Origin of the sequence: Aliihoeflea sp., assembly GCF_052435475.1 — a bacterium.
Lineage (GTDB): Bacteria > Pseudomonadota > Alphaproteobacteria > Rhizobiales > Rhizobiaceae > Aliihoeflea.
This window is the reverse complement of the sequence record NZ_JBQVMV010000002.1, coordinates 53,910-108,368: the sequence shown is the minus strand read 5'-3', so window position 1 is coordinate 108,368 and position 54,459 is coordinate 53,910. Positions and strand designations below refer to the sequence as shown.

At 65.2% G+C, this 54,459-nt stretch carries 59 protein-coding genes and 1 tRNA gene (2 of these 60 running past the window's edge); 35 read left to right on the top strand and 25 right to left on the bottom strand.

The genetic code is table 11. The annotated features are described in order from the left end of the window. Nucleotides 1-30, top strand: partial view of a heavy metal translocating P-type ATPase gene (locus tag ACT6QU_RS03565; RefSeq protein ID WP_444563711.1) — the 3' portion only. 2,148 nt of this gene lie to the left of the window's left edge; the window shows 30 of its 2,178 coding nt (coding positions 2,149-2,178); the start codon falls outside the window, past its left edge; its stop codon occupies nt 28-30. A 7-nt stretch (nt 31-37) separates the two neighbouring features. Next, nucleotides 38-835, top strand: a complete 798-nt coding sequence (locus tag ACT6QU_RS03560) for a TrmH family RNA methyltransferase (protein WP_444563712.1) — start codon at nt 38-40, stop codon at nt 833-835. Here the strand turns inward: ACT6QU_RS03560 and ACT6QU_RS03555 are convergent. Both ACT6QU_RS03555 and ACT6QU_RS03550 read right to left on the bottom strand, forming a co-directional pair. Further along, complete coding sequence (locus tag ACT6QU_RS03555) at nt 800-1,924, bottom strand: hypothetical protein (RefSeq protein WP_444563713.1); 1,125 nt, start codon at nt 1,922-1,924, stop codon at nt 800-802. The genes ACT6QU_RS03560 and ACT6QU_RS03555 overlap by 36 nt on opposite strands. Before the next feature lie 129 nt (nt 1,925-2,053). Beyond that, nucleotides 2,054-2,638 (bottom strand): DUF1134 domain-containing protein, encoded by a 585-nt coding sequence (locus tag ACT6QU_RS03550; RefSeq protein ID WP_152529602.1) that lies wholly within the window; start codon nt 2,636-2,638, stop codon nt 2,054-2,056. 243 nt (nt 2,639-2,881) lie between these two features. On the opposite strand from ACT6QU_RS03550, the gene chpT reads away from it, so the two are divergent. The 4 genes from chpT (at nt 2,882) to ACT6QU_RS03530 (ending at nt 4,897) form a co-directional block, all read left to right on the top strand. Further along, nucleotides 2,882-3,511, top strand: a complete 630-nt coding sequence (gene chpT / locus ACT6QU_RS03545; RefSeq protein WP_444563714.1) for a histidine phosphotransferase ChpT — start codon at nt 2,882-2,884, stop codon at nt 3,509-3,511. A 114-nt stretch (nt 3,512-3,625) separates the two neighbouring features. Then, nucleotides 3,626-3,994, top strand: a complete 369-nt coding sequence (locus tag ACT6QU_RS03540; protein ID WP_024587504.1) for a response regulator — start codon at nt 3,626-3,628, stop codon at nt 3,992-3,994. A gap of 100 nt (nt 3,995-4,094) precedes the next feature. After that, nucleotides 4,095-4,364, top strand: a complete 270-nt coding sequence (locus ACT6QU_RS03535) for a DUF433 domain-containing protein (RefSeq protein WP_444563715.1) — start codon at nt 4,095-4,097, stop codon at nt 4,362-4,364. Beyond that, complete coding sequence (locus ACT6QU_RS03530) at nt 4,364-4,897, top strand: DUF5615 family PIN-like protein (protein ID WP_444563716.1); 534 nt, start codon at nt 4,364-4,366, stop codon at nt 4,895-4,897. The genes ACT6QU_RS03535 and ACT6QU_RS03530 overlap by 1 nt, the downstream gene beginning before the upstream one ends. Here ACT6QU_RS03530 and ctrA read toward each other — a convergent pair. Further along, nucleotides 4,855-5,550 (bottom strand): response regulator transcription factor CtrA, encoded by a 696-nt coding sequence (gene ctrA / locus ACT6QU_RS03525; protein WP_024587507.1) that lies wholly within the window; start codon nt 5,548-5,550, stop codon nt 4,855-4,857. The genes ACT6QU_RS03530 and ctrA overlap by 43 nt on opposite strands. Before the next feature lie 401 nt (nt 5,551-5,951). Here ctrA and ACT6QU_RS03520 point away from each other — a divergent pair, with 401 nt between their 5' ends. After that, entirely contained in the window at nt 5,952-6,317 is a 366-nt protein-coding gene (locus ACT6QU_RS03520; RefSeq protein WP_024587508.1) for a hypothetical protein, read from the top strand. A 77-nt stretch (nt 6,318-6,394) separates the two neighbouring features. On the opposite strand, the gene ACT6QU_RS03515 is transcribed toward ACT6QU_RS03520, so the two are convergent. Next, a complete protein-coding gene (locus tag ACT6QU_RS03515; RefSeq protein WP_444563717.1) occupies nt 6,395-7,018 on the bottom strand; it encodes a PepSY domain-containing protein in 624 nt (207 codons plus the stop codon). A gap of 161 nt (nt 7,019-7,179) precedes the next feature. Beyond that, nucleotides 7,180-7,455, bottom strand: a complete 276-nt coding sequence (gene sciP, locus ACT6QU_RS03510; RefSeq protein WP_024587510.1) for a CtrA inhibitor SciP — start codon at nt 7,453-7,455, stop codon at nt 7,180-7,182. Between the two features lie 250 nt (nt 7,456-7,705). Here sciP and mnmA point away from each other — a divergent pair, with 250 nt between their 5' ends. Then, complete coding sequence (gene mnmA, locus ACT6QU_RS03505; RefSeq protein WP_444563718.1) at nt 7,706-8,884, top strand: tRNA 2-thiouridine(34) synthase MnmA; 1,179 nt, start codon at nt 7,706-7,708, stop codon at nt 8,882-8,884. An 8-nt stretch (nt 8,885-8,892) separates the two neighbouring features. On the opposite strand, the gene ACT6QU_RS03500 is transcribed toward mnmA, so the two are convergent. Beyond that, nucleotides 8,893-9,846, bottom strand: coding sequence for a Gfo/Idh/MocA family protein (locus ACT6QU_RS03500; protein ID WP_444563719.1), 954 nt, complete (start codon nt 9,844-9,846; stop codon nt 8,893-8,895). Nucleotides 9,847-10,060: 214 nt separating this feature from the next. Between ACT6QU_RS03500 and ACT6QU_RS03495 the strand changes: the two genes are divergently transcribed. Together ACT6QU_RS03495 and yghU are read left to right on the top strand one after the other, a co-directional pair. Next, nucleotides 10,061-10,137: transfer RNA gene (locus ACT6QU_RS03495), tRNA-Met, on the top strand. A gap of 206 nt (nt 10,138-10,343) precedes the next feature. After that, a complete protein-coding gene (gene yghU / locus ACT6QU_RS03490; RefSeq protein ID WP_444563720.1) occupies nt 10,344-11,213 on the top strand; it encodes a glutathione-dependent disulfide-bond oxidoreductase in 870 nt (289 codons plus the stop codon). Between the two features lie 14 nt (nt 11,214-11,227). On the opposite strand, the gene ACT6QU_RS03485 is transcribed toward yghU, so the two are convergent. From ACT6QU_RS03485 to pyrC, 4 genes are all read right to left on the bottom strand, one after another. Next, complete coding sequence (locus tag ACT6QU_RS03485) at nt 11,228-11,905, bottom strand: glutathione S-transferase family protein (protein WP_444563721.1); 678 nt, start codon at nt 11,903-11,905, stop codon at nt 11,228-11,230. Next, nucleotides 11,905-13,476, bottom strand: coding sequence for a class I adenylate-forming enzyme family protein (locus ACT6QU_RS03480; RefSeq protein ID WP_444563722.1), 1,572 nt, complete (start codon nt 13,474-13,476; stop codon nt 11,905-11,907). The genes ACT6QU_RS03485 and ACT6QU_RS03480 overlap by 1 nt, the downstream gene beginning before the upstream one ends. 64 nt (nt 13,477-13,540) lie before the next feature. Beyond that, nucleotides 13,541-13,735, bottom strand: a complete 195-nt coding sequence (locus ACT6QU_RS03475) for a DUF3329 domain-containing protein (RefSeq protein WP_444563723.1) — start codon at nt 13,733-13,735, stop codon at nt 13,541-13,543. Further along, the gene (gene pyrC, locus ACT6QU_RS03470; protein WP_444563805.1) at nt 13,732-14,769 is read right to left on the bottom strand and encodes a dihydroorotase; all 1,038 of its coding nucleotides are present in this window, start codon (nt 14,767-14,769) and stop codon (nt 13,732-13,734) included. Before pyrC ends, ACT6QU_RS03475 begins: the two co-directional genes overlap by 4 nt. A gap of 145 nt (nt 14,770-14,914) precedes the next feature. On the opposite strand from pyrC, the gene ACT6QU_RS03465 reads away from it, so the two are divergent. After that, a complete protein-coding gene (locus tag ACT6QU_RS03465) occupies nt 14,915-15,457 on the top strand; it encodes a DUF2076 domain-containing protein (protein ID WP_444563724.1) in 543 nt (180 codons plus the stop codon). 6 nt (nt 15,458-15,463) lie between these two features. Continuing rightward, nucleotides 15,464-15,763 (top strand): hypothetical protein, encoded by a 300-nt coding sequence (locus tag ACT6QU_RS03460; RefSeq protein WP_444563725.1) that lies wholly within the window; start codon nt 15,464-15,466, stop codon nt 15,761-15,763. Here the strand turns inward: ACT6QU_RS03460 and ACT6QU_RS03455 are convergent. Both ACT6QU_RS03455 and ACT6QU_RS03450 read right to left on the bottom strand, forming a co-directional pair. Continuing rightward, on the bottom strand, nt 15,760-16,746 hold the full coding sequence (locus tag ACT6QU_RS03455; protein WP_444563726.1) for a calcium/sodium antiporter: 987 nt from the start codon (nt 16,744-16,746) through the stop codon (nt 15,760-15,762). The genes ACT6QU_RS03460 and ACT6QU_RS03455 overlap by 4 nt on opposite strands. Nucleotides 16,747-16,867: 121 nt before the next feature. Next, nucleotides 16,868-18,082 carry an ROK family transcriptional regulator gene (locus ACT6QU_RS03450; protein ID WP_444563727.1) on the bottom strand — a complete coding sequence of 405 codons (1,215 nt, stop codon included), beginning with the start codon at nt 18,080-18,082 and terminating at the stop codon, nt 16,868-16,870. Nucleotides 18,083-18,272: 190 nt separating this feature from the next. Here ACT6QU_RS03450 and ACT6QU_RS03445 point away from each other — a divergent pair, with 190 nt between their 5' ends. The 4 genes from ACT6QU_RS03445 to ACT6QU_RS03430 all read left to right on the top strand — a co-directional run bounded on the left by ACT6QU_RS03445 (nt 18,273) and on the right by ACT6QU_RS03430 (nt 22,316). Next, nucleotides 18,273-19,301, top strand: coding sequence for a sugar ABC transporter substrate-binding protein (locus tag ACT6QU_RS03445; protein ID WP_444563728.1), 1,029 nt, complete (start codon nt 18,273-18,275; stop codon nt 19,299-19,301). A gap of 198 nt (nt 19,302-19,499) precedes the next feature. Then, entirely contained in the window at nt 19,500-20,582 is a 1,083-nt protein-coding gene (locus ACT6QU_RS03440) for an ABC transporter permease (protein WP_444563729.1), read from the top strand. After that, nucleotides 20,579-21,361, top strand: a complete 783-nt coding sequence (locus tag ACT6QU_RS03435) for an ATP-binding cassette domain-containing protein (protein ID WP_444563730.1) — start codon at nt 20,579-20,581, stop codon at nt 21,359-21,361. The genes ACT6QU_RS03440 and ACT6QU_RS03435 overlap by 4 nt, the downstream gene beginning before the upstream one ends. Nucleotides 21,362-21,365: 4 nt before the next feature. Next, on the top strand, nt 21,366-22,316 hold the full coding sequence (locus ACT6QU_RS03430) for a carbohydrate kinase family protein (RefSeq protein ID WP_444563731.1): 951 nt from the start codon (nt 21,366-21,368) through the stop codon (nt 22,314-22,316). Here ACT6QU_RS03430 and ACT6QU_RS03425 read toward each other — a convergent pair. Continuing rightward, nucleotides 22,313-22,927: a nucleoside/nucleotide kinase family protein gene (locus tag ACT6QU_RS03425; RefSeq protein ID WP_444563732.1), complete on the bottom strand. Its 615-nt coding sequence runs from the start codon at nt 22,925-22,927 to the stop codon at nt 22,313-22,315. The genes ACT6QU_RS03430 and ACT6QU_RS03425 overlap by 4 nt on opposite strands. 16 nt (nt 22,928-22,943) lie before the next feature. On the opposite strand from ACT6QU_RS03425, the gene ACT6QU_RS03420 reads away from it, so the two are divergent. From ACT6QU_RS03420 to ACT6QU_RS03410, 3 genes are all read left to right on the top strand, one after another. Next, entirely contained in the window at nt 22,944-23,636 is a 693-nt protein-coding gene (locus ACT6QU_RS03420; protein ID WP_444563733.1) for a D-lyxose/D-mannose family sugar isomerase, read from the top strand. Between the two features lie 83 nt (nt 23,637-23,719). Further along, entirely contained in the window at nt 23,720-25,177 is a 1,458-nt protein-coding gene (locus ACT6QU_RS03415) for a TrkH family potassium uptake protein (protein WP_444563734.1), read from the top strand. A gap of 73 nt (nt 25,178-25,250) precedes the next feature. After that, on the top strand, nt 25,251-25,760 hold the full coding sequence (locus tag ACT6QU_RS03410; RefSeq protein ID WP_444563735.1) for a Dps family protein: 510 nt from the start codon (nt 25,251-25,253) through the stop codon (nt 25,758-25,760). A 43-nt stretch (nt 25,761-25,803) separates the two neighbouring features. Here ACT6QU_RS03410 and ACT6QU_RS03405 read toward each other — a convergent pair whose 3' ends face one another. Then, nucleotides 25,804-27,195 carry a CoF synthetase gene (locus tag ACT6QU_RS03405; protein ID WP_444563736.1) on the bottom strand — a complete coding sequence of 464 codons (1,392 nt, stop codon included), beginning with the start codon at nt 27,193-27,195 and terminating at the stop codon, nt 25,804-25,806. Between the two features lie 131 nt (nt 27,196-27,326). After that, nucleotides 27,327-27,803 (bottom strand): copper chaperone PCu(A)C, encoded by a 477-nt coding sequence (locus ACT6QU_RS03400; RefSeq protein ID WP_444563737.1) that lies wholly within the window; start codon nt 27,801-27,803, stop codon nt 27,327-27,329. A gap of 306 nt (nt 27,804-28,109) precedes the next feature. Between ACT6QU_RS03400 and ACT6QU_RS03395 the strand changes: the two genes are divergently transcribed. From ACT6QU_RS03395 to ACT6QU_RS03385, 3 genes are read left to right on the top strand one after another with little or no spacing between them, the layout of a single operon-like run. Then, complete coding sequence (locus ACT6QU_RS03395) at nt 28,110-29,204, top strand: methionine ABC transporter ATP-binding protein (RefSeq protein WP_444563738.1); 1,095 nt, start codon at nt 28,110-28,112, stop codon at nt 29,202-29,204. Then, the gene (locus ACT6QU_RS03390; RefSeq protein WP_444563739.1) at nt 29,194-29,859 is read left to right on the top strand and encodes a methionine ABC transporter permease; all 666 of its coding nucleotides are present in this window, start codon (nt 29,194-29,196) and stop codon (nt 29,857-29,859) included. The genes ACT6QU_RS03395 and ACT6QU_RS03390 overlap by 11 nt, the downstream gene beginning before the upstream one ends. 36 nt (nt 29,860-29,895) lie before the next feature. Then, nucleotides 29,896-30,675, top strand: coding sequence for a MetQ/NlpA family ABC transporter substrate-binding protein (locus ACT6QU_RS03385; protein ID WP_444563740.1), 780 nt, complete (start codon nt 29,896-29,898; stop codon nt 30,673-30,675). Between the two features lie 31 nt (nt 30,676-30,706). Here the strand turns inward: ACT6QU_RS03385 and ACT6QU_RS03380 are convergent, their stop codons facing one another. Beyond that, nucleotides 30,707-31,549, bottom strand: a complete 843-nt coding sequence (locus ACT6QU_RS03380; RefSeq protein WP_444563741.1) for an EamA family transporter — start codon at nt 31,547-31,549, stop codon at nt 30,707-30,709. Between the two features lie 159 nt (nt 31,550-31,708). Here ACT6QU_RS03380 and ACT6QU_RS03375 point away from each other — a divergent pair, with 159 nt between their 5' ends. Beyond that, a complete protein-coding gene (locus tag ACT6QU_RS03375; RefSeq protein ID WP_444563742.1) occupies nt 31,709-32,770 on the top strand; it encodes a dipeptidase in 1,062 nt (353 codons plus the stop codon). Nucleotides 32,771-32,932: 162 nt separating this feature from the next. On the opposite strand, the gene ACT6QU_RS03370 is transcribed toward ACT6QU_RS03375, so the two are convergent. After that, entirely contained in the window at nt 32,933-34,210 is a 1,278-nt protein-coding gene (locus ACT6QU_RS03370; protein ID WP_444563743.1) for a phospholipase D-like domain-containing protein, read from the bottom strand. 132 nt (nt 34,211-34,342) lie between these two features. On the opposite strand from ACT6QU_RS03370, the gene ACT6QU_RS03365 reads away from it, so the two are divergent. The 4 genes from ACT6QU_RS03365 to ku (ACT6QU_RS03350) all read left to right on the top strand — a co-directional run bounded on the left by ACT6QU_RS03365 (nt 34,343) and on the right by ku (ACT6QU_RS03350) (nt 37,931). Next, complete coding sequence (locus tag ACT6QU_RS03365; protein WP_444563744.1) at nt 34,343-35,785, top strand: phospholipase D-like domain-containing protein; 1,443 nt, start codon at nt 34,343-34,345, stop codon at nt 35,783-35,785. 107 nt (nt 35,786-35,892) lie between these two features. Continuing rightward, entirely contained in the window at nt 35,893-36,747 is an 855-nt protein-coding gene (locus ACT6QU_RS03360; protein WP_444563745.1) for an endonuclease/exonuclease/phosphatase family protein, read from the top strand. Between the two features lie 55 nt (nt 36,748-36,802). Next, nucleotides 36,803-37,114 carry a hypothetical protein gene (locus ACT6QU_RS03355; protein WP_024587667.1) on the top strand — a complete coding sequence of 104 codons (312 nt, stop codon included), beginning with the start codon at nt 36,803-36,805 and terminating at the stop codon, nt 37,112-37,114. Nucleotides 37,115-37,118: 4 nt separating this feature from the next. After that, nucleotides 37,119-37,931: a non-homologous end joining protein Ku gene (ku, locus tag ACT6QU_RS03350; RefSeq protein ID WP_444563746.1), complete on the top strand. Its 813-nt coding sequence runs from the start codon at nt 37,119-37,121 to the stop codon at nt 37,929-37,931. A gap of 199 nt (nt 37,932-38,130) precedes the next feature. Here ku (ACT6QU_RS03350) and ligD read toward each other — a convergent pair whose 3' ends face one another. Next, complete coding sequence (gene ligD, locus ACT6QU_RS03345; RefSeq protein WP_444563747.1) at nt 38,131-40,620, bottom strand: DNA ligase D; 2,490 nt, start codon at nt 40,618-40,620, stop codon at nt 38,131-38,133. 1 nt (nt 40,621) lies between these two features. Then, nucleotides 40,622-41,452 (bottom strand): non-homologous end joining protein Ku, encoded by an 831-nt coding sequence (gene ku, locus ACT6QU_RS03340; protein WP_444563748.1) that lies wholly within the window; start codon nt 41,450-41,452, stop codon nt 40,622-40,624. A 188-nt stretch (nt 41,453-41,640) separates the two neighbouring features. Here ku (ACT6QU_RS03340) and ACT6QU_RS03335 point away from each other — a divergent pair, with 188 nt between their 5' ends. The 7 genes from ACT6QU_RS03335 (at nt 41,641) to ACT6QU_RS03305 (ending at nt 49,014) form a co-directional block, all read left to right on the top strand. Beyond that, the gene (locus ACT6QU_RS03335; RefSeq protein WP_444563806.1) at nt 41,641-43,275 is read left to right on the top strand and encodes an amidohydrolase; all 1,635 of its coding nucleotides are present in this window, start codon (nt 41,641-41,643) and stop codon (nt 43,273-43,275) included. Nucleotides 43,276-43,367: 92 nt separating this feature from the next. Then, entirely contained in the window at nt 43,368-44,465 is a 1,098-nt protein-coding gene (locus tag ACT6QU_RS03330; protein ID WP_444563749.1) for an ABC transporter ATP-binding protein, read from the top strand. Continuing rightward, a complete protein-coding gene (locus ACT6QU_RS03325) occupies nt 44,462-45,406 on the top strand; it encodes an ABC transporter permease (RefSeq protein ID WP_444563750.1) in 945 nt (314 codons plus the stop codon). The genes ACT6QU_RS03330 and ACT6QU_RS03325 overlap by 4 nt, the downstream gene beginning before the upstream one ends. Continuing rightward, entirely contained in the window at nt 45,399-46,205 is an 807-nt protein-coding gene (locus tag ACT6QU_RS03320; protein WP_444563751.1) for an ABC transporter permease, read from the top strand. The genes ACT6QU_RS03325 and ACT6QU_RS03320 overlap by 8 nt, the downstream gene beginning before the upstream one ends. A gap of 29 nt (nt 46,206-46,234) precedes the next feature. Beyond that, nucleotides 46,235-47,272, top strand: coding sequence for an ABC transporter substrate-binding protein (locus ACT6QU_RS03315; RefSeq protein ID WP_444563752.1), 1,038 nt, complete (start codon nt 46,235-46,237; stop codon nt 47,270-47,272). Nucleotides 47,273-47,623: 351 nt separating this feature from the next. After that, nucleotides 47,624-48,301, top strand: a complete 678-nt coding sequence (locus tag ACT6QU_RS03310) for a helix-turn-helix transcriptional regulator (protein WP_444563753.1) — start codon at nt 47,624-47,626, stop codon at nt 48,299-48,301. Further along, nucleotides 48,301-49,014, top strand: coding sequence for a response regulator transcription factor (locus ACT6QU_RS03305; protein ID WP_444563754.1), 714 nt, complete (start codon nt 48,301-48,303; stop codon nt 49,012-49,014). Before ACT6QU_RS03310 ends, ACT6QU_RS03305 begins: the two co-directional genes overlap by 1 nt. 9 nt (nt 49,015-49,023) lie before the next feature. On the opposite strand, the gene ACT6QU_RS03300 is transcribed toward ACT6QU_RS03305, so the two are convergent. Genes ACT6QU_RS03300 through motA form a run of 6 tightly spaced genes read right to left on the bottom strand, consistent with a single transcriptional unit; the run spans nt 49,024 to nt 53,914 of the window. After that, on the bottom strand, nt 49,024-49,464 hold the full coding sequence (locus tag ACT6QU_RS03300) for a hypothetical protein (protein WP_444563755.1): 441 nt from the start codon (nt 49,462-49,464) through the stop codon (nt 49,024-49,026). Next, nucleotides 49,461-50,549: a flagellar biosynthesis protein FlhB gene (gene flhB / locus ACT6QU_RS03295; RefSeq protein ID WP_444563756.1), complete on the bottom strand. Its 1,089-nt coding sequence runs from the start codon at nt 50,547-50,549 to the stop codon at nt 49,461-49,463. Before flhB ends, ACT6QU_RS03300 begins: the two co-directional genes overlap by 4 nt. 12 nt (nt 50,550-50,561) lie before the next feature. Next, nucleotides 50,562-51,614 carry a flagellar motor switch protein FliG gene (locus ACT6QU_RS03290; protein WP_444563757.1) on the bottom strand — a complete coding sequence of 351 codons (1,053 nt, stop codon included), beginning with the start codon at nt 51,612-51,614 and terminating at the stop codon, nt 50,562-50,564. Next, nucleotides 51,614-52,042, bottom strand: a complete 429-nt coding sequence (gene fliN / locus ACT6QU_RS03285; RefSeq protein ID WP_444563758.1) for a flagellar motor switch protein FliN — start codon at nt 52,040-52,042, stop codon at nt 51,614-51,616. The genes ACT6QU_RS03290 and fliN overlap by 1 nt, the downstream gene beginning before the upstream one ends. A gap of 21 nt (nt 52,043-52,063) precedes the next feature. Further along, on the bottom strand, nt 52,064-52,975 hold the full coding sequence (locus ACT6QU_RS03280; protein ID WP_444563759.1) for a FliM/FliN family flagellar motor switch protein: 912 nt from the start codon (nt 52,973-52,975) through the stop codon (nt 52,064-52,066). A gap of 60 nt (nt 52,976-53,035) precedes the next feature. Further along, on the bottom strand, nt 53,036-53,914 hold the full coding sequence (motA, locus tag ACT6QU_RS03275; protein WP_024587683.1) for a flagellar motor stator protein MotA: 879 nt from the start codon (nt 53,912-53,914) through the stop codon (nt 53,036-53,038). Between the two features lie 138 nt (nt 53,915-54,052). On the opposite strand from motA, the gene ACT6QU_RS03270 reads away from it, so the two are divergent. Next, on the top strand, nt 54,053-54,459 hold the beginning of the coding sequence (locus ACT6QU_RS03270; protein ID WP_444563760.1) for a DUF1217 domain-containing protein. The gene runs 709 nt beyond the window's last position; the window shows 407 of its 1,116 coding nt (coding positions 1-407); the start codon lies at nt 54,053-54,055; its stop codon lies off the right edge, out of view.

Here is a 54,459-nt window from a genome sequence, read left to right as displayed (position 1 = left end):
CTTGCACGGTGGCGGGCCGGCGTGAAATAAGCCGGCGATGACGCCGATAAAGATCACCGACCCCGACGATCCCCGCATATCCGCCTATCGCGATGTGCGCGAGCGCGACCTCGTCGGGCGGCAGGGGCGCTTCGTCGCCGAAGGCAAGGTGGTGCTGAACGTCCTGTTCGGCGCGCGGCGGTTCGAGACGGAATCCGTGCTGATCCTCGACAAGCGGCTTTCCGGCATGGAGGAGACGCTGGCGGCAAAGCCCGCCGATGCGCCGCTCTACGTCGCCGACCAGGCGACGATGGACGCGATCGCCGGCTTCCACATCCACCGCGGCATACTGGCGATCGGGGCGAAGCGGGCGCCGGAAGATGCCGGCGCGATGCTTGCCGCCCTGCCCCGCGACGCGCTGGTCGTCGCGCTGGTCGGCATCGCGAATCACGACAATGTCGGCGCGATCTTCCGCAACGCCGCCGCGCTCGGCGCCGATGCGGTGCTGCTCGACGCGGCAAGCTGCGATCCGCTCTACCGCAAGGCGATCCGCGTGTCGGTCGGCGCGGCGCTGAAGGTGCCCTATGCGGTTCTTGGCGATGCAGCGGCCATGTTCGACGCATTGGACGCCGCCGGCTTCGAGCAACTGGCGATGACGCCGCGCGATGCAGAAGACCTTGCGACGATCGCGCCGGCGGGTCGGCAGGCGATCTATCTGGGTGCGGAGGGGCCGGGACTGCCGGAAGATCTGATGGCGCGGATGCGGCGGGTGCGGATCGACATGGAGACCGATTTCGACAGCCTCAACGTCGCGGCCGCCTCAGCGATCGCCCTCCATCGCCTCCGCGGGAGCTGAACGGGCACGCTCGGACGCCTCGCGCAGGGCGCGGATGCGCTCGGCGAGGCTGACGGGCAACCCCTCGCCCGCGGCCTGCGCGGCCTCGATGGCCTTGCGGATCGGCGATTGCGGGCCTTCGAGCGTGGCAGTCATGTTGACCATCTCGGCGGCGAGCTGGTGAAGCTGGTCGCGCAGTCGCGCATTGTCCTCGCCGGCCGGCTTCGACGATGCGGCCTGCGATTTCAGCTTCTTGTTCTCGCGCGTCAGCGTCGCGAGCTTCTTTTCGAGGCGGTCACGCTCGGCAGCGATCTTGTCTGCGGCATCCGGCGCGGCGGAAAGATCGGCTGGCGCCTGGCCCTTGAGGCGCGCGATTTCGTTTTCGCGCCGCTCCAGCCTGTCCTCTCGGTCGGAGAGGTCGGAAAGCAGGCGTTCGATCCGGCGATTGGCGTCCTCGGCCTTGCGGGTCTCCACCTTCAGCGCCTCGCGCATCGCCTTGTTGTCGGCGGTCACTTCGCGCAGCTTGCGCTCGGTCTCGTTACGCTGGTTGCGCAGCGAGGCGAGGTCGGTGGCAAGCCGGTCGATCTCGGTCTCGCGCGCGACGATTTCGATCTGCCGGCTGCTGGAGGTAAGGCTGGCATCCTCGTAGAGCGCGGACAGCCGATCGAGTTCGCTCTTGCGGGTGAAGGCATCGGCATGTTCGGAGACGAGCCGGTTTTCCAGATGGGCGACCTTCTCGTCATGGCCGGTGATCGTGGCGCGCATTTCCTCGATCTCGGCCTCGAGTTCGGCGATGCGCGTGTCGCGCGTCAGCATCACGTCGCCGCTCGAGCCGAGCGCCTGGCGCTGGCGGTCGAGCTCGACCATCTGTTCGGCGATACGCGCCCGCGCGGCCTTGAGTTCGATCTCGATCTTGCGCTGCTTGAGCGCGGCTTCGGCGCGGATACGGTCCTTGTCGGCCTGGATTTCTTCGCGCGTCAGCGGCAGACGCGCCTCGATGCGACGCGTCGTCAGGCGCTCGGTGCGCCGGCGCAGCGCCGGGGCGAATAGCAGGCCGATGAAGGCGGCGGTCAGAAAACCGAGGCCGAAGAACAAGAAGGTCTGGATCACAAACGCTTTTCCATGGACGGCCCGATGACGATACTGACGTGGTGGACCCTGATCCCGTTCTGATCAAGCCTTACGCGCAAATTGCGGCGGAGAACCGCCGCAAGACTGTTGATGGCCGCGTTCTTCGCGTTAGAACGGGTTCCAGGTCGGGCTTTGCGTGACCTTGAGGTAGCCGACATTGACGCCCAGCCGCGCGCCGACGCCGGTGCGCACCGGAACGAGCAGGATGTTGCCGTTCTTCATCACGTTGAAGCCGAGGCCGGCGACGAGATAGGCCGAACCCGCGACGCCTGCATAACGCTTGCCGTAAAGGTTCGGCACGGCATCGAGATTGTAGACCAGGACCATGGTGCGCGAGCCCTGCCCGCCGGCATCCCAGCCGACCGACGGCCCCTGCCAGTAAACGCGATGGTCGCCGACATTCTTGGTGTAGAGCGTGCCTTCGCCATAGGTCAGGCCGCCGATGAAGGCGCCGCCGGCTTCCTCGCCGAGGATATAGCCGTTGGGCAGGCCGTAGCTCTGGAATATCTGCTCGACGACGGTCGCGAGACCGCCCGAAGTGGAGCCGAAGAACTGGTGGCCCGAATCGACGATCTCCTGCGCGGTATAGGGCTGGTTCGCGCGCGCCGGCGCGGCGGCCACGAGCAGGGCGGCGAAAATCGCGATCACGATCGACAGGCGCGAAAGGAGAGCTGCTTGCATATGCGGTCTCATGGCGAACCTCCGTAAGAAGCGGGCGCCGCGCTCCGGTCGTGATCCGGCAGCGGCGCATTTACGTTTAAGGAACGGTAACCCGACAGGCTTAAGGAAAGGTAAGGCCCGCGGTTAAGGCGGGCTTTCTTGATGGACGCGGCGGGCTGTGTCACGACGATTGCAAATGACGTCGATACGATTCGCGCTGAGCGGGACCCGCGGCAGTCATCCGACATTTCGCATGCCAAACGAGGGGCCGATTGCATGTCCGAACTCTTCACGCTGACCGCGACCGATCTGGCCGCACTCCTGTGCAGCCGCGTCTGCCACGACGTCATCTCGCCGGTCGGCGCGATCAATAACGGCCTCGAACTCCTCGACGAGGGCGGCGCCGACGAAGACGCCATGCACCTGATCCGCACCAGTGCGCGCAACGCGTCGGCAAGGCTTCAGTTCGCGCGCATCGCCTTCGGCGCGGCCGGCTCGGCCGGGATGCAGATCGACACCGGCGACGCCGAAAGCGTCGCGCAGGCCTTCCTGAAGAACGAAAAGCCCGAACTCGAATGGACCGGCGAGCGCGAACTCCTGCCAAAGAACGCCGTCAAGCTGATCCTCAACCTGCTGCTTGTCGCCAATGGCGGCATTCCACGCGGCGGCAAGATCACCGTCAATCTGGAAAACCTGAAGGTGAAGCCGAAATTCACGCTGACGGCCAAGGGGCCGATGGTGCGCGTCCCGGCGAAGTTTCTCGAGATGCATTCGGGCCGCAAGCCGGACGAGGCGATCGACGCGCACTCCGTGCAGGCCTATTACACGCTGCTCCTGGCCCGCGAGGCCGGCATGGAGATCAACATCCGCGCCAGCGCCGAGGACATCGTGCTGACCGCCGAATAGGCGTCGATTAACCCATTATTCAGCCAACCGCTTACCCGCTTCTTTACCCGGCCCGCGTAGCGTCCTCCTGACAGACAAGGCGGGGGCCGATCGATGGACGGAAGGGATTACGGGATGAAGCGCTGCATGATCGTGGACGATTCCAACGTCATCCGTAAGGTCGCCAAGCGCATTCTCGCGACCCCGGAAATGGCCGTCGTCGAAGCCTGCGACGGCCGCGAGGCGCTGTCGCACTGCGCCGTCGAAATGCCCGACATCATCGTCGTGGACGCGCAGCTTCCCGACATGGCGACCGTCGACTTCATCCGCCAGGCGATGGCGCTGCCGACCCAGGCCAAGCCGCGCATCGTGATCTGCATGACCGAATTCGACGTCGGCGCCATCATGCGCGCCAAGCGCGCCGGCGCGAAAGGCTACATTCTGAAGCCCTTCAACCGGCCGATTTTGCTGGAACGCTTCCGCGAAATCCAGATGGCTGCTTGAGGGCTGGCGGGCCTCACGAGTACGCGTTCGTCGAGGGTAACGAGCCGTTCTTCCAAAAAGACAGGCCAACGCCTATGCTGAACGGGAAGGAGCGCCGCTGATGAGTGCATTGCAAAAGACATTGCCGTCGGTGAAGAGTGAGATCGTTCATGACCCTTCGGTCATGAGCGGCGACCCGGTTGTTCGCGGAACGAGAGTCCCGGCCATGACGATCGTCGCTTATCTCCGCGCCGGACGAACGAACCGCGAAATCTTCGAAGATTACCCGACGCTTCCGGTGGATGCGATCGAAACGGTTACCGCCTGGGCCGACGACGAACTCGGACCCGACTGGCGCCGGGCGGCAGCCACATCCCGCATCGGCGCTTGATGCATCGCTTCTTCATCGATGAATGCTTGAGCGCCGGGCTGGCGGCGCTTTGCAAGGACAGGGGCTTGCAAGCCGATTTCGGCCCGCATGTCGGCATGGCAGGTTGGCAGGACTGGAACATCGCCAAGTTCGCCTTCGAGCACGACTACGTGGTCGTAACCAACAATCGGCGTCACTTCCTGCGCGAATATCTGAAATACGACGTCCACAACGGGCTCGTCGTCATCGTGCCGAATGTCGACCGCGACCTCCAGATCGATCTTTTCTCGCGCGTCCTGGACTATTTGTCGGAACTCAACGATTTGCCGACGAACAAGCTGATCGAAATCCTCGCCGATGGTTCGATCCATGCGCGGGGATTGGTCGAGCGAAGATCACGACATCGGCCCTGTCGGCGATCCCTCGTGGACCGCCCGGTAATTCAACTCGGACCAGCAAACGAAAAAACCCGGCGCGAGGCCGGGTTATTCGTGGATCGTATGCTGGCCGGTCAGGCGCTGACGCGCATTTCCTCTGGCTCGCGCAGCACGTAGCCGCGGCCCCAGACCGTTTCAATGTAGTTCTGGCCGCCGGAGGCGAGGTCGAGCTTCTTGCGCAGCTTGCAAATGAAGACGTCGATGATCTTCAGTTCCGGCTCGTCCATGCCGCCGTAAAGGTGGTTGAGGAACATTTCCTTGGTCAGAGTGGTGCCTTTGCGGAGCGAAAGAAGCTCCAGCATCTGGTATTCCTTGCCGGTCAGGTGCACGCGCTGGCCACCGACCTCGACCGTCTTGGCGTCGAGATTGACGATCAGGTCGCCCGTCGTGATGACCGACTGGGCATGGCCCTTCGAGCGGCGCACGATGGCGTGGATGCGGGCGACGAGCTCGTCCTTGTGGAAGGGCTTGGTCATGTAGTCGTCGGCGCCGAAGCCGAGGCCGCGCACCTTGTCCTCGATGCCGGCCATGCCGGAGAGGATGAGGATCGGCGTCTTGACCTTCGAGAGCCGCAGCGTGCGCAGCACCTCGTAGCCGGACATGTCCGGCAGGTTCAGGTCGAGAAGAATGATGTCGTAGTCGTAGAGTTTGCCGAGGTCGACACCCTCTTCGCCCAGATCGGTCGAATAGACATTGAAGCTTTCCGACTTGAGCATCAGCTCGATGCTCTGTGCGATCGCACTGTCGTCTTCAATCAGCAAAACGCGCATTTCATTCCCCTTCTCCGCCAACAGCCCCGTCAGCTCGGCACCGAAGCGTTGATTTGCCTGAATCGCAGGATGCCACCGAAATGGTTAACAAACTCTGATTCAGGCTGGCAAGAGGCCATCGCAACATTCAGCAGTTTGTCGTAGCACCCTGAATCAAAAAGACGAATCCGCCATTCGCACCGTGAATCAGAACTTCAGGATTCCCCCGCAAGCGACTCATGGAAAGGCGCTTTGCGACCGTGACTTCATGTTGGGATTTTTACCCCGCCTTAAGTCCTCGTCCCTATGATTAACAATGCACGTAAACGAATGGTTACTTTCCGGCGCGATCGGGGATGGTCGCGAAGAAAAAAGTAACGATATCGACGTAGCGTGCGGGTGGCGTTTCGGGAGCGTTGAGTATGAAGTCACGTGAGAACCTGGTCCGGCTGAAGCAGTTTCAGGTCGGCGAGAAGCGCAAGCAATTGCTCCAGCTCGACATGATGATCGCCGAATTCGACAGGATGGCGGGCGAACTCGACGCGCAGATCGTTTCTGAGGAGAAGAAGGCGGGCATCACGGACGTGAACCATTTCGCCTATCCGACCTTCGCCAAGGCCGCGCGCCAGCGCCGGGACAACCTGCACAATTCGCGCAACGACCTTCTTTCGCAGCGCAGCGCCGCCGAAGAAGCCCTGACCGAGGCGGAAGCCGAACTCGCCAAGGCCGAAGCGCTCGACAATCGTAACCGCGAGACCGACTATTCCGGACGCGCCGCCACCGGCTGATCGTCCGCGCATCGAAATCAAGAAGCCCGCCCCGGCCTGACCGGGGCGGGCTTTTTCGTGCCCCAACGATTGGCGGATCAGCCGCGACGATCGTCGCCGCGTTCATGGCGCGGGCCGCGATCGTCGCGATCCCGGCGCTCCTCGCGGCTGTTCTCGCGGCGGTCGCCGCGGTCGCGGTCGCCGGCAAAATTGCCGATCGCGTATTTCTGCGCCTTGTATTCCGACTTCAGGACCTGGCCGGAAAAGCTGACCTCGAGTTCGAAGACGTCACCGCGCGCATTGCGGGCCATGATCTCGTATTCGTCGTCGTCGCGGTCCTTGACGAAGAGCATCTCGTAACCGGCCGCCTCGATGTTGCGACGGATGTCGGCTTCGCTGGCATAACCGCCGAAGGACGGGCGCGCCCAGCCATATTCGACTTCGATCTTGTCGAGATTGCCCCAGCGGTCGACCTTGATCTCGACGCGGTTGCCCGCGTCGTCGGTCGTGTAGGCCTCGATATGCTTTTTCTTCTGTTCGACGAAGGCGACGTCCTCGTAGCCATGCTCGCGGGCGATGCGGTTCATCATCTCGGTCGCTTGGTCGCGCGAGGCGCCGAACCCGCTCTGGAGCTGGGCGACGGCGGGAACCGTGGCGACGCCGGCGAGCATCGTGCCCGCGAGGGCGACGGCGGCGATGCGGGTTTTCGTGATGGTGGTCATCGGTGATCTCCTTTGATCGGTTGACGATGACCGTAAACTAGCCGCGCGGCCCCCAACCGCCCTTGAACCGCGCCGTTCAGCTCGCGTTCAACAATCGGGCGGGCCCGAAACGACAAAACGCCCGGCAGGCCGGGCGTTTCATCAAGTCCATACCGCTCTTGTCAGTGACGGTATTGCTGGATGCGCGTGGTGCGCAGGCCGGCAAGACCATGATCGTCGATGGAGGCCTGCCAGGACAGGAACTCCTCGACCGTCAGCTTGTATCGCTGGCAGGCTTCATCGAGGCTGAGCAGCCCGCCGCGAACGGCAGCCACCACCTCGGCCTTCCGGCGAATGACCCAGCGACGTGTGTTGCTGGGGGGCAGATCGGCAATCGTCAACGGGCTGCCGTCCGGCCCGATTACATATTTGACACGCGGTCTAATAAGATCGGTCATCGTACTCTCTACAACATCAAAGACCCAATCGACGGCCACACTACCGCCACAGCTTTAAGAAAGGGCTAAATCACCGGTAAGCCTACCGTAACCTTCGTGAACGGCGTCTTTCACCGGAATTTCGAATCTTAACGAGTGGGCGATTGCCTCGCGCGGGGCTGTTGGCAGCCCCTGCCCGGCTCGCCTATATAGAGCCCGACCGCCCGGACCTTGAATCCGGACCGATTAGCCAAGACGCATGAGCCGCCCGATGAACAGTCTCGATTTCGACAAGCGCCCCGAAGACACGCGGGTCGTCGTCGCCATGTCCGGCGGCGTCGATTCCTCCGTGGTCGCCGGACTGATGAAGGAACAGGGCTACGACGTCGTCGGCATCACGCTGCAGCTTTACGACCACGGCGCGGCGGTGCATCGCGCGGGCTCGTGCTGCGCCGGCCAGGACATCGGCGACGCGCGCGCGGTTTCCGAAAAGCTCGGCATTCCCCATTACGTGCTCGACTACGAGAAGCGTTTTCGCGAGGCGGTGATCAACCCTTTCGCCGAAAGCTACATCGCCGGCGAGACGCCGATTCCGTGCGTGGCCTGCAACCAGACCGTCAAGTTCGCCGACCTGTTGCAGACCGCGCGGGAGCTAGGCGCCGACGCGCTGGCGACGGGGCACTACATCCGCAGCCGCGCGAACGGCGCACACCGCTCCCTTTTCAGGCCGGTCGATGCGGACCGCGACCAGAGCTATTTTCTCTTCGCCACCACGCAGGAACAGATCGACTTCCTGCGCTTTCCGCTTGGCGGCATGTCGAAGCGCGAAGTGCGCGCGGCGGCCGAGCGCATGGGGCTGACCGTGGCCGCCAAGCCCGACAGCCAGGACATCTGCTTCGTGCCGCAGGGCAAATATGCCGACATCATCGCGAAGCTGCGGCCCGAAGCCGCCCAGCCCGGCGACATCTACCATGTCGACGGCCGGCATCTGGGCCGCCATGACGGCATCCTGCGCTACACGATCGGCCAGCGACGCGGGCTCGGCGTCGCCTCCGGCGAGCCGCTCTACGTCGTCCATCTCGACGCGCCGCGTGCGCGGGTGATCGTCGGGCCGAAGGAAGCGTTGGAGACGCACCGGATCGTGCTGCGCGACATGAACTGGCTGGGCGACGCGCCGCTCGCCGCGCTGCCTGCCGAAGGGATCGAGCTTTTCGCCAAGGTGCGCTCGACGCGCCCGCCGCGCGAGGCGCGGCTATTCGTGCGCGACGGCCAGCCGATCGTGGAGCTCGCCGACGGCGAAGCCGGGATCGCGCCCGGCCAGGCCTGCGCGCTCTATGCCGACGAGAGCGACGAGACACGCGTCCTCGGCGGCGGCTTCATCGCCCGCACCGAGCGCAGCCGCCGTTCGGAGGAAATGCTGGCGCGGCTGGAAGCCCTGCCCGCAGCGTAAAGCTCAAATCAATCGTGGAGGACGGTTCCGGCCGTCAGGATCTTGAGGACGCCGATCGCCTCCTCGCCGGAGGTGCGCGGCTCCTCGCGCGTCTCGATGCACTGGATGAAATGCTGCAATTCGCGCGTCAGCGGCATGCCTTGTTCGACCGGCACGTAGGACGGCTCGTTCATGGTGAACGCCCACTGGCCGCTATCTCGCCAGATGGCGTGGCGGTAGACGGCGAGCTTGCGCTCCCACGGCTCGACGTCGTCGAACACCGCCATCGCCTTTTCGCCCACGACGGTCAGCCGCCGTTCGCGATAGGGGTTGAGCCGCGAGGCGAAGAGATGGCTGCGCAGGTCGCCGGGAAAGCGCATGTGGAGATGCGCGAAATCGGACAGATGATCGAGCAGCGCGGCACCTTCGCCGCGCACCTCGATCGGGTGCGCGCCGGTGATGGCGAGGATCATCGACAGATCGTGCGGGGCGAGATCCCAAAGCGCGTCGTTCTCGGTGTGGAACTTGCCTAGGCCGAGCCGGTGGGAATGGATGTAGCGTACGCGACCGAGTTCGCCGGCGTCGATCAGCGCCTTCAGCCCCTCGAAGCCGGGATGGAAGCGCAGGACGTGACCGGTCATGAAGACGCGCCCGCAGGCCTTTGCGGTTTCGACGGCACGGGTCGCATCCTCGACGGTGAGCGCGATCGGCTTTTCGACCAGCACGTCCTTGCCGTTTTCGACCGCGCGGATCGCGGCCTCGGCGTGGAACTGCGGCGGCAGCGCCATGACGATCGCGTCGATGTCGTCGCGGGTGAAGATCTCGTCGATGCTGACGGCCAGACAGCCATGCTCGGCCGCGAAGCCTTCCGCGCGTGCGGGATTGGCATCCGCCACCGCCTGAAGCGCGCCGAGCGACTTGAGCGTTCGGATATGGTTCGATCCCCAATATCCGCATCCGAGGACGGCGATGCGCGGTTTCATCTGGCTTTCTGGTTGACGGGTTCGTGCGCAGACATAATGGGCGGACCCGCGGAACTCAACCCTTGCCGACCGCGCGCGCCGGATGTCGTGCGCAGTTGACATTAGGGAATGTGCAAGCGGCGCAAAAACCGCCCCTCCGCGCCCCGCCCTTGCTTGACAGCGCCGCCACCCGCCCCTTATATCCGCGGCACTTCGCGGCGTTCACCGCCGCCGGGGCGGAGTAGCTCAGTAGGTTAGAGCAGAGGAATCATAATCCTTGTGTCGGGGGTTCGAATCCCTCCTCCGCTACCACCTCCTTTCCATCGAATTTTTGGGTCGGTCACGTCTGCGTTCGCTATGCGGCGCGGCCGTCGTTCGGTTCGCGTCCGCGGCTCCGTCACTGGCAGATCACGCAGACGTCAGCTCAATTTTTCAAAAGAGACAGGCCGGGTTCGAGTGGCTAACGTGCCGCCATGCGCGTCGGAGACGGCGCATTGCAAATCGATCGGAGTTTTTGAATGACCGAATATACCCCGCCCAAGGTCTGGACCTGGGACAAGGAAAGCGGCGGCAGGTTTGCCAGCATCAACCGGCCGATCGCCGGTGCGACGCATGACAAGGAACTGCCTGTCGGCAAGCATCCGCTGCAGCTTTATTCGCTGGCGACGCCCAACGGCGTCAAGGTCACGATCATGCTGGAGGAACTGCTCGCAGCCGGCCACAAGGGCGCGGAGTATGACGCCTGGCTGATCAAGATCAACGACGGCGACCAGTTCGGCTCGGGCTTCGTCGCGGTCAATCCGAATTCGAAGATCCCGGCGCTGATGGACCGCAGCGGCGACAAGCCGATCCGCATTTTCGAATCGGGCGCGATCCTGACGCATCTGGCCGAAAAGTTCGGCGCCTTCCTGCCGACCGACCCGGCCGCCCGCGCCGAATGCTTCTCGTGGCTCTTCTGGCAGATGGGTGCGGCACCTTACCTCGGCGGTGGCTTCGGGCATTTCTATGCCTATGCGCCGGCCAAGTTCGAATATCCGATCGACCGCTTTTCGATGGAAGTGAAGCGCCAGCTCGACGTGCTCGACCGGCAGCTCGCCGAGCACCGGTTCATCGGCGGCGAGGAGTACACGATCGCCGACATGGCGATCTGGCCCTGGTATGGCGGGCTGGTGAAGGGCTGGCTCTACGAGGCTGGCGAGTTCCTGCAGGTGCAGGACTACAAGAACGTCGTGCGCTGGGCGGACGAGATCTATGCCCGCCCCGCCGTCAAGCGCGGGCGCATGGTCAACCGCGTCTTCGGCGATCCGGCGACGCAGCTCCACGAGCGCCACGACGCCAGCGACTTCGACACGAAGACGCAGGACAAGATCGCGACGGCAGCCGGTTGAGATAGTTCGGCCGGCTATTTCGCCAGCGCGGCGAGCGGCCGGCCGAATTCATCCACCGGGCCAAGGGACGTTGCGCCCTCGGCCTGCTGCTCCAGCGCGCGGCGATGTCCGTCGCGCGCGCGAATACGGTCGAAATAGGCGCGCACATTCGCAGAAAACTCGGGCTCGAGCCCGATCATCGTCGCTAGCATCAGCGCATAGCCGACCGAGATGTCGGCGGCGGTGAAGCGGCTGGCGCAGAGATAGTCGCGGTTGCCGAGCCGCGCGTCGACGGCGCGGAGCCGCGCCAGGAACCAGCGCGCATAGTCGTCGGCCACCTGCGGCAGGCGCCGCTCCTCCTCTTCGAAATGCCGATACCGCAGGACCAGCGTCTGCGGGAAGGTCAGCGTTGCCTCGCCCATGTGAAGGAAGTTGAGATAGGCGCCATAATCTGCTTCGTCGGGTGAAACGGCAAGCGGGCTCGGCCCATATCGGGTCGCAAAATAATGGCAGATCGCGCTCGATTCGGTCATCCGCGTCTCGCCGTCGAGCATCAGCGGGATCGTGCCAAGCGGGTTCATGTCTTTATAGCCGGGCGCGAGGTAGCGTGGCGGGAACGGCAGGACATGGAGCGTATAGGCGAGGCCCATTTCCTCCAGCGTCCAGAGTGGACGGAAGGAACGGGCGTTCACGCAGTGGTAGAGTTCGATCATCAGTCGTTTCCAGTGCTGCCGGTGAGGCGCTTTTCGAGTTCGTGCCGCATGATCTTGCCGGTGGTGCTGCGCGGCAGGTCGGAATCGGTGACGAAGTGGATTTCCTTCGGCACCTTGTAGCGCGCGATCTCGGTGCGGCAGCGCTCGATCAGCGCGCTTGCGTCGAGCTTCGCCTTCGCCACCACGAAGGCGATCGGCACCTCGCCCCATTGTGGATCGCGCTTGCGCACGACGACCGCGTCGGCCACCCCCGGCTGGGCGAGCAGCACGCGCTCGATCTCGGCCGGATAGACGTTCTCGCCGCCCGACTTGATGAGATATTTGCGCCGGTCGACGAAGGAGAGCGTGCCGTCCGGGTTACGCCGGAAGACGTCGCCCATGTGGAACCAGCCGCCGCGGAAATCCTCGGCGTTGGCGGCCTCGTTGTTCCAGTAGCCGGAAAAGAGCGCCGGGCTGCGGATCGCAAGTTCGCCAGGTTCGCCGTCCGGCACCTCGCGGTCGTCGGGATCGACCAGCCTGATCTGGCAAAACGAACTCTGGCGCTTGTCGAGCGAGGTTGGCACCACGCCGACCGGTATGGTCGAGAGCGAGGCGGGCGGAAAACCGGTCTCGGTGGCACCGAACGTGTTGAGGTAGGGTGCGCCGACCGCGCTCGTGATCTCGGCAAGCTGCTCGCGCGGGACGAGATCGGCCATGACGCCCACCCACCTGACGCCGCGCGCCGGCCGTCCCTCCGCCTTCATGGCGTCGAGGAATGCGGTGATCATGCCGGGCATCAGCGTCAGCCGGCCGAGCGTTTCGGTGGCGACGATCCGCGTGAGTTGACCCGCGTCGAACCCATCGGTGACGATCACCTTGCCGCCCTGGATCAGCGTCATGAAGACCGTGTCGGTCGAGACCATGTGGAAGAGCGGCGCCCAGGCGACGAAGGCGTCGTCGGCCGTGTTCGGCATGTCGGTCATCTGGATATAGGCACGTGCGATCTCGGCCCGCTGGCTGATCAGCGCACCCTTCGGCATTCCGGTCGTGCCGCTCGTATAGAGGATGACTAGCCCGTCCTCGCCGTCACAGCGGTCGGGGACCGGCGCTTCGCTGGCAGCGGCGAGTGCGGCCTCGTAAGCTTCGCCGAATTCCAGCGTCGGCGCGATGTCGGCGAGGGCTGCCGCGCGTTCGGCAAAGCGGTTCGAGGCGAGGATCAGCTTCGGCGCGACGAGTTCGACGCAGTGACGCAGTTCGGCATCGACCAGCCGCCAGTTCTGGCAGGCAGCGATGATGCCGAGCTTGGCGCAGGCGATGAAGCTCTCGATATATTCGCAGCGATTTTCGGAGACGATGGCGACACGCTCGCCGCGCGCGATGCCGAGGCCGGCGAGATGGCCCGCGAGGCGATTGCTGCGCCGGTCGAGCTCGCGATAGCTGATCTGCCGCTCGCCTTCCTGAAGCGCGATGCGCTCTGGCCCGCTGCGCACGGCGTTGGCGAAGAGCGCGCCCATGGTGAGGCCGGACGACAGCCTGACGATGCGCGGATCGATGCCGGGCGCGCGCGGCGCCGGCTGGTCTTCGTTCGTCAACGCATCTCCTCCCGATTCACGCGACGTTCGGAAGGGAGCATGGCCGGGCGCCCGGCGCAACGCGTCAGTCGGGCTCGCGCGGATTGAAATTGACGAAAAAGCCCCAGACCGAGAGGGCGAAGAAGGCGGCGAATATCAGGCCCCAGACCGTGGCGCCGGTGTAAAACTCGAAGATCGCCCAGCCGCCGGCGACCGCGCAGACGGCGAGCCTGATCCACAGCGGGCGGAAGAACGGATGGTCGGTGTCGAAGACCTTCACGCGACGACCCAGTGGAGTGGGAACATCGGATCGAAGATCGTGATGTCGTCCTCGCCCGTATTGCGCTTCCTTGGATAATCCCACGCCGCCTCGCGCTTTTCGAGCGTGATCGTCGCCTCGTTTGGGGGCAGGCGGTAGAAGGCCGGCCCGTTGAGCGATGCAAAGGCTTCGAGCCGGTCGAGCGCACCGTCTTCCTCGAACACGTGGGCGAGGCAGGACATGGTGTTGAGCGAGGAATAGATGCCCGCGCAGCCGCAGGCGCATTCCTTCAGCGGGTCGACATGCGGCGCCGAGTCCGTGCCTAGGAAGAAACGCGCATCGCCCGAAGTCGCCGCCTTGCGCAGCGCCAGCCGGTGTTCTTCGCGCTTGGCGACGGGCAGGCAGTAGTAATGCGGACGGATGCCGCCGGCGAGGATCGCGTTGCGATTGATGATGAGGTGATGCGTGGTGATCGTCGCGCCCATGTTCTCGGACTGCGAACTGACGAAATCGACGCCGTTTCTCGTCGTCACATGCTCCATGACGATGCGCAGTTCGGGCAGCCGCTCGCGCAGCGGGGCGAGAACGCGCTCGATGAACACCGCCTCGCGGTCGAAGATGTCGATCGACGGATCGGTGACCTCGCCATGGACGCAGAGCGTCATGCCGATCGACGCCATGCGTTCGAGCACCGGCATGATCTTGCCAATGTCGCGCACGCCGCTTTGCGAATTAGTCGTCGCGCCGGCCGGATAGAGCTTCACGGCGGTGACGAGACCGGAGCGGAAACCCGCCTCGACATCGTCGGCACTGGTGCCTTCGGTCAAGTAGAGCGTCATCAGCGGGGTGAAGTCGTGGCCGGCGGGGATAGCTGCGAGAATGCGCTGACGGTACGCCTCGGCATCCTTCGTCGTCACCACCGGCGGCACCAGATTGGGCATGACGATCGCGCGGGCGAAATGGGCGGACGTGTCGGGCGTCACCGCCTCCAGCACCGCGCCGTCGCGCAGATGGAGGTGCCAATCGTCCGGCCGCCTGATCGTCAGTTGCTTCATCTCGTCCTCCAGCCGCATCTTGCGGCCTTCCTTAGACGATTTCGGCAGCGGGCCGAAAGACCACCTATATGCTTTTCGAAGAATGGCGCGGGATCGAAAGCATGAGCCCGCGAATTCAGATGTCGGACAATGGAAGGAGAGCGCTATGGACCGCAACGACCAGCAGGCAATCGAGGATCTGTTCGGCAAGCTTGCCGAGGTGGAGCGGCAGGGGCAGCCGCGCGACGGTGAATCGGAGAACTTCATCCGCGATCGGATCGCCCGCCAGCCGGGCGCGCCCTATTACATGGCGCAGACCATCGTCGTGCAGGAAGAGGCGCTGAAAGCCGCGCAGGCCCGCATCGCCGAGCTCGAATCGAACGCGTCGCAGGGCTCCGGCGGATTTCTCGGCGGCCTCTTCGGCGGCGCGTCGCCGAGCGCACGCGGCTCCGTTCCCCGCGTCGGCCGCTCGCCGATGGGGGCGCCCGCCATGCCGGCGCGTGGCGCTGAGCGCCGTTCGGGTGGCGGGTTTCTGGCAGGAGCCGCGCAGACCGCGATGGGCGTGGCCGGCGGCGTTCTTCTCGCCAACATGCTCGGCGGCATGCTGGCCGGCGACGCCGAGGCTGCCGATGCAGGCGTCGACGATACGGAAGCCGATTTCGAGGACCCCGGCATGGATGGCGGCGATTTCGGCGATTTCGACATCTGACGCTTCATGATCCGCGCCTATATCCGCGAGCGTATTGACGGGACGGTGCCGCTCGGCACCGTCTTCTGGCGCGACATGATGCTGATCGGCACCGTGCTCGCCGTCGCCAGCACCGCTTTGGCGCTGGCGGTCTTTGCCGGCGACGCGCCGACGGCGCTCGGCGTCTTCGTCTTCCTGTCGCCGCTGCCCTACAATGTGCTGGTGACGATGGGCGTCTGGAAGGCTGCCGACCAGGCGACGCCCGTCTGGCGCGACCTTGCCCGCATCGCCGCGCTTCTTTGGCTGATCGCCGCGACGATCCTCTAGGCTGCGCTGCCCGTCGGCCAGAGGAAGGCCATGTAGGCGACGTAGCCGGCCAAGAGCAGCGCCCCCTCCCACCGTGCGATCCTGCGCCCGGTATAGGCCAGCACCACCAGCAGCAGCGATGCGGCGACCATGACGAAATTGTCGAACGTGGCGATTTCCGCAGGCACTTCGCTCGGCGCGATCAGAACGGTCGCGCCGCCGATGCCGAGAATGTTGTAGATGTTGGAGCCGATGATGTTGCCGAAGGCGACGTCCGCCTGCTTGCGGAATGCGGCGACGAGCGAAGTCACGAGTTCGGGCATGGACGTGCCGATCGCGACGATGGTGAGCCCGATCACGGTCTCCGAAATGCCGTAGGAGCGCGCGATGGCGACCGCGCCATTGACGAGTAAGTAACCGCCGCCCACCACGATGGCGAGCCCGACGACGGCCGTCGCGAGGCCCATGAGAGTCGAGCCGCCGGAGCCGGCCGTCAGCGCCGGATCGACGCCCTGCGCGGCCGCCGACTTGCCATGCGCAGCGCCATGATCGGGCGTACCGCCACTTTCCTGACGGAAGGCCGTGAAGATGTAGGCCGCCAGCGCCGCCAGGAAGGCGATGCCCACGGCGCGGCCGAGCGGCATGGTCAGCGCGAGCACCGTGAAGACGACCGCGACCGCAACCATCACCGCGCCGTCGCGCCGCAACGCGCCCGACGCGATGGCAATCGGCGTGATCAAGGCAGAAATGCCCAGGATCAGGAGAAGATTGGCGAGGTTCGATCCGACGATGTTGCCGAAGGCGATGCCCGGCGAACCGTTCAACGCGGCCTGGACCGACGTCACCAGTTCGGGCGTCGAGGTGCCGAAGCCGACCAGCGTCAGGCCGATGACGAGCGGTGAGACGCCCATGTTGCTGGCAACCTTGACGGCTCCGCGAACCAGAAGCTCGCCGCCGATGACGAGCATGACGAGGCCTGCGATGAGCGGCAGCCAGGTTTCCATTCAGGTCTCCGTGAAATGCGCGGGCGACCCGCGAACGTGATGAACGGCCTATAGATAAGGCTCGCCACGCCGGTTCAAGAGTTCGCCGGCGCAAGACCGGAAAAATTCGGCGCTCGCCTCCTTATGCCGGTTTCAAGAGCCCATTCCTGTCGACCAGGAAGCGCTCGGACAGCGGGATCGCCGCTGCGCCGAGCGTGCGGGCCGCGGGTCCGAGCGAGCCTTCTGCGAACAGGGGTTCGCCAACGCCCGACAGATTGAGGCTTCGCATCCGCGCCGCGGCCACCGCGACGAGCCGCCTGCGCACATCCGCCGGCATCGACCCGTCGATGATGACGGCGTCGAAATCGACCAGCGCGACGGCGGCGAGCGCCGCATCGGCGATGCCCTGCCCCGCCGCCTCGATCCAGCGGTCGAGAATGGCGGCATCGACGTCCCATGCCGCCGGCGTTTCCCAAAGGCTCTCCGCCGGTCGGCCGGCCGCCTCCAGCAATTCCTCCAGCCCGGAAATCGACGCGCGCTCGATGAGCTGGACGGTGCGGCCATCCTCGCCGCGCACGGGCATCGACCCGACCGCCCCGGCATTGCCACTGCGGCCCGTATAGAGCTGCCCGTCGAGGACGATCCCGCCGCCGATGAAATAGCCGACATAGAAATAGAGGAAATCGCCGGCCGGCACCTCGTCGCCGAAGATGAGCTCGGCGCCGCAGGCCGACGAGGCGTCGTTCTGCAGGAAGACCGGAAACGGATAGGCGCGGGCGAGTTCGGCGCGGATGTCGAGCGTTTCCCAGCCGGCGAGATCGGTCGCCGGCGCGCCGATGCGCGCGGACCACTGCCAAAGCTGGAACGGCATTGCGACGCCGAGCCCGGCAATGCGCGAGCGAAGGTCCGGTGCGACCTCGGCCACGACCGCGTCAATCGCGCCATGGGCGAATTCGAGCACGCTGCCGGGTGTCGGCCAGCGATAGATCAGCGTGCGCCGCGCGCGGATCTTGCCAACGAAATCCATCAACACGAGTTCGCTCGAACGACGACCGATCTTGAGGCCGAGGAACAATGCACCGTCGGGTGCAAGCGACATGGGAACGGACGGCTGGCCGACCCGGCCGCGCTGCGGCTTGCCCTTTTCGAGCAGTCCGTCCTTCTCGAGAGCGCGGATGATGACCCAGGCGGTCTGCGTCGAAAGTCCGGTGACGCGGGCGATGTCGGCCTTCGACATGGGTCCCTGGCGACGCAGGATCGACAGCACGAGCCGCTCGTTCCAAGCGCGCATGCCCGACTGGTTGGAACCGCGAAGCTGCGGTTCAGGCTGCAATGTCGTTTGCGGATCGTCCAGCAATGCGCCCTCCCAAGCGTTATCGGCGAACATGCAGCCTGGCACCACAGGCGTCAATTATAAATTAGATTGATTTATTAATTGACTCTCGATGCCGATGGTGGTTCCCTGACGGCAGATTGCGATGGCCGCATGCCGGACGCGCAATGGTTCCGCCAGGAGGTGGCGGTCAGTTCAACGGAGGATTTTCGCGATGAAGACAACGCTCAAGCTTGCTTTGGCCGCAACCGCGCCGCTTGCCCTGATGCTGGCCGGCCCCGCCGCCGCGCAGGAGGAGGTCTCGGCCTGCCTCATCACCAAGACCGACATCAACCCTTTCTTCGTCAAGATGAAGGAAGGCGCGACGGCCAAGGCGCAGGAACTCGGCGTCAAGCTCTCCACATTCGCCGGCAAGATCGACGGCGACCACGAGACGCAGGTCCAGGCGATCGAAAGCTGCATCGCGTCCGGCGCCAAGGGCATCCTGCTCACGGCCTCCGACACCAAGGCCATCGTGCCCGTCGTCCAGCAGGCGCGCGAGGCCGGCATTCTGGTCATCGCGCTCGACACGCCGCTCGAGCCGATCGACTCCGCCGACGCCACCTTCGCCACCGACAATTTCAAGGCCGGCGAGCTGATCGGCCAGTGGGCCGCCGCGACGCTTGGCGCGGAAGCCGAAAACGCCAAGATCGCGCTTCTCGATCTTGCCCCCAGCGCGCCGTCGGTCGATGTCCTGCGCGACCAGGGGTTCCTCAGCGGCTTCGGCATCGACATCAAGGATGAGAACCGGATCGGCGACGAGGACGACGCCCGCATCGTCGGCCATGACGTGACCGACGGCAACGAGGAAGGCGGGCGCACCGCGATGGAGAACCTTCTCCAGCAGGACCCCGACATCAACGTCGTCTACACGATCAACGAGCCGGCCGCCGCCGGCGCCTACGAGACGCTAAAATCCTTCGGCAAGACCGAAGGCGTGCTGATCGTTTCCGTCGATGGCGGCTGCCCGGGCGTCCAGAACGTCTCCGAAGGCATCATCGGCGCGACCTCGCAGCAATACCCGCTCGACATGGCCTCGCTCGGCATCGAGGCGATCGCCAAGTTCGCCGAAACCGGCGAGAAGCCCGCGCCGACCGAAGGCCTCGAATTCTTCGACACCGGCGTCACGCTGATCACCGATGCACCGGCCGATGGGGTCGAGTCCATCGACTCGGCCGAGGGGCTGGACAAGTGCTGGGGGTGAGGAGCGTTCCGCGCAGCGGATGAAAAGCCAACGATTTGGCTTTTCAAGCGACGAACGCCCGGAGCCATAGCGAAGAGCCGGACGACGCTGCAGTCGCATGTGCCATTTCCCCTCCCCCCGTGCGGGGAGGGAAGCATCGCCGCTTTGACCGCGATGCCAATCAGGATCACACTCGCTTCGCTTTGGGAGGAAGTAGCCATGACCGACACAAGCGCCCTGCCCCCACGCGGGCAGGAGTTCGAGGCGTCGCTGGACAAGAGCGACCGCTCCGTCGCCGCCTTCGAGGGCCAAGACAAGAACGTCATCGACCGGTTGCAGCATGCGCTCCATGCCAATCCGACGATGGTGCCGTTCATCGTGCTCGCCCTGAGCATCGTCGCATTCGGCTTCATCGCCGGCGCGAATTTCTTCTCCGCCTTCAACCTGTCGCTGATCATGCAGCAGGTCTCGATCATCGGCATCCTTGCGGCAGCGCAGAGCCTCATCATCCTGACCGCCGGCATCGATCTGTCGGTCGGCGCGATCATGGTTCTGATGTCGGTCGTCGCGGGCAATCTCGCCGTTTCGATGGGCGTGCCCGCGCCGCTCGCGATCGGGCTCGGCATGGTCGGCGGTGCGGCCGCCGGCGCACTGAACGGCCTGTTCGTCACGCGCTTCAAGCTGCCGCCCTTCATCGTGACGCTCGGCACCTGGAACATCTTCTTCGCGCTCACGCTGTGGCTGTCCGGCGCGCAGTCGATCCGTAGCCAGGACATCGACGCGGCGGCGCCGCTCCTGAAATTCTTCGGCCAGAGCTTCCGCATCGGCGGGGCGCAGTTCACCTATGGCTCGATCCTGATGGTGCTGATCTTCGCCGTGCTCTGGTACATGCTGAACCGCACCGCCTGGGGCCGCCATGTCTACGCCATCGGCGACGACAAGGAAGCGGCCGAACTCTCCGGCATTCGCACCAACCGCACGCTGTTGTCGGTCTATGCGCTCGCCGGCCTCGTCTGCGGCCTTGCCGCCTGGGCGTCCATCGGCCGCGTCGGCTCGGTCTCGCCGCAATCCTTCCAGGAAGCGAACCTGCAATCGATCACCGCCGTGGTGATCGGCGGCATCTCGCTCTTCGGCGGGCGCGGCTCGATCATGGGGCCGCTGGTCGGCGCACTGATCGTCGGTGTCTTCAACTCGGGCCTGCGCCTCGCCGGCGTCGACGTTCTCTGGCAGGTCTTCGCCATCGGCTGGCTCACCATCGTCGCCGTCGCCATCGACCAGTGGATCAGGAAGCTTTCGTCATGAGCACCCAGCCCGTTCTTTCCGCCCGCGGCCTCGTCAAGCGCTATGGCCGCGTCACCGCTCTCGACCGTGCCGATTTCGACCTCTATCCGGGCGAAATCCTCGCCGTCATCGGCGACAACGGTGCCGGCAAGTCGTCGATGATCAAGGCGATCTCTGGCGCGATCCGGCCGGACGAAGGCGAAATCCGCCTCGACGGGCAGATCGTGAATTTCAGCTCGCCGATGGAGGCGCGCGACGCCGGCATCGAGACGGTCTACCAGAACCTCGCTCTGTCGCCGGCACTCTCGATCGCCGACAACATGTTCCTCGGCCGCGAGATCCGGAAGCCGGGCTTTCTGGGTCAGACCTTCCGGCTTCTCGACCGGCCCGCGATGGAAAAGATCGCCCGCGACAAGCTCTCCGAACTCGGCCTGATGACGATCCAGAACATCAGCCAGGCGGTGGAAACGCTGTCGGGCGGCCAGCGACAGGGCGTCGCGGTGGCGCGCGCGGCGGCGTTCGGCTCCAAGGTCGTCATCATGGACGAGCCGACGGCGGCGCTCGGCGTCAAGGAATCTCGCCGCGTGCTCGAACTCATCCTCGACGTGAGAAAACGCGGCATGCCGATCGTGCTCATCTCGCACAACATGCCGCATGTGTTCGAGGTCGCCGACCGCATCCACGTCCATCGCCTCGGCCGGCGCCTCTGCGTCATCGACCCGAACGAGCACACCATGTCGGATGCCGTCGCCTTCATGACTGGCGCGAAAGCGCCGCCGGAACTGGCCGAGGCGGCGTGACGCGATGATCCTGTGCTGCGGCGATGCGCTGATCGACATGCTGCCCGTCGAGCTTGAGGGCGGGCGGCGCGGCTTTGCGCCCCATGCCGGCGGCGCGGTGTTCAACACCGCCATCGCGCTGGGGCGGCTCGGCGTCGAGACAGGCTTCTTCAACGGCCTGTCGACCGACCTCTTCGGCAGGATGCTGGCCGACGAACTGAAGGCGTCCGGCGTCGATTCCGCGCTGTCGCCACGCAGCGCCCGCCCGACCACGCTCGCCTTCGTCACGCTCGAGGACGGCCACGCGAGCTACCATTTCTACGACGAGGGAACCGCGAGCCGGATGCTCGAACCCGCGGACCTGCCCGGCCTCGGCAATGATGCGCGCGCTCTGTTCTTCGGCGGCATCAGCCTTGTCGTCGAGCCGTGCGGCTCGGCCTTCGAGGAATTGATGGCGCGCGAGGGGAAGACCCGCCTCGTCATGATCGACCCCAACATCCGTCCCGATTTCGTCGCCGACGAAGTGGCCTACCGCGCGCGGCTGACGCGGATGATGGCGGGCGCCGACATCGTCAAACTGTCCGAAGAAGACCTTGCCTGGCTCTCGCCCGACGCCGACGCCTTCATCGACGACTTGCTCGCGGCCGGCCCGTCCGTCGTGCTGGTCACCCACGGCGCGCGCGGCGCGACCGGGCACACCGCGCGCGGGACGATTTCGGTTTCGCCGCGGCCGGCAACCATCGTCGATACGGTCGGTGCGGGCGACGCCTTCAATGCCGGCTTCCTCGAAGCGCTGGAGGGCCTGGGGCGCCTCGACAAGGCAGCGACCCGCGCGATGGGCGAAGGCGATCTGCGGCTTTGCCTCGACCGTGCGGCGGAGGTCGCGGCCGTCGCCGTCTCGCGCCCCGGCGCCAACCCGCCCTGGGCTTCGGACATTTCCGCGCCCGCCTGGCGGCGGCTTGCAGCGCGAACCTAAAGCGCTTGCGGCCGCCAGAGAATATCGCCCGAGCCGCCCTGCGCCTGGACGAGATCGACATTGGGCATGTCGTTCGACGCGACCCAATGCGCCGCCTGTTCCCCGCTCCAGCCAAGCTCGAGCCAGCGCCGCATCAGCCGCTTTTCGAGTTCGACGCGCGGCACGTCGATGAGCACCGTCACGTCGAAGAGCGGGCGCAGCGCACTCCACGGCGCGGCGTCGAGCGTCAGATAGTTGCCCTCGACGATGACGAAACGCGCATCGCCCGCGATCCGCGCCGCGCCGGCCCGGGCGAGGTCGAGCGGGCGATCGAAGACGGGCACGACCACATCCTCGCCATGCCGGATACGGCGCAGGACGCTCTCCAGGCCTGCGACGTCGAACGTGTCCGGCGCACCCTTGCGCTGGCGCCGGCCAAGCGCGTCGAGGATGGCATTGTCATAGTGAAATCCGTCGCCCTGAAGGATCGCCGCGTCGCCGAGCGCGTCCGCCAGATGCTCCGACAGCGTCGACTTGCCGGCGCCCGGTGGACCGGCCAGCGCGACGACGAAGCGGTCGCGGCCCTCGGCCCGTTCCGCGATCTTCCCGGCGATGTCGACGACCGAATCCATGGTGTGAAGTGAACCGATGAAACGCTCTGAAATCAACGACATCATGCGCGAAGCCGATGAAATGATGCGCCGCTTCGGCTTCGTTCTGCCGCCCTTCGCCCGCTGGACCCCGGACGAATTTCGCGCGCGGAGCGATGCGCAGGCGATCGTCGACGCGCGGCTCGGCTGGGACATCACCGACTATGGCGCGGGCCGCTTCGACGAGATGGGACTCTTCCTCTTCACCCTGCGCAACGGCCGTCTCGCCGACCTGAAGCGCGGGGGCGGCATGTGCTACGCCGAAAAGCTGCTGATCTCGCGGCAGGACCAGTTGAGCCCGATGCACACGCATCGCCTGAAGGCCGAGGACATCATCAATCGCGGCGGCGCGACGCTCGTCGTCGAACTCTTCGGCTCCGACCCGAACGGCGACTTCGACACGACGCGCGGCGTCACCGTCGCCTGCGACGGCATCGCGCGCACACTTCCGGCCGGCGGCAGATTGAAGCTCGCGCCCGGCGAGAGCGTGACGCTGATGCCCGGCGACTGGCACGCCTTCTGGGGCGAAGGCGGCGACGTGCTGATCGGTGAGGTCTCGACCGTCAACGACGATTTGACCGACAACATCTTCGGCGAGCCGATCGGCCGCTTCGCCACGATCGAGGAGGACGAGCCGCCGCTGCACCTTCTCGTCAGCGACTATCCGGCATGGCTCGTCCGCAATTCGTGATCGGCGCGGGCGACGGCGCGGCTGTTCAGGGTTGCTGTTCGGGCGTATAGCTCGCCGATCATTTTGTGTGGTTCGACAGCATCTTGAACACGCTCCATATTCGCGCCGTCACCTTCGTCGCGGCGATCTTTTCGGCCTATCTCGCCTTGTTCATGGCACTCCCGGCGGTGGTCGACCTTTATGTCGGCAACCCGGACTGGCAGGTCTTCACGCTGTCCGGCCTCCTCGTCGGCGGCCTGTCGGCGGGCATCGCACTCGCCACTTTCGGCTCGCCGCCCCAGCTTTCGGCCCGCTTCGGCTTCCTGCTCGTCAACGTGCTCTGGGTCACGACCGCCATTGCCGGCGCCGTCCCGCTTTATGCGGCCTCGATCGGGCTCAGCGTGACCGATGCGATCTTCGAAAGCGTCTCGGCGCTGACGACGACCGGCTCGACCGTGATCGCGGGCCTGGATTCGCTGCCGCCGGGGCTGCTGCTCTGGCGCTCGCTCCTGCAATGGATCGGCGGCGTCGGGGTGATCGCGCTCGGGCTGTTCGTGCTGCCGTTCCTCAATATCGGCGGGGTTTCCTATCTGAAGATCGAATCCTCTGATATCGGCGACCGGCCGTTCGCGCGCCTGTCGACCTACACCGTCGCGCTGCTCGGCATCTACGCCGCGCTGACGCTGGTCTGCGCCGTCGCCTATGCCACCGCCGGCATGACCGCGTTCGACGCGATCAACCACGCCATGACGACGCTTTCGACCGGCGGGTTCTCCACCCATGACGCCTCGCTCGGTTTCTATGCCGATCGGCCGGCGATCCTGTGGGTCGGAACGATCTTCATGTTCCTCGGCGCCCTGCCCTTCTCGATCCTGATTCTGCTCGCCGTGCGCGGCCGCGTCGATCCGCTCGGCGACCCGCAGATCCGCGTCTTCGCGACCTATTGCGCGGGCTTCATCCTCGCCGTCGCGATCTATCTGCGGGTGACCTCCGAAGTCGGCTTCGGCACGGCGCTGACCCATTCGGCCTTCAACTTCATATCGATCATCACCACGACGGGATTTGCCAGCGGCGACTATTCGGCCTGGGGCCCGTTCGCCGTCGGCTGCGCCTTCGTCGCCACCTTCATGGGCGGCTGCTCGGGCTCGACCTCCGGCGGCATCAAGGCCTACCGGTTCTACATCCTCTACCAGCTTCTCGCGCGCGGCCTGAACAAGCTGATCTACCCGAATTCGGTCCAGTCGATCCGCTACGGCAAGCGCGTGATCGACGGTGACATACAGCGCGCGACGACGCTCTTCGTCGCGGTGTTCCTCGTCCTTCTGTGCGTCGGCACGCTGCTTTTGACCCTGACGGGCCTCGATCTCGTCAGCGCCGTGACGGGCACCTTGACCGCGTTGACCAATGTCGGCCCCGGCCTCGGCGACATCATCGGCCCGGCCGGCAATTTCGTGCCGCTGTCCGATGCGGCCAAATGGGTGCTGATCGCGGCCATGCTGCTCGGCCGCCTCGAAATCCTCGCCGTTCTGGTCCTGATGTCGCCCGCCTTCTGGCGTCGATAATCGGGAACATTTCACATTAGAGAATGTTCATGGAGCGAACGGCCAACCGCCCAGCCAGAACAGGAGCATTCTCATGGCCAAAAGCGCCAAGGTTCTCGATACCAAGCCCCGCGACGTCGAGGTCAACACCGGCATCGATGCCAAGAGCCGCAAGGCGGTGGCCGAGAGCCTGTCGGCCATCCTCGCCGACACCTATGCGCTGCTCGTCAAGACGCACATCTATCACTGGAACGTCGTCGGCCCGCTCTTCCACTCGATTCACGTGATGACCGAGGAGCAGTACAACGACCTCTTCAAGGCGACGGACGAGCTTGCCGAACGTATCCGCGCGCTCGGCTACCGCGCGCCGGTCGCCGGTAACAAGGGCGCCGACATCGTCGTCGAACTCGGCGCGGAATCGAAGACCGCCCACGACATGGTTGCCGACCTGATCGACGGTCACGAGGCCGCCATCCGCAAGATGCGTGACGCTGCCGAACAGGCCGAGGAAGCCGAGGACTTCGTCTCGCACGACATGCTCGTCGGCCGCATGACCTATCACGAGAAGGTCGTCTGGATGCTGCGCGCGGTCGTCACCGAGTAGGCGAAAAGCTCTCCGGCGGATGAGCAATCGTCCGCCGGTACCTTCAGCCTGCGATGTTCTGGATGATGAAGGCACGCTTGCCATGCGCGCCGGACGCGATCGAGGCGACCTCTTCGATATCGAAGCGCAGGCGTCCGTCCGTCCGCTTTTCGAGCGCTTTCGCCAGCCGTTCCGCATCGCTCGCGCCGCCATTTGCCGCCGGCACATAGCGGAGCGTTGCAACCCCCGGCGAGCCCTGCACGAACTGCCATTCGGCGAGCCCACGCAAAAGCGCCATGTCCTCCGGTACAAGGTCGGTGGCGACGATCTTGCCGCCATCGCCGGCAATCAGGAAATCCGGCTTGCGGCGCGGAGCGATGTCGCGAACCGTCAGCCGCCAGCCATTTTCGCGCGTCGCCGCCTCGACCAGCCGGGCCCGGTCCCCGGTGTCGTAGCGGATGAAAGGCATGCCGGTGGAGATGAAGCCTGTGCCCAAAAGCCGCCCTTCGGTACCCGGCGTCACGACAGGTCGGCCGTCATCGTCGACGAGTTCGGCGAGCCCATAGAGCGGCTCGAACGTGTAGACGCCCGGCTCGCCCGGCCGCTCGACGGCGAACGCGACCTTCTCGCTCATGCCGTAGAAGGGCACGATCTCGGCCTGCGGAAAGACCTTGGCGAAGAGATCGCGCTGGTGGGCGAACAGGGGCTCGGAAATCGGAAAGATGCCGCGGATGGGGTGCGCCAGCCGGCGGTTCGCATTGTCGAGATGCCGCGCGAACAGCTCGATCGCGGAGGGATAGCCGTGAATGTAGGAAATGCGCCGCCGCTCCATCTCGTCCGCCATCGCGGCTGCTTCAGCGGGCCCGAGCGGGAAGACGGCAAGGCGCAGTTCACCAAGCGCCGGGTCCCATTGATGCGCCGCATTCGCATCATCGAGGCGAAAGCCGCGGAGCACGGCCCGCGCATCGCCCGGCCGGTAGCCCGCGCGTGCCCAGGCGGTGGTGACGAAGGCGAATTCGCGCACGCTGCGGTCGGCGTCGATCAGGAACTCGAACGGCGCCTCGGCATTAGAGCCGCTGGTGGTCGCCTGGATGAGCGCGGGCAACGCGTCGACGCGCGCGGCGTCGCCCGCCTCGCGCATCATCTGCTTGGTCGTGATCGGCACGCTCGCCAGCGCCTCGAGTTCAAAGGTCGCGAAGGCGGCGTCGCCGAGAAGCTTGCGCCAGAACGCGCTACCCGCCGACGCCTTGGTAAGAAGCGCCTGCAACTGCGACTGCGCCCGGTCCACTGCGAAAGCCGGCTCGAGTTCGGATCGCTTGATGTCCCGCCGCCACCGCTCGAAGGCCGGCCCGTATTTCAGGCTGCGCGGGACGAGCGCGACGAGCGGCGCCAGCCTGCGCCTGATCGGTGCGGGCGTGCTCGTATAGGCGCTGCGCGCGATGTCGACGATACGCATGGTTCCGCGCTTTCAGTGCGACGCATTCTTCTCCACCCGAACGCATCACTGTGCCTGTTCGCCTCATCGCGCAATCGCAGCCTTAAGCAATGGTTAACGGAGTCGGGTAGAGCGCGCCGGCGCCTTTGCCATCAATGGTTGTGACCCGAATGCCCGCTCGGCCCGCCCATGCCTTCGACAGCGAACTCCACCTCGACTTCGCCGGCCTTTTCGAAGACCAGCGTGCCGGCGAAATTCTCGCCTTCGACGAGCTGCTTTTCGGGGCCCATGAACATGATGTGGAAGGAGCCGGGCTCGAGCTTCACCTCTTCGCCGGCCGGAATCTCGATGCCGTCGGCGAGCGGGCGCATCGTCATCACGCCATTGCCATCGACGGCCATCTCGTGGATTTCGGCCGAAGCGGCGAAGTCGCTGCGCACTTCGATCAACCGGTCGGCCTCGGAGCCATTGTTGGTGATGGAGGCGTAGCCGGCCGCAACCCGCGCGCCTTCAGGCGTCGCCCGCGACCACGGGTGGTCGATCGTCAGATCGCCGGCGGCGAAGTCGTGCGCGAAGGCCGGCGCGGCCATGAGGGCGCCGGCAAGGGCGATGGATCGGATGAACTTCATGCGCGTCTCTCCTGAATGTGCTGGAGCTGGTTGTATCATTGGGGGGAGTGAATTTCCTGTGTGGCAAAACGCGCGACGGGTCGGCTCGCACGCGCTCGTTCGAAATCCTTTTCCCGCTAACCCGCCAAACTTGGAATGCAAATTCTCTACACTGCGTCCCGAATTTGCGCATTGTCGCGGCCGGAACGAAGGCGTAGTCACCGCGCCATGAAGACCAGCACAAAGACGTCCGCAGCTTTTGGGAGGAAGCCGGCGGATCGGAAAGGCATCGACGATGAACTCCCCGCGACCGGCAGGATGGCCGGCATGAACATGGCGCCCCGCAATCTATCTGCCGGCGAGGCCGCATCGCAGGATGCGATCGTCCGCTTCGAATCCGTCTCCAAGAGCTTCCCGGCGGGCCGCGCCTCGGGCGAGGTCATCGCGCTCGACAGCATCGACCTTGCCGCGCCCCGCGGCTCGATCACCGCGATCATCGGTCGTTCCGGCGCCGGCAAGTCGACGCTGATCCGCCTCGTCAACGGCCTCGAAAAGCCGTCATCCGGCAAGGTGCTGGTGGACGGAACGGACGTCGCGCCGCTCGGCGAAAAGGCCCTGCGCGAGACGCGCCGGCAGATCGGCATGATCTTCCAGCACTTCAATCTTCTGTCCTCGCGCACCGTCTACGACAATGTCGCGCTGCCACTGGAGATATCCGGCGTCGCCGCCAGGGAGATCGAGACGCGCGTGACGCCGCTGCTCGACCTCGTCGGCCTCGCCGACAAGCGCAACCGCTACCCCTCCGAACTTTCCGGCGGCCAGAAGCAGCGCGTCGGCATCGCCCGCGCGCTCGCCATGCAGCCGAAGCTCTTGCTGTCGGACGAGGCGACCTCGGCGCTCGATCCGGAGACGACGCTCTCCGTGCTGGCGCTTTTGCGCCGCATCAACCAGGAACTCGGCCTGACGATCATCCTCATCACGCACGAGATGGAAGTGGTGAAGTCGATCGCCGACCACGTCGCGGTGATCGAACAGGGCCGGATCGTCGAAAGCGGCACGACCTTCGACGTCTTCACCCGCCCTGAGCACGAAACGACCAAGGCGCTGCTCGCCGGCATTCCCGGCATGACGCTGCCGGAATTCGTCGCCGCACGGATCAGGCCCGAGCCGTCACCCGGCAGCGAGGCGGTGCTGCGCATCGTCTTCACCGGCACCCACGCCACCGACCCGGTGCTATCGCGCCTGTCGAAGGAACTCGGCCTCGAGGTCAACATCCTCGGCGGCGCGGTCGACGAGATCGCGGGGCGGCCGTTCGGGACGCTGATCGTCTCGTTCAAGGGCGGCGACGCCAAGATTGCCGAGACGCGCGCCTTCCTCGCCGGGCTCGGACTCACCACGGAGGTGCTCGGCCATGTCGCCTGATATCGCCTGGCTCATCGTCCGCGCCACCGGACAGACGCTGCACATGGTTTCGGTCGCGGCCCTCATCGGATCGGTGATCGGCATTCCGCTCGGCGTGTTCCTCGCCACCTCGGGACGCGGCGAACTCTTTCACGCGCCGATGACGAACCGCGTCCTCGGGGCCGTCGTCAACGCCACGCGGTCGACGCCGTTCATCATCCTCGTCGTCGCGATCATTCCCTTTACCCGCCTTGTCGCGGGAACCTCGATCGGCACCACGGCGGCCATCGTGCCCCTGACCATCGCGACGATCCCGTTCGTCGCGCGGCTGGTGGAATCGGCCATCCGCGAGGTCGATCCAGGCCTGATCGAGACCGCGCGGGCGATGGGCGCCTCGCCGTTCCAGATCGTCTGGAAGGTGCTGCTCGCCGAAGCGCGCGCCGGCATCACGCTGGCGCTTACGCTCACCATCGTCAGCCTGATCGGTTATTCGGCCATGGTCGGCGCGATCGGCGGCGGGGGCCTCGGCGACCTTGGCATTCGCTACGGCTACCAGCGCTTCATGCCCGACGTGATGCTCGCGGTCGTCGTGGTGCTGATCGTGCTCGTCCAACTCGTGCAATCGGCCGGCGACCGCCTCGCCCGCCATTTCGACAAGCGCGCCAGACCGCGCTGAATCAATCCATCTGATCCCAAACGGAGACTTTTGAAAATGTTGAAGAAACTCGCACTCGGCACGGCGTTTGCCGCCCTCCTCGCCGGCTCTGCCTTCGCGCAGGAGATTAAGATCGGCGTCACCCCCGGACCGCACGCGCAGATCATGGAGAAGGTGAAGGAAATCGCCGCCGCCGATGGCCTCGAGATCGAGATCCGCGAATTCTCCGACTATGTCGTGCCGAACCAGGCACTGAACGACGGCGAACTCCAGGCCAACTCGTTCCAGCACAAGCCCTATCTCGACAACCAGGTCCGCGACCGCGGCTTCGAGATCGTCGACGTGGCCTACACGGTCAACTTCCCGATGGGCATCTATTCGGAGAAGCACGACAGCTTCGACGCACTGCCGGACGGCGCGACCATCGGCATCCCGAACGATCCGACCAATGGCGGCCGCGCGCTGCTCGTGGTGGCCGATTCGGGCGCGATCACGCTCGACCCCGACAAGGGCCTGAACGTCACCATCGCCGACATTACCGAGAACCCGAAGAACTTCAACTTCGTCGAACTCGATGCCGCCCAGCTTCCGCGCTCGCTCGCCGACACGGACGCTTCCGCGATCAACACCAACTACGCGCTGGAAGCCGGCCTCGATCCGGCCAACGACCCGATCCTCAAGGAAGGTGCCAAGGCGCCCTACGTCAATCTGATCGCGGTCAACACCGCCGACAAGGATGCCGAGTGGGTGGCCAAGCTTGTCGCGGCCTACCACAATGACGAGGTCAAGGCCTTCGTCGACGAGACCTTCAAGGGTTCGGTCCTCACGGCCTGGTAAGTCTCTGGAAGGGCGGCGAAAGCCGCCCTTTTCACATCCTCATCAGGACGAGGCCGGCGATGACGATGAGGATGGCGAGAACGCGCTGCGCCTTGATCTTCTCGCCAAGGAACAAGACGCCGATGATGACCGCGAAGACGACGCTTGTCTCGCGCAGCGCCGCCACCAGCGCGATCGGCGCGACGGTGAAGCCCCAGATCGCGATCCAGTAGGCGCCGAGCGACAGCGCGCCGGCAATGAAGCCCGCCTTCCAGTTCTGCGCAATCATCCGCCCGGTCGCCCGGCCCTGCCGCCAGAAGGCCCAGGCGAGAAGCGGGATGCCGTCGAGGACGAAGAGCCACAAGACATAGGCGTGAGGATCGCCCGCCGCCCGCGCCCCGATGCCGTCCGACAGCGTATAGCCGGTGATGAAGACGGCGGTGATCAGCGCGAAGACCAGACCGCGCGGCGATGCCCTCAGCGCCTTCACGCCGCCGTCGAGCGATAAGGTCACGATGCCGAGCCCGAGCACGACGATGCCGATCGTGGCGAAGGGCGTCAGGTCTTCACCCAGCAGAAGGATGCTGGCGGCGAGCGTCAGCATCGGCGCCGAACCGCGCGCCAGCGGATAGATCTGCCCGAGTTCGCCATGCGCGTAGGCATTGGCGAGAAACACGTTGTAGCCCAGATGAAGGCAGACCGAGAGCGCCAGCCACGGCCATGCTTCAGTGCGGGGAAAGTCGACGAAGAACAGCCCCGGCAGCGCGATCAGCGCACTCATCGCCGCGAGCATCGTCATCAGCGCGATGCGGTCGCCGCGAAAGCGCAGCACGGCGTTCCAGCCCGCATGCATCAGTGCGGAGGCAAGAACGATGGCGATGACGGTGAGGCTCATGGCCCCGGACTATAGCCGGCGCAGGAAAAGGACAATCGGTGCGCTTGGCCCAAATCGCGCCGCGCCCCTAGTCCAGATGGCAATGTCGCGACGGCCTCGCGGCTTGTATGCTTTACTGCAAATCCAATGACTTGCGACCGGAAGGCGAATCGAAATCTGATGCAGACACCAACCCCCATTTTCGACGGCCACAACGACACGCTGCTGCGGCTTCACATGAAGAGCGCCGATCCGGTGGCCGATTTTCTGAATGGCGGCGTCGGCGGCCATATCGATCTGCCGCGCGCGCTGGAGGGCGGATTGCGCGCAGGCCTGTTCGCCATCTTCATCCCCTCGCCCGGCAAGGAGGCCGACGTCGAGGCGATCATGAGCCAGCCGACCTACGACGCGCCTCTGCCCGACCGCTGCATGACGGACGCGGCGCTGGCCGAGACGATGGCGATGGCCGCGCTTCTGTTCCGCATCGAGGCGAGGTCCGAAGGCCGGCTGAAAGTCTGCCGCACGGCAGCGGCAATCACCGCCACGGTGGACGCCGGCAATTTCGCCGCCGTGCTCCACATCGAAGGCGCGGAGGCGATCGACGCGGATTTCAACAATCTCGACGTGCTTCACGCCGCCGGTCTGCGCTCGCTTGGGCCCGTCTGGAGCCGGCCGAACATCTTCGGCCACGGCGTGCCCTTCCGCTTTCCCTCGACGCCCGACACCGGCCCCGGCCTCACCGATCTCGGCCGCGAGCTCGTGCGCCGCTGCAACGCGCTGCGGATCGCCTTCGACCTGTCGCACATCACCGAAAAAGGCTTCTGGGACGTGGCGGAGCTGACCGACGCCCCGCTCATCGCCTCCCATTCCAACGCCCATGCGGTGACCCCGCACGCACGCAACCTGACCGACGACCAGTTGAAGGCGATCGGCGGGACGAAGGGCATCGCCGGCCTCAACTACGCCACCGCCTTCCTGCGCACCGACGGCCGCATGCGCCCCGACACGCCGTTCGAGATCATGCTGCGCCACATCGACCACATGGTTGAAAAGGCGGGCATCGACTCGGTCGGCCTCGGCTCGGATTTTGACGGCGCGATGGTGCCACAGGTATTGGGCGACGCGGCGGGACTGCCGAAGCTCGTCGACGCGATGCGCGCGCATGGCTATGGCGCGGCGGAAATCGAGAAGCTGTGCTTCGGCAACTGGCTGCGGGTGTTGAGGGAGACCTGGGGCGGTTAGCAACTTCGAACCCGCGCCCCCTCCACCGCCTGCGGCGGTCCCCCTCCCCCGCTTCGCTGGGGAAGAACAAGATCGCGGCCGTCCTCGACGGTTGATCCTCCCCTGCAAAGCGGGGGAGGTGCCGAGCGAATGCGAGGCGGAGGGAGCGCTTTGGCGCAGCCGCTAAAGCTGCGTCCTGAACCAGCTCGCCGCCCAGTCCTTCGTCTTCTCCCATATCCCGCGGTTCTGCCATTCCTCTAGCGTCACCTCGTCCGACAGCGCCAGGTCGGCGTCGAACACGTCGATCTGCGTCTGTGCGAAAGTCTCGTCATAGACGTTGAGGTTGGACTCGTCGTTCAGGCGGAAGGAGCGTTCGTCGAGATTGGTCGAGCCGATGGTCGACCAGAAGCGGTCGATGATGAGCACTTTCGGGTGGTACATGGTCGGCTGATACTCGTGGATGCGCACGCCCGCCTCGAGCAATTCGCCCCAGAAATGGCGTGAGCCGTGGCGCACGATCGGAACGTCGGTGAGCGCGCTCGGCACGATGATGTCGACCTCGACGCCCCGCTCCCGCGCCTCGACCAGTTGCGCGATAGAGACGTCGTCCGGCACGAAATAGGCCATGGCGATGCGGATGTGCTCGGTCGCGCCGGCCATCGCCATCAGCAGCATCTGGTGCATCGATTTCGCGCCGCCGTTCGGCGACGATTTCACGTGCTGCGCGAGAAGCTCGCCGGCGGGTTCCAACTCGGGATAGAAGACGTCGCCCTGCAGCACCTCGCCGGTCGCCTCCAGCCAGTTGTCGGCGAACGCGCCCTGCATGTCGGCGACCACCGGACCCTCGACGCTGTAGTGATTGTCGCGCCATTCGGCCGGATTGCGCGCGTCGCCCAGCCACTCGTCGCCGATTCCGACGCCGCCGGTGAAGCCGATCCGGCCGTCGACGATCAGGAGCTTGCGATGGGTGCGGTAGTTGACGCGATCGAGCGTGTACCAGCGCACCGGGCGGAAACGCTCGAAGACGACGCCCGCATCGGTCATGATCGAGATGATGTCCTCGTCGAACGGCAGGCTGCCGACCGCATCGACCAGCACCCGCACCGCCACCCCCTCGCGCGACTTGGCAGCGAGCGCGTTGGCAAATCTCAGCGCGATCTCGCCCGACCAGTAGATGTAGGTTTCGAAATTGATGCTGGTCTCGGCCGCCTCGATGGCCTCGAGCATCGGCGGGAAGATTTCCTCGCCATTGACCAGCGTCTGGATCGCATGCCCGCCGGCGATGTTGCCGTCGAACACCGAGTGCATGGTGCGCAGGAAGGCCGGGTCGGAGACGGAGACGACATGCGGCACCGGCCGCCGAATGTCCGTTTCGTCCGGCATTAGGTTGACGCCGAGCAGGCTCAACGCCGCCGTAGCCACCAGAAATGTGCCGATCTTGAGTGCAAATCGCCAGTCCATCGAACCCCCGCGCCGTCCGTTCCCCGCTTGTGCCATCATGCGGCATCGGTTGACAGCGCGAAATGCGGCATGGTCCACCGGATGGATCGACTGGCGCATTCCGGCGTTTGTCGGAACTGACCAAAGGCAACGATGTACGCGACCCTCCAGGAATACTGGCCCTACATCCTGTTCGTCCTCGGCCTTGCCTTCGGGATTCCGGCGGCGATCCACGCCGCGATGACGAAGGACGACGTGCGCGCGGCGATCGGCTGGGTCGGCATCATCCTTTTGTCGCCGATCCTCGGTGCGGCGATCTACGCCATTGCCGGCATCAACCGCATCCGTCGCGAGACGATCGGGAAGATGAAGTCGAGCGCCGAGGTGCAGGCGGCCGCCGGCGTCGAATCCGGCATGGCCTTCGAGGCGATCCACGCCGAGCCGCGCTTCCAGGCGATCAAGACGCTGGGCGATCGCGTCTCGCCCTTCTGGCTGACCGCCGGCAACGAGGTCGAGACGCTTCACGGCGGCGACGAGACCTATCCGGCGATGATCGCCGAAATCGACGCGGCAAAGCGCTTCGTCGTGATGTCGAGCTACATCTTCGACAATGACGCGGCGGGCCGGCGGGTCGCCGATGCGCTGGTGCGTGCGCGCAAGCGCGGGGTCGAGGTGCGGGTGCTGATCGACGCGGTCGGCGCGCGCTATTCGCGGCCCTCGATCCGCCAGCAGCTTCGCGACGGAGCAGTGCCGAACCGGCTCTTCCTCGGCAACATCATCGGCTTTCGCCTGCCCTACGCGAATTTGCGCAATCACCGCAAGATCATGGTCGTCGACGGCCGCGTTGGCTTCACCGGCGGCATGAACATTCGCGAGGGCTTCGTCACCTCGCCGGAAAACCGCGAGCCGCATCGCGACCTTCATTTCCGCGTCATCGGCCCGGTCGTCTCGCAATTCTTCGCCGTCTTCGCCGATGACTGGTTCTTCGTCGCGAAGGAGCGGCTCGACGGCCAGGTCTGGCGCTCGGCGACGCCGGCGCTTACCGGCTCCTCCATCGCCCGGGTGATCTTCTCAGGCCCCGACACGCGGCTTGACGCCACCCATGCGATGGTGATGGGCGCGGCCGCCGTCGCCCGCCGCCGGCTGATGATCGCCTCGCCCTATTTCCTGCCGGACCTCCAGATCGTCGGCGCGCTCGCCTCGGCCGCGCGGCGCGGCGTCGAGGTCGACATCGTCATCCCCGCCGCCAACAATCTGCGCCTCGTCGACTACGCGATGACGTCGCAACTCGACCAGGTGATCGGACCGGGCTGTCGGGTCTGGCGCTCGGACGGACCGTTCGACCATTCGAAACTCCTGACCGTCGACGGCACCTGGTCGCTGATCGGCTCGTCCAACATGGACACGCGCTCGCTGCGGCTGAACTTTGAGTTCGACGTCGAAATCTTCGACCGCGACTTCGCCGCCGATATCGAAGCGCATCTGAAGCGCCGCATCGAGGGCGGGCAGGAGGAGACGCTGGCGACGCTGACCGGCCGGCCCTTTCTCAAGCGCTTGCGCAACCGCATCGTCTGGCTGGCGTCGCCCTATCTGTGAGATAAACCGATCGTGACGCCTTCGCCCGCCGGATCGTCGTATTTGCAACGGATCAATGCGAATGGCGTTAGCATGACGCGATGCTCGACCAGACCCCGGATGATGTAATGAAGGCTTTGCGCCGGATCGGCAGGATGAAGACGATCAGGAACTCGCGGCTTATCGCCAATCTGCGCGACGCCCAGACCGTCTATGAACGCCATGACGGCGCAGGCGACAGCGCGGACCTCGTGGTCGCCTCCTACAACATTCACAAATGCGTCGGCACGGACGGCCGCTTCGACCCGATGCGCACCGCCGCCGTCATCGACGAACTGGGCGCGGACATCGTCGCCATCCAGGAGGCCGACCGCCGCTTCGGCACGCGTGACGGCCTGCTCGATCTGCTCCACATCGAGGAGAAGCTGGGCCTCACCCACGTCCCCGTCGCCGCCCACGCCACCGGCCATGGCTGGCACGGCAACGCGCTTCTCTACCGCGAGGGCGCGGTGCGCGACGTGCAGAAGCTGAAGCTGCCCGGCGCAGAGCCGCGCGGCGCGATCGTCGTCGACCTCGAGGTCAAGGGCGGCATCCTGCGCGTCATCGCCGCCCATCTCGGCCTCCTGCGGCATTCACGGAAGAGGCAGATCGAGACGCTGATCGCCGAAGTCTCCGAATGCGGCACCAAGCCGACGCTGATCCTCGGCGATTTGAACGAATGGCGGCTCGGACGGCGCTCGTCGCTGACCCGTTTGCCCGCGTCCTTCGGGCCGAGCGAGGCGCTGCCGAGCTTTCCCGCGCGCTACCCGGTGCTGGCGCTCGACCGCATCTTCGGCACGCCGGAAAGCCTCGTCGCCAAGCTCGAAGTGCACGATTCCGACCTCGCCCGGATCGCCTCCGACCACCGCCCGATCAAGGCCTTCATCGACATGAAGCCGGTGGCGCGGCAGGCCGAGCGCGATGGCGAGGATCGCGCCGCCTGACCCGGAACTCCTGACCCCGCCCGACGTTTGGTGGGATATAACAGGAGTTTCTGAAATGGCAGCCACACGCACCCTCACCGACCGCGACGAAATCCGCGACTGGGCCGCAGCCCGCATGGGCTCGCCGGCGATCAGCGAAGCCTCGCCGTCGGTCGGCGGCGACGATCCGGTCCTGTCGATCGTCTTCGATCAGGCGTCCTATCAGGATCAGGATCGCGGTGCCGACGCGGCCATGGCGCTCGGCGGGCGCGAGATCGTCGAGTGGGACGACTGGTTCAAAATCTTCGAGGAAAAGCAGCTCGCGCTGGTGGTCTCCGAGGAAATTCCGGGCCGCAAGGATTCCTTTCACGAGATCGTCGCGAGGTAGGACCATGGCGCCGCGGTCGTTCTGGAAGGGTTATCTCAAGCTGTCGCTCGTGACATGCCCGATCTCCATGACGCCCGCAACCACGGCGAACAACAAGCTGCGCTTCCACACGATCAACGCCAAGACCGGCAACCGCATCGAGAGCCGCTATGTCGATGCGGTGACCGGCAAACCCCTCGGCGAGCACGACGAGATCAAGGGCTACGAGATCAGCGAGGACAAGCACGTCATGCTCGACGACGACGAGCTCGACGCGGTCGCGCTCGAAAGCACCCGCACCATCGACATCGAGCAGTTCGTCCCGGCCGATTCCATCGGCTGGATCTGGCTCGACAAGCCGCACTACATCGCCCCCGACGACAAGGTCGGAGAAGAAGCCTTCGCCGTCATCCGTGACGCAATGCGCGCGACGAAGAAGGTCGGCATCTCCCGCGTCGTCCTCTATCGCCGCGAACGCGCCGTGATGCTCGAGCCGCGCGGCAAGGGCATCGTCCTGTGGACGCTGCGCTATGGCGACGAGGTGCGCGAGGAGACCGAGTATTTCTCCGACATCGAGCGCGACAAGCCCGACGCGAAGCTGATGAAGCTGGTCAAGTCCCTGATCGACGATCGCTCGACCAAATGGGACCCGAAGCTGGTCGAGGACCCGGTGCAGGACAAGCTGCTGAAGATCATCGCGGCGAAGAAGAAAAAGAAGAAGCCGACGCTGGCGAAGGCGAAGAGCGAGCCGGAGCCGGAGACGCCGTCCAACGTGGTTTCGATCATGGATGCGTTGAAGAAGAGCATTGCAAGTGAAAAGGCGGGGAAGAAGACTTAGGCGTCAGCGCTCCCCCTCTCCGGCCCGGAGCCTGTCCTTGGGCTTGCCGTAGGCAAGACCCGGGGAAGCCACCTCTCCCCCAGAGGGGGCAAGGAACCCAAGCTGGATCGAGTTCCGCACCACATTGCCGGTTGGCGTTTCCTCGCCCCCTTCGGGGGCGAGGTGGCTCGGGCGACAGCCCGAGACGGAGAGGGGGCCTTCAACCTCTCCGCTTTCCCTTCCCCCCGATCACCGCCTCAGCCTTCCGAAAATCCGCCCACGGATCGACCTTCAGATTGTCGAGCCGCGCCATCGCATTCGCCACCGTATAATGATCCGCCCGAATCTCCGGCGACAACTCATCCCATGCCAGCGGCATCGACACCGCCGCCCCTTCCCGCGCACGCGTCGAATAAGGCGCGACGGCGGTCATGCCGCGGCCGTTGCGCAGATAGTCGATCAGGATCTTCCCCTTGCGCTTCGCCTTCGTGATCGTCGCGACATAGGAATCCGGCTCGTCCGCCGCCATCTCCTCCGCGATCGTCTTGGTAAACGCCTTGACCGTGTCCCAATCCGCCTTGGGCTTCACCGGCGCCACGACATGCAGCCCCTTGCCGCCCGACGTCTTCACGAACCCCGTCAGCCCATGCGCCTCCAGCCGTTCACGCACGGCATGGGCCGCCTCGATCACGCGCTCCCACGTGACGCCGTCGCCGGGGTCGAGGTCCATGATAATCGTGTCCGGCTTCTCGATGTCGGAAAGCGGCGCGCCCCAGGGATGGATTTCCAGCGTCGCGCCCTGGACGAGGCCGATCAGCCCGTCGAGATCGTCGATGGCGATGCCCGGCTCATCCGAGTCGTCGAGCTTTTCGTGGACGGTGAGGATTTCCTTGCTCTGCCCCTTCCACGCATGCTTCTGGAAAAAGCACTGGCCGGAAATGCCGGTCGGGCAGCGCAGCAAGGCCAGCGGCCGGTTGACGACGAACGGCGCCATCAGCGGCCAGACCTGCGAATAGTAATCCGCCAGCCCCTCCTTGGTGACGCCCGCATCCTTCCAGTAGACGCGGTCGGGATGGGTGAGCTTGACCGCGCTCTTCGGCTTGTCCTTCGCCTTCTCTTCAGCGCCGCCCTCGCGCACGATCTCGGCTGCAGGCTTGTCCTCGCGAATGCCGCGGAACGAGGCGTGGCGCACGTTTCCGTCCGCCGTCCACGCGCGGAACTCGACCTCGGCGACCATCTTCGGCTCGACGAACACCGCGCCGCGCTTCGCCTCCGCGGAAAGCTTGCCGTCGAAAGGCGCCTCCTTCGCCTCGATCGCCTTCAATTGATTGAACACATCCTCGGCGACGCTGCGCGAAAAGCCGGTGCCGACGCGCCCGGCATGGATGAGCTTACCGCCCTCGTGATAGCCGATCAAAAGCGAGCCGATCGCCGTCTTCGAGGTCGAGGACGGCACGTAGCCGCCGATGACGAATTCCTGCCGCTCGGCGCATTTCGACTTGATCCAGTCGCGCCCGCGCCCCGAGACGTATTTGCCGTCGCGCACCTTGGAGATCACCCCTTCCAGGCTGAGCCGGCAGGCATGGCGCAGGATCATCTCGCCGTCTTCCTCGAAATGACTGGAAAAGCGCAGCGCGCTCGGCGCGTCGGCAGTGAGCTTTTCCAGCGCCGACTTGCGGTCGACAAGCGGAGTTGCGCGCAGATCCTTGCCGTCGAGATAGAGAAGGTCGAAGGCGTAGAAGACGAAGCGGTCGCTGCGCCCTTCGCTCAGGTCAGCCTGCAGCGCAGAGAAATCCGACGCGCCGCCATTGCCCTCGACGACGAGCTCGCCGTCGATGATGGCGTCTTTCAGCGCGAGCTTACGGAAGGCATCGGGCACCGCCTCGCCAAACTTTTCAGTCCAGTCGAGCCCGCTGCGCGTGAAGAGCGTCACCTTGCGCCCCTGCACATGCGCCTGCAGCCGGTAGCCGTCGAACTTGATCTCGTGCAGCCAGCGCGTGCCTGACGGCACATGCGGCTTTAACGTCGCAAGCTGCGGCTCGACGAAGCCGGGATAGCCGGAAGCCTTCGCGCCCTTGATGCGCTTCGGCGGGGCCTTTTTCGTCTCGATCTTGCCGGTCTTCGACGACCAGCCCGGCGCCTCGTTCGCGACGTCGGCGATCAGCCGCCCGGTCTTCACCGATTCCGGCCGTTCCTCCAGAATGTCGGGGTCGTCCTCCGAGCGCGCATATTCGTCGTCGCTCTTGATCATCAGCCAGTTGTCGCGCTTCTCGCGCGGTTTGCGCGCCATGCGCACGAGATGCCAGACGCCCTTGAGCTTCTCGCCGGACAGCTCGATTTCCAGATGCCCCTTCTTGTAGCCCTTGGCATAGTCGAAGACCGGCTTCCACGTCCCGCGATCCCAGACGATGACGGTGCCGCCGCCATATTCGCCCTTGGGGATGGTGCCTTCGAAATCGCCATAATCGAGCGGGTGATCCTCGACATGGACCGCAAGCCGCTTCTCGCCCGGAACGAGGCTCGGACCGCGCGTCACGGCCCAACTCACCAGAACGCCGTCGACCTCGATGCGGAAATCATAGTGCAGCCGGGTCGCGTCGTGCTTCTGGATGACGAAGCTGTTGCCCTTCGACTTCGCCTTGCGCGCTGCTCCGGACGGCTCCGGCGTCTTCTTGAAGTCGCGCTTCTGCTTGTAAACCTCGAGCGCCATCTCAGCTTGCCTTGCGTCGCGGCGCCTCGGCCTTCGGCTTGCGCTTGGCGGCCGCCTTCTGCGCGCCAGCGCTCTGGCGCAGCGCGTCCATCAGGTCGATGACCTTGCCCTTGGCCTCGCGTTTCGGCTTCCTGATCTCCTTGCCTTCCATCTTCGCCTTGACGAGATCGGCCAGCGCCGCGTCGTAGCGATCGTCGAACTTCGACGGATCGAACGTGCCGCTCTTGGTCCCGATGATGTGCTTGGCAAGGTCAAGCATCTCGCCCTTGATCTTCAAATTCGGGATCTTGTCGAACGCGTTGTCGGCGGCGCGGACCTCGTAGTCGAAATTCAGCGTGTCGGCGACGAGCCCCCGCCCCTGCGCATGGATGAGAACCGTACGAACGCGCCGGAACAGGACGGCTGTGGCGAGCGCCGCGACGCCCTTCGTCTTCATGCCCTCGCGGATCAGACCGAACACCTCCTGCGAAGCGTCGTCGGCCGGCGCGAGGTAATAGGGCTTGTCGAAATAGATCGTGTCGATGTCGGCACACGAGATGAAATGATCGACGGTCAGCATCTTGTCGCTCTGCGGCGTCGCCGCCGCGATCTCGTCGGGCTCGAGCAGGATGTAGGCGCCCTTCGACGTCTCGTAGCCTTTGATCTGGTCGTCATGCTCGACCGGCTTGCCGGTGTCGGCATCGACATATTCGCGCTTCACGCGATTGCCGGTCTTCTTGTTGAGAACGTGGAAGGAGACGCGCTCAGAGGTCGTCGCGGCCGAATAGAGCGCGATGCCGCAGGCGAGTTCGCCGATCTTCAGATGACCTTTCCAGATTGCACGTGGCGCCAAGGGCTGAACTCCGAACGCAATGCCGCAATCATCAGAACTCGCAACCGTCGTGCCTGTTCCGCCCAAGCGATTGCGCCAGCACTTGCCCGGCGCCGAAAGCCCGGCCTACGATGGGCACAGGCAGTCAAAGGGGCTCGATCTTGGCACAATCCGCCGAACTCATCGTCACGAATGCGCGCATTCTCACCATGGACGAGGCCGCGCCGCGCGCCGAGGCGATCGCCATCGCCGATGGCCGCATCCTGGCGGTGGGGACAAACGACGAGATCGAGGCGCTGGCGGGGCCAGCGACGCGCCGCATCGACGGCGAGGGCCGCTCGCTTCTGCCCGGCTTCGTCGAAAGCCACATGCACCTCTTCGCGGGCGCGGCGGAACTCGACGATCTGCACCTCGGCGGCGTCAAGGGTTTCGAGGCGCTGAAGGCGGCGGTCACGGCCTACGCGGCGCAGAACCCGGACGCGCCGTTCCTGATGGCGCAGCTCGCCGACTATGCGATCCTCTCCGAGAAGGAGCGCGTCACCCGCCACCATCTCGACGCGATCCTGCCGGGCCGCCCCTTCGCCATGTCCGCCGCCGATCACCACACGGTCTGGGCCAACACGGCGGCTTTGAAGGCCGCCGGAATTCTTCACGGCAGGACGCTCGGCCCCGGCAACGAGATCGTCATGGGCGAAGATGGGCTTGCCAATGGTGAGTTGCGCGAATCCGAGGCCTTCGGCCCGGTCGTCGCATTGACCGGCAAGGAGCGCGCGGGGCTCGGCCTGCGCACCGGCGGCGAGCCTGATCCGGCGCCGACGCCGGATCAGCGTGCCGCCGACCGGGCGATCATGAAAAAGGGCATCGACTACGCCGCGCGCCACGGCATCACCTCGATCCACAACATGGACGGCAATCTCTACACGCTCGAACTCCTCGCCGAGATCGAAGCGGAAGGCGCGCTCGACGTTCGCGTAAAGGTGCCGTTCCACTTCAAGAACTTCATGCAGCCCGACGCGCTCGAAAAAGCCTCGCACATGGCCGCGACCTACAAGTCGGACTGGCTGTCGTCCGGCTTCGTCAAGATGTTCTATGACGGCGTCCTCGACGGATGGACGGCCGTCATGGTCGAGCCCTATGCCGACAAGCCCGGCTGGCGCGGCGAGCCGCTCTTCTCACCCTCGCGCTTCAGGGAACTCGCCATCGAGATCGACCGGCGCGGGCTCCAGATCGCGGTCCACGCCATCGGCGACGGCGCGGTACGTGCCGTGCTCGACGGCTACGAGGCGGCACAGGCGGCGAACGGCGCGCGCGACAGCCGCCATCGCATCGAGCATATCGAAGTGACCACCGCGAGCGACATTCCGCGCTTTGCCGAACTCGGCGTCGTCGCGTCGATGCAGCCGCCCCACCCGCCGGGCGCAATGGATTTCCCGCTGGAGCCCACCATCTCCGTCATCGGCCGCGATCGTTGGCCATACTCCTATGCCTGGCGAACGCTGAAGGATGCGGGGGCGGAAATCTGCTTCGCCTCGGACTGGCCGGTTTCCGACATTTCGGTCCTGCGCGGCATCAAGGCTGCCGTGACCCGGCAGAAATGGGCGGACGACGTCGACGACCAGTCCTTCACGCTTATGGAGGCGATCGAGGGCTACACCGCCAAGGGGGCCCATGCCGGCTTCGTCGACGATCGGCTCGGCCGGCTGAAGCCGGGCTACCTCGCCGATTTCGTCATCCTCGACGGCGACATCGAAGCGGTCGCACCCGATGGCATCGACACGCTCGCCGTCGCGCTGACGGTCTGCGGCGGCAAGGTCTCGTACGACGCGAATTCCACCCCCGGTTGAATGGCGACAAAATCGCCAAGCGCTTCATTTTGGGGATGAATTCGAGCTTGAAACGGATAGGCTAGCCCTGCCCAACGGATACGGAGACGCGCTTGCCATCCTCAACGACCCGGTCGGACATCGAAGTCGAGAAACTCAGCAAGATATTCGGGAGCGGCGAGGATGCGGTCCGGGCGCTTGACGACGTCAGCCTGACGATCCCCGAAAACGAGTTCTTCACCCTTCTGGGCCCGTCGGGTTGCGGCAAGACCACGCTTCTGCGGATGATCGCCGGCTTCGAGCAGCCGACATCGGGCCGCATCAAGCTCGGCGGGTCCGACATCGCCGATCTGCCGCCGAACAAGCGGCCCGTCAACACCGTCTTCCAGTCCTACGCCCTCTTCCCGCACATGACCGTGGCGCAGAACATCGGCTTCGCGCTCAAGATGCTGGGCAAGCCGAAGGCCGAGATCGACGAGACCGTTTCGCGGATGCTGAAGCTGGTCAAGATGGAGCCGATGGCGAACCGCAAGCCGGCGCAGATTTCCGGCGGCCAGCAGCAGCGCGTGGCGCTCGCCCGCGCGCTCGCCCCGCGCCCGCGCGTCCTCCTCCTCGACGAACCGCTCTCCGCGCTCGATTTGAAGCTGCGCAAGGAGATGCAGGTGGAGCTGAAACGCCTTCAGGCCGAGACCGGCATCACCTTCATCTTCGTCACGCACGACCAGGAAGAGGCGCTGACCATGTCCGACCGCATCGCGGTCATGAGCGCCGGCAAGGTGCTCCAGGTCGGCCCGCCGCGCGAAATCTACAACCATCCGGCCGAGCGCTTCGTCGCCGACTTCATCGGCGACACCAACTTCATCGCCGCGAAGGTGGAGCGCGCCAACGGCCGCTCCGCGACCGTGCGGCTGCCATCGGGAGTGGCGCTCACCGCAGGCCTCCCCGAAGGACTGTCGCCCGGCGAAGGCGAGAATGTCACGCTGGTCGTGCGCCCCGAACACGCCAAGCTCGCCGCCGACGGCGCGCTCAAGGGCACGGTCGAGAACGCCGTCTATTTCGGCACCGACACGCATTTCCACATCCGCCTCGACACCGGCGACCTCTTCATCCTGCGCAGCCAGAACGCGGCGATGCCGAACGGCCTGCCCGACATGGGCGACGCGGTGTCGATCGCGATCCCCGAAGGCGCCGTTCAGGTGGTGCGCGGATGAGCGCGGTCGAACTGGCGCCGCATGGCGCCGAAACGGACAAGCCGAAGGCTGCGCGCGGCGACATCGCATGGCGCTGGTGGCTGGTGGCGCCCGCTCTCGTCGTCCTCCTCCTTGCCGCCTCCGGACCACTGCTGATCGTCCTCGTCTATTCCTTCCTCGAGCCCGGCAGCTTCGGCGGCGTGGTCTGGAATTTTTCCACCGAGGGCTGGTTCCAGGTCTTCTTCACACGCGACATCTTCGACGAGACGGTCGCGCCCGCCACCGCCCATCTCGACATCTTCTGGCGCTCGATCAAGCTGGCGCTCTACACGACGCTGATCACCGCGATCCTCGGCTTCCCGACCGCCTGGTTCATCGCGACACGCGCGCCGGATGTGCGGCCGATCTGGCTCTTCCTCGTCACGATCCCGTTCTGGACCAACCTCGTCATCCGCACCTTCGCGATCCAGGAAGTGATCCGCAACGAGGGGCTGGTGAACAACGTCCTGCGCGGCCTCGGCATCATCTCGGCGCCGATCCAGATGCTCTTCACCGACTTCGCGATCATGCTCGGCATGGCCTATGTCTTCCTGCCGCTGATGGTGCTGCCGCTTTATGCGAGCATGGAAAAGCTGGATTTCAAGCTGCTCGAGGCCGGCTACGACCTTTATGCGACGCGGCTCAAGGTGCTCTGGCACATCGTCCTGCCGCTGGTGAAGCCGGGCTTCATCGCCGGCTCGATCCTCGTCTTCATCCCTGCCATCGGCGCCTATGTGACGCCCCGCATCCTCGGCGGCGGGCGCAATCTGATGCTGGGCAATCTGATCGAACTTCAGTTCGGACAGGGCCGCAACTGGCCGCTCGGCTCGGCGCTGGCGCTGACGCTGCTCGTCATCGTCGTCATCGCGCTGCTCTTCTACATCCGCTCGACCGCACAGCCCGAGGGCCGGCGTCATGGGTAAGCGGAACTTCTCCATCGCCAGCCTGCCCGGCTTCGGGGTGATCGCGATGATCACCTTCGTCTTCCTCTATCTGCCGATCGTCACGCTGGTCGTCTATTCCTTCAACGAGGCCGCCTCGATGGCGCGCTGGGAAGGATTTTCGCTGCGCTGGTACGAAGCGGCGCTGAACAACCGGCAGGTGCAGGACGTCTCGATCCGCTCGCTCGTCATCGCCTCATGGGCCGCGACGCTGGCGACGATCCTCGCGACCATGGCGGCGCTCGCCACCACCCGCAACGAGCGCCGCTTTCCCGGCCAGACCATGGTCTATGCGCTGATCAACCAGCCGCTGATGGTGCCCGAGATCGTCACCGGCGTCGCGCTTTTGATCTTCTTCGCCATGATCAAGGTGTCGACCGGCTATCAGGGCCTCGGCTACCTTATCGCCGCGCACACGGCCTTCTGCATCCCCTTCGCCTATCTGCCCATCCGCGCGCGGCTGGAGACGATGGATTTGACGCTGGAGCGCGCCGCCGCCGACCTTTACGCGACACCCCTGCAGGCATTCCGCCATGTGACGCTGCCGCTGCTCGTGCCGGGCGTCATCGCCGGCTTCATGCTCGCCTTCGTCACCTCGCTCGACACCGTCGTCATCACCGAATTCATCAAATCAGCCGGACAGGACACGCTGCCGACCTACATGCTGGGTCAGATGCGCCGCGTCATCACGCCGGAGATGAACGCCATCTCCACGCTCTTCCTTCTCCTGTCCCTGATCGCCGTGACCGTCTTCTTCCTTTTGTCACGCAAGAAAGCCTGAAAAACCGGAACCGAATGGGAGTGCCGAACATGAGAACCACACGACTGATGCTGACGGCGGGCGCGCTTGCCGCCTCCACCGCCATGGCCGCCGCGCAGGATGGCGGCCAGCTCAACATCTACAATTGGGGCAACTATACGAGCCCCGAAATGATCGAGAAGTTCGAGGAGGAGACGGGCATCACCGTTACCGTCACGGATTTCGATTCCAACGACACCGCACTCACCCGCATCCGCGCGGGCGGGCATGGCTTCGACATCGTCGTGCCGTCGAACAACTACGTACCGATCTGGGTCGAGGCCGGGCTGTTGCAGGAACTCGATCCCGAAGAAATTCCCAACATGGCCAACATCGCCGAGCGCTGGCGCGACGTGCCGTGGGACCCGAACCGCACGCACACCGTGCCGTGGCAGTGGGGAACGACCGGCGTCATCGTCAACACCTCGGTCTATGAAGGCGACATCAACACCTCGGCCATCTTCCTCGACCCGCCGGACGAGTTGAAGGGCAAGATCAACGTCATTCCCGAGATGACGGACGTCATGAACCTCGCCGTCAACTATGTCGGCGGCGAAGCCTGCACCGACGACCGCGACGTCCTGCGCCAGGCGCGCGACAAGCTGGTCGAAGCCAAGCAGCACTGGATCGCGCTCGATTACGGCACGGTCGACGCCTACGCCGCCGGCGACATCGCGGCCGGCGTCTACTGGAACGGCGCCTCGATGCGCGCGCGCCTGGCGAACGAAGACCTCGCCTATGGCTATCCGAAGGAGGGCTATCCGGTCTGGATGGATTCGGCCGGCATCCTCACCGACGCGCAGAACACCGAGAACGCGAAGAAATTCCTGAACTTCGTGCTCGAACCAGAAAACGCCGCGATGATCTCCGAATTCGCGCGCTATGCGAACGGCGTCGAGGGCTCGGACGAGTTCATGCCGGAAGACATGAAGACCGCGCCGGAGATCGTCGTGCCGGCCGAGCACGAGGAAGCGGCTTATTTTTCCGTCACCTGCCCGGCCGAGGTTCAGCAGCTCTACACCCAGATCTGGACCGAGCTCCTGCGCTAACCCGTTCTTCCGACTCGCCTTTTGAAAGCGCCGGCTCACGAGCCGGCGCTTTTTCATGTGTTGCACGAAAGACTCACCCCTCCTCGCGGTCCGTGAAAGTCTGAAACTTCACGTGCCGAATCTTGACGCGAATCAAGCCTTTACGTACCTCTGTTGACAGGGATGTGTGGTGCTTCGCGAACCGCCACAGACGCCGGGCTTGGCGTCGGCTCGCAGAAGATCCCGCGGGGGCGACTTCGCTTTGTCGAGAGTTCAATGCGTTTTGCGACTGCCATGGCGACATGGCGGCGATGGGTTGGTGCGTCCTTCGCGCCGCCCGGCCGATACCGATTTGGGACGACGACACCTGCGATGACCGAAGCCTTCTCGACCTTCCGCACCGACCGCATCGCATCTTCCGGCCTGCGTGAACTCGGTGTCCTGATGCGCGGCTTCTCCCGCCGCATCGGCGCCGATGCCTATCTCCTCTTCGAACACCGCCCGCAGACCGGCAGCGTCGGCCTGATCGCCTGCGACTGGCCGTTCGACATGATCGCCGAGATCGGCTCGGACGGTCTCGACCGCCTCGCCCGCGCCGGCATCGCCTGCGCGCCGGGCGACGCCGCCGGCATCGTCGCGCTCGACGCGGCCTCGATTCCTTCCGACATTTCCGCCGCTGCGCGCGACAGCGGCTATGCGAGCATCATCTGTCAGAGCCTTCCGGTCGGCGAGGCGCTTTTCGTGGCCGTCTATTGCGCCGGCGACGGCACCGCGCTTTGCACCGAGGAAGCCGAACTCGCCCAGATGCGCGCCATCTATGCCATCTCGCAGCGCCTGACGGCCAAGGCCGAGATCGCCTCGCCGCTTTCCGTGCGCGAGAAGGAATGCCTGAGCTGGGTCGCCGAAGGCAAGACGACCGAGGAGGTCGCGATAATCCTCGGCGTCTCGGCCAACACGATCAACGCCTACATCGCCAAGGCGATCCAGAAGGTCGCGGCCACAAACCGCGCCATGGCGATCGCCACCGCGATCCGAGCCGGCATGATCTGATGTTCGACGACGGCCCCTCACCGCAGATCGCCGCCGACAGGATCGAGCGCGAGGTCTCGCGCGCGTTTCTGGACGTCGTCGAGCGTGGTCAGGACCTTGCCGCAATGATGGGCGCCAAGCGTTTCGCGATCGTCTTCGCAGCCTACCGCGAAGGCCGGCTCGCGCTGCAGCCATTCCTGGACACCAGCTATCCCGGCCTCTCCGCGCTCTCGCATGCGCTGAGCGCGCCGGGCGTTTCCGCCGAACTGCAGCAGGCGGTGACGCGCGCGCAGCCCACCATCTTCTCCGCCGATCGCGAACTGCCGGCCCATCATGGACAGGCGACCGTTCCGGCGCTCGTCAACGAAGAGGCGAGCATCGTCCTGCCCGTCCATTCGCCGTGCGGACGGCGCGGGCTCGTCGCGCTGAGCGGGCCAGAGATGACGGTCGAGGAGGACCGCTCGATGCGCGCGCATCTGCGTGCCTTCGCGCTTTTCCGCGCCGCCTGCCAGTTGCGGGCGCCCGAGCCACGCGCCAGGCATGGCCTGTCGAAGCGTGACATCGAATGCCTGCGGCTGACCGCCGACGGCCTGACCAGCGAGCAGATCGCCGAGCGCCTCGGCCTGTCGGTCCACACGGCCAACCAGTATGTCGCCGCAGCCGCCGAAAAGCTCGACGCCGTCAACCGGATGCACGCCGTCGCCAAGGCGCTGCGCGCCGGCATCATCTCCTGATCAACCGGATCAACCGGCCTTTCGCAGCGGCTCACTGGCACGCAGCCGGGCATCGTCGAGGCTCGTCTTCAGCCGCATCGTGTTGAGGTCGGCATCGTCCGACGCATCGTCGAACGAGACGTAGTTGAGCTCGACCGACGCCGTCTCGTCGGCGAGCGTCAGCGTGAAGAAAACCTTGGCGCCGCGCGGATGCAGTTCGAGGTCGAGTGCGATCCTGGGCGGCAGCGCCCAGCAGGCATGCGCCTCGCCGCCATGCCCGAGCCGCAGCGTTCCCGGCATGAAGTAGAGCTCCGCCGCCGAATCCACGAGGTCGGCCACCGAGGCGAACCGCTCCATGCGGATGAAGGCGATGTAATCGGCGATGTCGACGAGCCGAAGCTCGCTGACGACGTCGCTGATCGCATCGGCGACGATGATTTCGCGGGCTTCGGTATGGGGCTGCTTTATCATTTTTGTCTTCCCGCGGAAGGCTGTGCCTTGGCGCCGTAGACGATACGGACGAGTTCGGCGACAGCCTGATAGAATTCAGGCGGGATCACCTTATCGACCGAAACTTGCTTATACATGGAGCGGGCGAGGTCTACGTTCTCGAATACTGGTACGCCGTTCTCCTCGGCGATCTCGCGGATCTTGAGCGCGATCAGGTCCTGCCCCTTGGCGATGACCGTCGGCGCGGCCATCTCGTCGCGCGCATAGCGAAGCGCGATCGCATAGTGCGTCGGGTTGGCGATGATGAGCGTCGCGGTCGGCACCGCCGTCATCATGCGCTGGCGGGCCCGGTCACGCTGCAGCGAGCGCAGGCGCGACTTGACGATCGGGTCACCATCGGTCTGCTTGATCTCGTCCTTGACCTCCTGCCGCGTCATCCGCAGTTCCTGGCGCCAGTGGAACCGCGACCACAAGAGATCGGCCGCCGCGATCACGACCATGATCAGGACGATGGAAACGACGATCTCGATCGCGATTTGGCGGATCGTCCCGGCGAACACGTCGGGCGGGGTCAGCATGCCGTCGAGGAGCCGCGTCTGCGCCTCGCGCATGGCGAAGACGACGAAGCCGCCGACGATGAAGATCTTGCCCAGCGACTTGCCGAATTCGACCCAGCCCTGCTGGCCGAAGATCCTGTCCCAGCCCTTCTTCAGCGAGATGCGCGACAGCTTCGGCTGGATGCGGTCCAGCACCATGCGCGGCATATTCTGGATCACCGAAGCGACGATGCCCGCCAGCATCATCAGGACCAGAAGGGCGACCAGCACCTTGGCGATCTCCATCACCACCAGCCGGTAGATGTTGACGGCGTCGGGCTGGGTGGAAAGGCTCCACTCGTCGGGCCGCTCGAGGAAGATCGAAAGGAACGCGCCGAGCTCCATCACCCCGTTCTGGGCGAAGAACATGAAAAAGGTCAGGATGGCGAGGAAGGAGGCGACGGACGAGATTTCCTTGGCGACCGGGATCTGCCCCTTGTCGAGGCTGTCCTGAATCTTCTTCTCGGTCGCCTCTTCTGTCTTGCTTTCCTTGTCGTCGCTCTCGCTCATCGCTCAGCGCGGTCAGGCCGCGTTGTCGAGGGACGGAAGTTCGACGAGGCCTTCGCCGGAAAGGCGGAGCGCCGTCGATGCGATCGACTTGCGCGCGTTCATGATCGTGTCGAGATTGACGTCGGCCGGGGCCGACAGTTCGGACTCGATCATGCGCCGCGAGCGCGCGCCGATCGCCGACAGAACCGCCTCGCGCAGCGCCCCGTCGCATTCGCGCAGCGACAACGTGACGATCTCGGTCGACAGCCCGTCGAACAGCGCGACGCGCGACTTCTGGTCGAGCTTGAGGATGTCGTCGAAAGAGAACAGGCGCGAGCGAAGCGCGGCGACATCGGTCTGGCCGGACGCTTCGAGATCGGACATCACTTCGTCGAGCTCGGACTTGTCGAGTTCGTTGAGCAGGCTCGCCACGCGCGCCTGCGCCGCGCCCACATTCTTCGACTTCGACTGCTCGGCGATCCGGTTCTGCAACTGGCCCTCGATGAGCTTGTGCGCGGCCGGTTGTACGGTGTTGAGCGCCAGCATCCGGCGGATGATGTCGCTGCGCTCCGCCTTGGCGAAGGTCAGCACCACCTTGGCTGCTGCCGGCGGCTTCATGGCGGTCAGCACGACCGCGATCGTCTGCGGATGCTCGTCGGCCAGAAGCTGATTGACCTTGGCCGGGTCCATGTCGTCGAGCTTCGACCAGATGGTCGGCGAGGTGTCGACAATGATGCCCGGCTTGCCGCGCCCCATGATGACGTCGACCTCGTCCTGCGAGAACGTGTCGCTCAGGAGGCTGTTCATCTTGTCGCTGGAATCGAGCAGGCCCGCGCCCTCGGTGAACTCGCCCTCGAACTCGGCGACGATCCGCTCCAGTTCGCTCTGCGAGATCGTCTGAAGCATCCGCGCGGCCTCGATCAGCGCCTTCAGCTCTTCCTGCTTGAAGAACTTCAGAAGCTTGCCGGCCGACGGCTTGCCCATGGCCACCAGGATGGCGGCTGCCTTCTGCGCCTTGGAAAGGCCATGCGTCGCCGCATGGGCGGCGCTGCGCGGGTCCTCGGCTGGGGCGTTGGCGTGTTTCATCAGCCTTGCTTGGTCGTGTCCACGATCTGGGTGAGCTTGACCCCGAAGCGCGACGGGTCGTCTTCCAGCACCGTGATTTCACCCGATGCGATCTTGCGGCCGTTGACGACGATGTCGACCGGCTCGCCGATGCGACGGTCGAGCGCGACGGTCGAACCCTTCTGCAGCGCCATCAGTTCGGAAACGGGCATCTCGGTCGAGCCGAGCACGATCTGCACGTCGACGGGGATATTCATGATGATCGAATTGCCGGCCGGCTCGCCCGTGCCGGCACTGGCCGATGCGGGCCTTGCGCCGCCGGCGATCTTGCCGGCATCGGCCGCCGAGGCGCCTTCGCTCTCGTTCAGCACGCCACGCAGTTCCTCGATCGCGCGGTTGAGCTGATCTTCCTCGATGTCTTCCGGCTTCGCCGCCTGCGCCTTGGTCATGTCGTCCCCAGTCAAGTCCGTTTAGCCCGAGATCAGGCCGTCCATGAATTCCTTGCCCGCATCGTAGGGATGGCGGACGCGAACGGTGAAGTGATTCCCGAGCTTGCCGAACTCGCATACGAATACTGTCTTGCGCCGGGCTGACAGGCGCGTATTGGCCTGCGCATCCTGCGGAAATTCGATCACCTGTCCGATCCTGAGCTGGGTCAGTTCGGTCAGCGTCATCTTCGAGAGCGGGATCGTCGCCTCCAGCGCCACACTGGAGCGCATCACCTCTTCACCGAACCGCGCCTTCCAGGCGCCGGGCGTGGCGGCACCGGGGGCCGACGCCTGTGTCGCCTCGCCGCGATGGGTCAGCAGAACGCGCTGCGGCATGGTCACCGAGAGCGTTCCGAACCCGGCCGAGGACGACAGCTTGAAGGTGATCTTCACCCCCGGCCCGTCGCGCAACGCCAGCTTGGCGAGATCGGCTCCGCTTGTCGGTGCCTCGAGGGGAAAGCGCAGGTCCAGCGCCCGGTCGCCCGAACCGTTGAAGGCCTTGGCGACGCTGGAAAACAGCGAGGCGACCAGTTCGAGCTCGATCGGCGACGGCTTGCGCGTGATGGGTTCGGCCGGCAGATCCGGATCGCCGCCGAAGACGGCGCCGACGAGAAGCCCGACCAGATCGGCCCCGGCGAGGATTGCGAGCGCATCCGGCGAGGACTTCGACTTCACGATCGACATCGCCTCGAACTGCGGACGCTTCGGCCGCGCTTCGCCGAAACGGACGACGTCGATGGCGTCGACTTCCATCTCGAGCGGGAAGGAGACCAGTTCCTCGATGTCGCTCAGAATCTGGGGGATAACCCGTATGCCCAGCGCCCGCGCCGCATCCGCGACGCGCTGCGGCTCGCCCGTTTCGCCGACGAGACGTTCGACGATCGGGCTGCGCATGGGCGCTGGCGACGTTAGAGCAGGCGGCATTACTGGACCTTGACGAGAATCACTTGGCGATTAGGCAGCCTTTTTGGCCGGTTCGCCACCCATATTCAAAGTGCTTTGTTCCACCGCGTCGATCGTCGGGCGGTCATAGGCGGAAATCGTCTTGCGCCCGAATTCGAGTGCGACCTGCGGTAGCGAGCCGTTCATGTAGGCGAGCAGCGTCTGCTTGACGATGATGTAGAGCCGGTTCTTCTTCTCGCGCACCACCTTGATCTTGGCCGCAACCGGGGCAACCACGGCGTAGTTCAGGAAGATGCCAAGGAAGGTGCCGACCAGCGCTGCGCCGACGAGGCCGCCGAGAATCTCCGGCGACTGGTCGATGGCGCCCATCGCCTTGATGACGCCGAGAACGGCGGCGACGATGCCGAGCGCGGGAAACGCGTCTCCGACGACCGTCAGGGCATGATAGGATTTCAGCTTGTCGTGGCGGATGGTGTGGATTTCCTCATCCATCAGCGCCTCGATCTCGAACGGGCGCGCATTGCCGATGATGATGATGCGGCAATAGTCGCAGATGAAGTTCATCAGGTCCTTGTTCTTCATCACCGTCGGATAGGCCTGGAAGATCGCGGATTCCTCGGGATTGTCGATATGCGCCTCGACCTCGTTGCGCGACTTGGTCTTCAGCTCGCGCATCAGCGAGTGCAGGACGCCGAGCACTTCGAGATAGTCCTGCTCCTTCGGCACCGCGCCCTTGATCGCCTCCATGGTCGCCTTGCCGGCGTCCTTCACGGTCGAGAGCGGATTGGCGATCAGGAAGGTGCCGACCCCGGCACCGCCGATGATGACCAGCTCCCAGGGCTGGTAGAGAACCTCGAGATGGCCGCCCATGGCCATGTACCCGCCCAAGACGCAACCGAAGATGACTACGAAACCAATGAGAATGCCCACGACGATCCTTCCCGTGCCAAGTCCGCTCCTCTCTAGCCCCTGCGGCTTGCGCGAGGCTTGAACGGTGGCACTGCCAGCTTCGCGCAAGCCGCTCGCGCTATGCCGCCCTATCGATTTGGATGATGAGGGGATTCGGCCGTGATCGGGACGCTTGCGACCTACCAGAACATCGTGCGCAATCTCGACCGCTCGCTGGAGCGCATCGAGGCGCAGCCGGTGGTCCGGCGCGAGACCGACCATTACCTCGCCAACATCTCCAAGGTCACGACGATCGAGGAGTTCGTCGACGACTACCGTCTCTTCAACTATGCGATGAAGGCATTCGGCCTGCAGGACATGGCCTATGCCAAGGCCTTCATGGTCAAGGTGCTCGAAGAGGGCGTCGAAGATCCCGATTCCTTCGCCAACAAGCTGACCGACAAGCGCTACGCCGAATTCGCAAAGGCATTCGACTTCGACAGGCACGGCGCGGGCGCGACGACGTACAATCCGGCGCAGACGGGCGCGATCGATCTCTATGCCCTCGCCGCCAAGCGCGACCTGAT

Bases quoted from the DNA above. Each gene is read 5' to 3' on its own strand.
- ACT6QU_RS03365 (WP_444563744.1), top strand. From the start codon at position 34,343: ATGTACGCGACCCTCCAGGAATACTGGCCCTACATCCTGTTCGTCCTC.
- ACT6QU_RS03290 (WP_444563757.1), bottom strand. From the start codon at position 51,614: ATGAAACACGCCAACGCCCCAGCCGAGGACCCGCGCAGCGCCGCCCAT.
- flhB (WP_444563756.1), bottom strand. From the start codon at position 50,549: ATGAGCGAGAGCGACGACAAGGAAAGCAAGACAGAAGAGGCGACCGAG.
- ACT6QU_RS03535 (WP_444563715.1), top strand. From the start codon at position 4,095: ATGAGTGCATTGCAAAAGACATTGCCGTCGGTGAAGAGTGAGATCGTT.
- mnmA (WP_444563718.1), top strand. From the start codon at position 7,706: ATGAACAGTCTCGATTTCGACAAGCGCCCCGAAGACACGCGGGTCGTC.
- pyrC (WP_444563805.1), bottom strand. From the start codon at position 14,769: ATGAAGCAACTGACGATCAGGCGGCCGGACGATTGGCACCTCCATCTG.
- sciP (WP_024587510.1), bottom strand. From the start codon at position 7,455: ATGACCGATCTTATTAGACCGCGTGTCAAATATGTAATCGGGCCGGAC.
- ACT6QU_RS03305 (WP_444563754.1), top strand. From the start codon at position 48,301: ATGTTCGACGACGGCCCCTCACCGCAGATCGCCGCCGACAGGATCGAG.
- chpT (WP_444563714.1), top strand. From the start codon at position 2,882: ATGTCCGAACTCTTCACGCTGACCGCGACCGATCTGGCCGCACTCCTG.
- ACT6QU_RS03445 (WP_444563728.1), top strand. From the start codon at position 18,273: ATGAAGACAACGCTCAAGCTTGCTTTGGCCGCAACCGCGCCGCTTGCC.
- ACT6QU_RS03500 (WP_444563719.1), bottom strand. From the start codon at position 9,846: ATGAAACCGCGCATCGCCGTCCTCGGATGCGGATATTGGGGATCGAAC.
- ACT6QU_RS03375 (WP_444563742.1), top strand. From the start codon at position 31,709: ATGCAGACACCAACCCCCATTTTCGACGGCCACAACGACACGCTGCTG.
- ACT6QU_RS03315 (WP_444563752.1), top strand. From the start codon at position 46,235: ATGAGAACCACACGACTGATGCTGACGGCGGGCGCGCTTGCCGCCTCC.
- ACT6QU_RS03370 (WP_444563743.1), bottom strand. From the start codon at position 34,210: ATGGACTGGCGATTTGCACTCAAGATCGGCACATTTCTGGTGGCTACG.
- fliN (WP_444563758.1), bottom strand. From the start codon at position 52,042: ATGACCAAGGCGCAGGCGGCGAAGCCGGAAGACATCGAGGAAGATCAG.
- ACT6QU_RS03355 (WP_024587667.1), top strand. From the start codon at position 36,803: ATGGCAGCCACACGCACCCTCACCGACCGCGACGAAATCCGCGACTGG.
- ACT6QU_RS03425 (WP_444563732.1), bottom strand. From the start codon at position 22,927: ATGGATTCGGTCGTCGACATCGCCGGGAAGATCGCGGAACGGGCCGAG.
- ACT6QU_RS03465 (WP_444563724.1), top strand. From the start codon at position 14,915: ATGGACCGCAACGACCAGCAGGCAATCGAGGATCTGTTCGGCAAGCTT.
- ACT6QU_RS03460 (WP_444563725.1), top strand. From the start codon at position 15,464: ATGATCCGCGCCTATATCCGCGAGCGTATTGACGGGACGGTGCCGCTC.
- ACT6QU_RS03280 (WP_444563759.1), bottom strand. From the start codon at position 52,975: ATGCGCAGCCCGATCGTCGAACGTCTCGTCGGCGAAACGGGCGAGCCG.
- ACT6QU_RS03550 (WP_152529602.1), bottom strand. From the start codon at position 2,638: ATGAGACCGCATATGCAAGCAGCTCTCCTTTCGCGCCTGTCGATCGTG.
- ACT6QU_RS03520 (WP_024587508.1), top strand. From the start codon at position 5,952: ATGAAGTCACGTGAGAACCTGGTCCGGCTGAAGCAGTTTCAGGTCGGC.
- ACT6QU_RS03395 (WP_444563738.1), top strand. From the start codon at position 28,110: ATGAACATGGCGCCCCGCAATCTATCTGCCGGCGAGGCCGCATCGCAG.
- ACT6QU_RS03335 (WP_444563806.1), top strand. From the start codon at position 41,641: ATGGACGAGGCCGCGCCGCGCGCCGAGGCGATCGCCATCGCCGATGGC.
- ACT6QU_RS03410 (WP_444563735.1), top strand. From the start codon at position 25,251: ATGGCCAAAAGCGCCAAGGTTCTCGATACCAAGCCCCGCGACGTCGAG.
- ACT6QU_RS03420 (WP_444563733.1), top strand. From the start codon at position 22,944: ATGAAACGCTCTGAAATCAACGACATCATGCGCGAAGCCGATGAAATG.
- ACT6QU_RS03430 (WP_444563731.1), top strand. From the start codon at position 21,366: ATGATCCTGTGCTGCGGCGATGCGCTGATCGACATGCTGCCCGTCGAG.
- ACT6QU_RS03380 (WP_444563741.1), bottom strand. From the start codon at position 31,549: ATGAGCCTCACCGTCATCGCCATCGTTCTTGCCTCCGCACTGATGCAT.
- ACT6QU_RS03405 (WP_444563736.1), bottom strand. From the start codon at position 27,195: ATGCGTATCGTCGACATCGCGCGCAGCGCCTATACGAGCACGCCCGCA.
- ACT6QU_RS03310 (WP_444563753.1), top strand. From the start codon at position 47,624: ATGACCGAAGCCTTCTCGACCTTCCGCACCGACCGCATCGCATCTTCC.
- ctrA (WP_024587507.1), bottom strand. From the start codon at position 5,550: ATGCGCGTTTTGCTGATTGAAGACGACAGTGCGATCGCACAGAGCATC.
- ACT6QU_RS03435 (WP_444563730.1), top strand. From the start codon at position 20,579: ATGAGCACCCAGCCCGTTCTTTCCGCCCGCGGCCTCGTCAAGCGCTAT.
- ACT6QU_RS03485 (WP_444563721.1), bottom strand. From the start codon at position 11,905: ATGATCGAACTCTACCACTGCGTGAACGCCCGTTCCTTCCGTCCACTC.
- ACT6QU_RS03455 (WP_444563726.1), bottom strand. From the start codon at position 16,746: ATGGAAACCTGGCTGCCGCTCATCGCAGGCCTCGTCATGCTCGTCATC.
- ku (WP_444563746.1), top strand. From the start codon at position 37,119: ATGGCGCCGCGGTCGTTCTGGAAGGGTTATCTCAAGCTGTCGCTCGTG.
- ACT6QU_RS03390 (WP_444563739.1), top strand. From the start codon at position 29,194: ATGTCGCCTGATATCGCCTGGCTCATCGTCCGCGCCACCGGACAGACG.
- ACT6QU_RS03560 (WP_444563712.1), top strand. From the start codon at position 38: ATGACGCCGATAAAGATCACCGACCCCGACGATCCCCGCATATCCGCC.
- ACT6QU_RS03440 (WP_444563729.1), top strand. From the start codon at position 19,500: ATGACCGACACAAGCGCCCTGCCCCCACGCGGGCAGGAGTTCGAGGCG.
- ACT6QU_RS03530 (WP_444563716.1), top strand. From the start codon at position 4,364: ATGCATCGCTTCTTCATCGATGAATGCTTGAGCGCCGGGCTGGCGGCG.
- ACT6QU_RS03515 (WP_444563717.1), bottom strand. From the start codon at position 7,018: ATGACCACCATCACGAAAACCCGCATCGCCGCCGTCGCCCTCGCGGGC.
- ligD (WP_444563747.1), bottom strand. From the start codon at position 40,620: ATGGCGCTCGAGGTTTACAAGCAGAAGCGCGACTTCAAGAAGACGCCG.
- ACT6QU_RS03400 (WP_444563737.1), bottom strand. From the start codon at position 27,803: ATGAAGTTCATCCGATCCATCGCCCTTGCCGGCGCCCTCATGGCCGCG.
- yghU (WP_444563720.1), top strand. From the start codon at position 10,344: ATGACCGAATATACCCCGCCCAAGGTCTGGACCTGGGACAAGGAAAGC.
- ACT6QU_RS03540 (WP_024587504.1), top strand. From the start codon at position 3,626: ATGAAGCGCTGCATGATCGTGGACGATTCCAACGTCATCCGTAAGGTC.
- ACT6QU_RS03320 (WP_444563751.1), top strand. From the start codon at position 45,399: ATGGGTAAGCGGAACTTCTCCATCGCCAGCCTGCCCGGCTTCGGGGTG.
- ACT6QU_RS03360 (WP_444563745.1), top strand. From the start codon at position 35,893: ATGAAGGCTTTGCGCCGGATCGGCAGGATGAAGACGATCAGGAACTCG.
- ACT6QU_RS03325 (WP_444563750.1), top strand. From the start codon at position 44,462: ATGAGCGCGGTCGAACTGGCGCCGCATGGCGCCGAAACGGACAAGCCG.
- ACT6QU_RS03300 (WP_444563755.1), bottom strand. From the start codon at position 49,464: ATGATAAAGCAGCCCCATACCGAAGCCCGCGAAATCATCGTCGCCGAT.
- ACT6QU_RS03385 (WP_444563740.1), top strand. From the start codon at position 29,896: ATGTTGAAGAAACTCGCACTCGGCACGGCGTTTGCCGCCCTCCTCGCC.